A 44,875-nucleotide genomic window follows, 5' to 3' on the forward strand; every position below is an offset into this window, starting at 1 on the left:
CCCGGGGGTGTCCCCCCGGCATCGGGGGTGCCACCGCCTCCGGGATGCCCTCGCCTCTGGGGGTGCTCCGTCTCCGGGGGTGTGCCGGCTCGTGGGGGTGGTGGCTTGGGTGTTGTTGGTTGGTCGGGTGCCGTTGCTGTGACCGTCTTCGGTGCGGGCGGTGTTGCCGGCGGCGGCGGTGGTGGTGGTGTTCCTGCCGGCGGTGGTGAGGGTGCTGTTGCAGGTGGGTGTGGGGGGTTTGGGTCTGTGGCCGGGGGTGGTCAGCCGGTGGTGGGTTGGGGGGTGTCGTGGTGGTGTTGCTGGAGTTCGTTGAAGACTTTTTCGCCTCTGCCGTCGGCTAGGTCGACGGAGGCGAGGACGGAGGAGTGGACGACGGAGGGCAGCAGGTGGCGCAGGAGGTCGGAGACGCGGCGTTGGAGGTCTTGGTAGTCGCACAGGGCCTGGGACATGGCCTGGACGCCGGCGAAGGCGCCGACCATGACGTCGGCGGTGGTGTGGGGCTGGACGTGGGGGAGGAGTTCGCCTTGTTGCTGGGCGGCGGTGAGGGTGTCGTGGATGGACTGGCTCCAGCGGGCGAAGGGGCCGCTGCGGTCCAGTCCTTGGGCCTGCTGGTCCAGGGCGAGGCGGACTCCGGCGCGGACCATGGGGTCGGTCTGGAGGCGGTAGGCGTGGAGCATGCCCATGTCGACGAGTTCCTGGACTTTGCAGGCGCGGGGGATGGAGGTCTGGCCGTCCTGCTGGGACAGGACGCCCTGGGCGAGGTGTTCCTTGGAGGGGAAGTGGAAATACAGTGCGCCCTTGGTGACTTCGGCCGCGGTGAGGATCTCGCTGATGGTGGCGGCCTGGTAGCCGCGTTCCTCGAAGACGCCGGCAGCCGCCGAGAGGATCGACTGCCGGGTGCGGATCGCCCGGTCCTGCATGGCCATGTCGGCCTCCTTCCGTGCTGTTCCTGCTGGGCATATGCCCGGTCCGCCGACCCGGCAAAAGAAACCGTCCAGTTTGTATATTACAGGTTGTCGGGTGCGGGGCCTCCTGTCCTGGTCGATTGCGGGGCACGCCGGTCTGCCGGATGTCCGGGAGACCCGTCCTGGTCCGTGGTGAAACCGGGACGGGCCGGGGCGAAACCGGGGCGGGGCGGGGTGAGACCAGGCCGGTTCGGTGCGCTTTCGGGCCGCAACGGCGGTGGGCTGGGGCGGGGCGGTGTGCTCGGCGGCCGGGATGCCGCTCGCGCGGACGGTGCCCGGACCGCCCGCCCGGGGGTGGGCCGTCCGGTCCGGGTGAGGGCCGGTCCCCGGGGCCGTCCGGTGTGGGGGCGGGTGGTTCGGGGTGAGAAGCCGGGCGGCCGGTATGCCGGCCGCCCCGGATCGCGCCCGCTCACCTGCCAGCACCCGAGCGGCGCCGAACCCGAACCCGGGCCCGGGCCGGTTCGCAGCGGCGTCGGCCGCGTTGGGGTGAAGCCGAAGCCGAGCCCGGACCTGAGCTCGGGCCAGGGCGGTTGCGGGCCGGGTCGCGGTGAGGTTCGGGCCGGGGCGCGGTGGGGTGAGGCCGGCCCAGGCCCGGTCCGGGGTGGTTGCGGGCCGGGTCGCGGTGAGATTCGGGCCGGTTCGCAGCGGTGCGGCCGTGTGGGGTGAAGCCGAAGCCGAGCCCGGACCGAGTTCGGGCCGGGGTGGTTGCGGGCTGGTTCGTGGTGAGGTTCGCGGTGGTGCTGGCGTGTTGGGGTGAGGCCGGGCCCGAATTCGGGGTGGCTGTGGGCTGGTTCGTGATGGGGTTCGGGCCGGTTCGCAGCGGCGTCGGCCGCGTTGGGGTGAAGCCGGAGCCGGAGCCGGAGCTGGAGCCGGAGCCGGAGCCGGAGCTGAGCCGGAGCTGGAGCCGGAGCTGGAGCCGGAGCCGGACCTGAGCTCGGGCCGGGGTGGTTGTGGGCTGGTTCGTGGTTCGGGCGGGTTCTCGTGGTGGTGTCGGGGTGTGGCCGGGTTGGATCGAGGTGTGGTGGGGCCGGCCGGGGTGGGCCGGGGTGGGTGTGGTCGGGGTTGTCGGGCTGGGGTTGGGAGGGGTGGGGTTGTGATTTTGGTGACGGGGGCGACGGGGACGACGGGGCGGGCGGTGGTGGGCGGGTTGGGCCGGCTGCCGGGGGGTGTGGGGGTGCGGGTTCTGGTGCGTGATGCGGGGCGTGCGGTGGGGCTGCCTGCGGGTGTTGAGGTGGCGGTGGGGGATCTGGGGGACGAGGTGTCGCTGGGGCGTGCGTTGGCGGGGGTGCGGGCGGCGTTCTTGCTGACGTGCCGGGTGGGTGCGGGTGATGATGTGCGGTTCGTGCGGGCGGCGCGGGCGGCGGGGGTGCGGCGGGTGGTGAAGCTGTCGGCTGCGGCGGTGAGGGATCCGCAGGCGCGTGATGGGGTGACGTGCTGGCAGCGTGAGGCCGAGGAGGTGGTGTGCGGGTCGGGTCTGGAGTGGACGTTGCTGCGTCCGCGGGCGTTCATGTCGAACACGTTGGGGTGGGCGCCGTCGGTGAAGGGGGAGCGGGTGGTGCGGGCGTTGTGCGGGACGTCGCGTAATGCGTGTGTGGATCCGCGGGATGTGGCGGCGGTGGCGGTGTGTGCGCTGACCGGGCCGGGGCATGCGGGCCGTGCCTACACGCTGACGGGGCCGCAGGCGCTCACGGCGGGGGAGCAGGTACAAGAACTGGGGCGGCAGCTGGGGGTGGAGCTGGGTTTCGAGGAGCTGGGCCAGGAGGCGGCCCGGGCTGTGCTGGCCCGGCGGTATCCGCCGGTGGTGGTGGAGGCGTTGCTGGACAGTGCGTGCCGGCAGCGGGCGGGGGCCAAGCAGGTGGTGGAGCCCGCGGTGGCCGCGCTGCTGGGCCGGCCGGCCCGCTCCTACCGTGACTGGGTCGGCGACCACCTGGACGCGTTCCGGACGCCCGGGCCGGCGCGGAGTGCTGGGTGACGCCCAGCCGGGCGTGCGGGGGCCGGTGAACTGCGGACGGGCGGACGGGCGGACGGGCGGGGTGGTGGTGCAGGTGAGCGGGGCAGGCGTCTGCCGTTCGGCACGGGCACGGGAGGCGGCTTCAGGGCGCGAGGGGTGATGCCGTCCGGTTCCGGCGGCAGGGGAAGCCGCGCAGCGGGATGACCGGTGTGCTGCGCCCGCTGGGGGTGGGCGTGCACATACCGGCGAGCGAGGCCGGGCTGTACGCGGCGATCCGCCGTGGCTGTCGTGGCCGCCGCTTGTGAGGCGGCAGGGCGGACACGGGCTGCACGCGGGGGAACACCGGCAGCCGGTGATCTGCTTCACGGAGCTGGACCTCGGCCTTGCTGTCCCGGGGCGGGGACGCTGCGGGGCCGGAGGAACGCCGCCCCGAACGCCGCCCCGGCCGGAGTGAACGTCCGGCGCTCGAGCATCTTGATCCGGCCCGGCCCGCCCGGTGTTCCCCGGGCCGGGCCGGATCGGTGCCCCCGTGTCGGGGACCTGCCGCATCGGTCTGTGGCCCGAGGCCGGCGCCCGTACAGGCCGAGGTGCCTCGCCGGCCGGTCCGGACCGCCGGGGCCGGGCGGCCTGTGCGTGGTGGGCGGCCTGCCGCCGCAGGACACCTCGCGGGCCGGCGGGCGTTCGTACGTCATCGCGGCCGGGTTCTGGCCCGCAGGCACCACCCCCGCAAGGCGTCCGCGGCTTTCTCGCACACCTGCCCGATGCCCCCAACTTCCTTGCCGGGAGGCTGGGATGGGCTGCGGGATTGATGCCGGGGGTGCGGCTGCGACGCTCTATCGTGTACGACATGTCCGCCTCTGAGCTGATCCGTATCGTCTCCCGTGACTCGCCGATGGCCCTGGCCCAGGTGGAGCGCGTCCGCACCGAGCTCGGTGCGCTGCATCCCGGTATCGGGACCGTGGTGATCCCGGTCAGGACGACCGGCGACACATGGCTGGGAGATCTCTCCCAGGTCGAGGGCAAGGGGGCGTTCACCAAGGAGGTCGACGCCGCGCTCGTCGCCGGGGAGGCGGACCTTGCTGTGCACTGCGTCAAAGACGTGCCGGCGGACAGGCCGCTGCCGGCCGGCACGACCTTCGCGGCGTTCCTCAGGCGGGACGACATCCGGGACGCCCTCGTCCATCCCGGCGGCCTGCTCCTGGACGAGCTCCCCGCGGGAACCCGGATCGGGACCTCCTCGGTGCGCAGGGTCGCGCAACTCGCCGCCTCCCACCCGCAGCTGGAATGCGTGCCGTTCCGCGGCAACGTCAACCGCCGCCTGGACAAGCTCGCCGCGGGCGAGGTCGACGCACTGCTGCTGGCCGTCTCCGGCCTGGAGCGCATCGGCCGGCCCGACGTGATCACCGAGGTCCTGCCGGCCGAGGCGATGATCCCGCCGATCGGGGCCGGCATCCTTGCTCTGCAGTGCCGTGAAGCCGACACCCCCACGATCGACGTCATCAGCACTCTGAACGATTCCGGCACCTATCGGGAGGCCACCGCGGAACGGATGTTCCTGCACGTCCTCCAAGGCCACTGCAACAGCCCGATCGCCGGATACGCGAAGGCGTCCCGGGGTGATCTGTCGCTGCGCGCCTGCGTGTTCAGCCCGGACGGGAAGACCGTCCTGAACGCTCACGAATGGGCCGGGCGGCTCAGTCCCTCAGACCTCGGTGCTTCCGTCGCGCTGGCTCTGCTGCGCCAGGGCGCCCGCGAGCTGATCGACAGCATCGCCCACTGACAGCCCCCGTCACGCCCTTCTCCTTTGTGGCTCCGCAGCGGAGCCACGGCCCTTCGGGCCCGGTAGGGCTTCCCCCTCCTGTTGCCGATGATCCGGGGACGGTGTCACCGGATCCCAACGGCAAGGCATCGGCGGACCGCTGATGAGGGCCGCCTCGAGCACCGCCGTCCCCCGGCCCGAAGCTGCCGCGCCGGAAACCGTGACCCCGAGCCGTGGCCTCTCGGCTGCCGCGCCGGAAACCGTGGCCTCTCGGCTGTCGCGCCGGAAGCCGTGGCCCCGAAGCTGCCGCGCCGGAAGCCGTAGCCCCTCCGCTTGTCGCGCCGGAAGCCGTAGCCGCTCGGCTTGTCGCGCCGGTAGTTGTGGCCGCTCGGCTTGTCGCGCCGGTGGTTGCGGCTCTCGGCTGTCGCGCTGGTAGTTGTGGCCCTTCAGTTGCCGGGCCGCACCATTTCGTCGGCGTCGCCGTCTTGGGAACCGTGCCGGACGTTTTTCACGGTCCGCTCCGGTTCGGGGTGCAGGTGGCGTTCCCGCAGGTCCGCAGCCGCGAGCAGCAGTGCGGTCATGCTGAACCCGACGGCGGTGAGCAGTCCCAGCTGGATGGCGGTGACGGACTGTCCGTGGTTGGCCTGATGTGCGAAGTACACCGCGCCGACCACGGCGATCCCGGCTGCCGAGCCGATGCGCTGTCCTGTCTGCAGGACTCCGCCGGCCGCACCGGCACGGTGCACGGGGACGCGGGTGAGGGTGAGGGTCGTGTTGGGGGAGACCGTGAGGCCGGAGCCGATCCCGGCGACGACCATCGGCAGGGCCGTGGCCCATCCCACGCTCTGCAGGGGGACCAGCTGCACCGCCACGATCACTCCGAGCAGCCCCACCGCCACCGCGCCGAGGCCGATGACGACGAGCATGCGTCCGTGGCGCATCACCAGACGGCCCCCGATCGTGGCGCCGACCGCCGAGGCGGCCGCGAAGGGCAGTACCGACAGGCCGGCCGCCAGCGCGCTGTATCCGACGGTGTTCTGCAGGAACAGGGAGTAGACGAAGAAGACGGTGGTGAAGCCCGCGAAGTAGGTGAGGCTGATCAGGGAGCCGAACGTGAAGGACCGCAGGGAGAACAGGCTCAGATCGACCAGGGGAGCCTGCCCGCGCCGCCCCTGGCGCCGTTCCCACGTCCAGAACGCGGCCAGCAGCAGCGCCCCCACCGGCAGCAGCGCCCACTTCAGCCGTCCGGTCCACTGCTGTTCCTGTACCAGCGGCAGCATGAGCGCGAGCACCGCGGCGCCGAGGAGGAGCACGCCGAACAGGTCGAACTCCTCCTTCTTCTTGCCGGTTGAGGCCGGGAAGCGGGGCAGCAGTCGCAGTCCCGCGGCGAGGGCGGCCGCCCCGATGGGCAGGTTGACGAAGAACACCCAGCGCCAGCCGTTGTCGGTGCCGGCGGCGTTGATCAGCAGACCGCCCGCCAGCGGGCCCAGTGCCGTCGAGACCCCGATGACGCTGCCGAGCATGCCGAAGGCCTTGGCCCGCTCGGCGCCCTGGAACATCTGCTGGATCAGTCCCGAGGTCTGCGGGGCGACCATGCCCGCCGCCGCGCCCTGCAGGAGCCGGAACAGCACCAGCCAGGAGGCGCTGGGAGCCAGGCCGCAGGCCGCCGAGGCCAGTGTGAACGCGGCCAGGCCCAGCAGGAAGGCCTGCCGCCGCCCGTGCATGTCGCCCAGCCGGCCCGCCGGGACGAGCACCAGCCCGAAGGCCAGCGCGTATCCGGAGACCACCCAGGACTGGGCGGCCTCCGAGGCGGCCAGCCCGTGCTCCATCGAAGGCAGCGCCACGTTCACGATCGAGGTGTCGAGCAGTGAGATGAAGCCCGCCGTCAGACAGACCGCGAGCGCCTTCCACCGCCGGTCGTCAAAAGCGGGCCGGGCCTGGACTGTGGTCATGGGGTCACGCTAAGCAGCAACCGCACGCAACGCAGGGAAGGAGCCCTTTTGCGCGCGTCGTAGCCGTCAGCCCGCGTGCCCGTGTTCCGTCGTCGTCCGCGGCCACCTGGAAGCATGTCGGGCGCCCGGGCCCGGCGCGGGGGAGGTGGTGACACCCGGCAGGGGGGCAGGGCCGGTGAAGTGCCGGACAGGTGCGGGCGGAGGGGGGTCCTGGTGCCGCGGGTGGCGGATCGTCAGTCGTCCGGCTCCCCTGCCGGCTTGGCCGGCAGGGGAGGGAACGCTCGGGCTGAAGGCAGTGTTTGTCCGGAGCCGGATGTGAAAGTGACCGTCAGTCGGCAGTCCAGTGCCGAGGCGATGCGCTCCAGGAGGGTCAGTGTGGGCAGGTCCCGTCCTGATTCGATGCGGGAGATCGCGGCTTGCCCGGTTCCGGCGAGCTCGGCCAGGCGGGCCTGGGACATTCCGCGCTGCCGACGCCAGGACCGGACCAGGCCTGCTGTGTCGGTCACCGGCCGTCCTTGCTGTAACGGGGCAGACCGGCAGTGTCGATCTTCCAGTCGGTGATGGTGATGGTGTCCGAGAACGTGTAGTGCTGCCTGTTGTCGTAGGCGGGCACACCGCTTCTGCGGACCGGTGCCCAGTGATGGACTGCGCTCCCGTCACGGGGGTCGACGATGAGGTAGTGCGGCACTCCCATGGCCGGGTAGTCGCGCAACTTGCCCTCGTAGTCGTTGCTGGGATTGGACCGGGACACGATCTCGATCACCAGATGGCAGCGGCGGGGGTCGATCGCATCACTGTCGGCCACGGCTTCTTCCTCGTCGACCACGACGAGATCGGGTACACGCAGGATGCCGAGTCCGGCATCTTCCATGTCGGTTTCGAGCATGAGGAGCATGCCTGTGCCCAACTGGGGCTCCAGCTGGGTGCGCAGGCGGTGAGCCACCAGCTGATGCTGCTTCTTCGGGCTCGTCATCATCAGCAGCTGGCCATGGCTGATCTCCGGCCAGGCCAGCGGTTCAGGCCCGTCGAAAGTCTCACGGAACTCACGCAGATGCCGGTAGATGCTCTGTTCCGTCATACCTTCACCGTACATGACGAAATCGTCATGTACGGTGAGTCCCGCAGCCGCCGGGAGTCTTCGGGCTGCCTCCAGGGAGACGAGCGGACCTTGGTTCCGATCACGTCCTCCTCCGCGAGGACGGGCCCGTAGGGGCTCTGAACGATCGGGCGCCAGAGGATCTCTTTGAGGATGTCCACCTCGCAGTCCTGCCCGGTGGCCGGGTCGGACACGGTGAAGCGGGCGGACAGGGGCGCGGTCTCCAGCGACTTCACCTGCCAGCCCCGCGCCTCGAGGCCGGCACGCAGCGCAGCGGCGATGTCTGCCATCGGCGCCGGGCCTCTCGGTGGCGGCATCGAGGTCCTGGCTGGGCCGGCTGGCGAGGTGGTGTGCCCGTACCGCGTACCCGCCGGTCAGTACCAGTGGATACGGGGCACCGATGGCGATCACATCCGCCAGGAGCCGTGTGTGCAGCTCCGGCATGTCTCTCACGCGGCTGCCCGGGCTTTCTCGGCAAGTTGGGGGAAAGCGTCTTCCCGCACGGTGCGCACGGTACGGCCCACGAGGGTGCGCAGGACGGGCCACATCTGCAGGAGCAGACCCTGGTCAAGACAGGCGGTCAGCTCCTCGCGTCCGCCCTCGTGCGGCACGGTGCGGTGCAAACCCATTCGCTGGCGCGGCCTGTCCAGGTCGTAGGCGGTCATCCCGGACCAGGCCCCATGCAGCGGCAGCTCCACGATTCCCCGGGAAGGTCCGCGCAGCTCGCCCAGCGAGGCCGGCAGGCGTCGCCGGAACTTCTCCTGATACAGAGCGAGGTCATGGGCGTATGCATCGTGAAGGCCGGTGCTCCCTGGGGCAGGCGTATGCGGGCCGACTGTCATGACTCCCATGATGGCGTGCCCCAACACTGGAGTGCGGGAGTACCTGAAGTGCGGTCGGCAGGGGGCCGGCCACCACGCCGGTGCCCGGCCAGGAGGGCCGTTGGCCATGTGCACGGGCCTGGCTCTGTCCTGGCACGTTCCCGCGTGGGTGCGGGCGGGCGTGGTGGCCGGCCGGGCCGGCGGGTCAGGCGGGGCGGGGGCCGGTTCCGGTGGTGGCGGTGAAGACGGGGGTGTCGTTCTGGTGGGCGAGGATGCGGACGCGGCGCTGTCCGGCGTGGTCGGGCAGGGGGTGGGCCTCGATGGTGCAGGGGGTGTCGAGTTCCGCGTAGCGTTCGAAGGTGCTGGCGAGGTGGGCCACGAAGGTGCCCTGGCCCAGGGTGGCGACGGTGGCCTGGCGGGCGGCTTCGAGCAGGACCATGCCGGGGACGTGGTCGACCTGGTGGTCGAAGAGCACGGGGTGGCTGGTGTCGGTGCGCAGCAGCCAGCGCCCGCTGTGGCCGGCGGGGGACAGGACGACGTCGGCGGGCGAGGTGCGGCCCACGTGCTGCGGGGCCAGCGGGGCGGTCAGCGGTGCGGGCACCCCGGCCAGGGCGGCCTGCTTGCCGCGCAGCCGGGCGTAGACGGCGGGTGTGGTGCACGTGCAGGAACCGGAGGCGCTCGCCACCGTCTGTCCGCCGCGCCTGAACACGGCCTCGAAGCGGATGGCCGTGGCGGCGCCGCGCCGCCAGGTGACGTCGTGACAGGTCATCTCGATGCCGACGGAGGCCGGTGCGCTGCCGGTGGCCAGGTGCTCGGGGCGCACGTCCAGGGTGAGGCTGTGCATCAGGAAGGGGTGCTCGAGCGGCACACCGAACTCGGTGTGGGCGAGCAGGATGGCCGCCTGGCGGAAGGACTCGGCGGCGATGAGGGGGTCGTGGCGGCCCTGCACGGCGGTGAAGAAGCTGTGCCCGCGCGGCCACTGGGCGCTCACCTCGAAGCGGTCCGCCGCGGTGCGCGCCCAGTCGGTGAGCAGCACCTCGGCGACGCTGGCGCGGTGGACGAGTTCCTTGGGCACCGTGGTGGTCAGGGTGGCGAACCGCGGGGCCCGGCCGGCAGGCCCCGCGGCGCCGTCCGGCGGGGCGGGCACGGGTGCGGTGGCGATCGGGGCCGGCCCGGTGCGGAACGTGGTCATGGACATGTTTCCCCCTGAGCTGCGTTGGCCTGGCGTCGGACGTGCTCGCTGAGAATCAGGAAGATACAGACCACCCGGTTTACTTTCTAGAGTTCTCCGCGAGGTCCTGCCCGCGGGAAATGGAGCAGTTTGCTCCGAATCGGCGCCCGGCCGGCGCCCCGGACCGCCGGGCGCCGCCCGTGAGCTGGGGCGTCGGGTTCCGGCCGCCGCGCCCCGGTGGGGGACGAGCGGATCTCGAGCGGCACCACAGCGTCTCTCCAGCGCCCTGGCCGACGGTGACGTGACGGCCCGCCAGGCCCGCCGGGGCCCGCCGGGGGAGAGGGGTGATCGATGAGCAGCGGGGACACGGTGCTGCGTATCGAGCGCGGACAGGCCGACGAGGCGGAACTCGCCGCCCTGACCGCGGTGCTGCTCGCGGTCCTCGGCGCGCGCGGACGGGCCGCCGGACGGCAGGACGGACCGGACGGACCGGACGGACCGGACGGCGGACAGGAGGACGGGCGGGAGAGCGAAGGGCCGGCCGGGGGGTGGGCCGGGGCCGGTTCGCCCCTGTGGCCGGGGCCGGGAGGTTTCGTGCCGGCGGGCAGCTGGGCCGGCGGTGCCTCGAGCGGTTCTTGAGTAGAACAACTTTAAACCGCTTCAGCGGTTTGTTAATGTCCACGTACGGACCCGGGGCGGGACCTCCTCGGCCTTGTCCCAGGAGGGGACCTGACATGACGACGACGACTGCCCCCCAGCGGCCCGGGCCGCACGGCGCCGCCGCGCGCGGGCGCGTGGCGGAACTCCACGCGATCCGCGCGCAGGCACTGCAGGGCCCCGGCGAGAAGGCGACCGCGGCGCAGCACGCCAAGGGCAAACTGACCGCCCGCGAACGCATCCAACTCCTGCTGGACCCGGACTCGTTCCAGGAGGTCGGGCAACTGCGCCGGCACCGGGCGACCGGCTTCGGCCTGGAGGCCAACAAGCCCTACACCGACGGCGTCATCACCGGCTGGGGCCTGGTCGAGGGCCGCACGGTCTTCGTGTACGCGCACGACTTCCGCATCTTCGGCGGCGCGCTGGGCGAGGCCCACGCGCAGAAGATCCACAAGATCATGGACATGGCCGTCGCGGCCGGCGCGCCCCTGGTGTCGCTGAACGACGGCGCGGGCGCCCGGATCCAGGAGGGCGTCTCCGCGCTGGCCGGCTACGGCGGCATCTTCCAGCGCAACACCAGGGCCTCCGGCGTCATCCCGCAGATCTCGGTGATGCTCGGCCCGTGCGCGGGCGGCGCCGCCTACAGCCCGGCGCTGACCGACTTCGTCTTCATGGTCCGCGACACCTCGCAGATGTTCATCACCGGCCCGGACGTGGTCAAGGCGGTCACCGGCGAGGAGATCACCCACAACGCCCTGGGCGGCGCCGACGTCCACGCGCAGACCTCCGGGGTGTGCCACTTCGCCTACGACGACGAGCAGACCTGCCTGGAGGAGGTCCGCTACCTGCTCTCCATGCTCCCGCAGAACAACCGCCAGAGCCCGCCGCGCACCGCGTGCACCGACCCGGCCGACCGCCGCAGCGAGGTGCTGCTGGACCTGGTCCCGGCCGACGGCAGCCGCCCCTACGACATGACCGAGGTGATCGCCGAACTCGTCGACGACGGCGACTTCCTGGAGGTCCACGAGCACTGGGCCCGCAACATCATCTGCGCGCTGGCCCGCCTGGACGGCCAGGTCGTCGCCATCGTCGCCAACCAGCCCCGGCACCTGGCCGGGGTGCTGGACATCGCGGCCTCCGAGAAGGCCGCCCGGTTCGTCCAGACCTGCGACGCCTTCAACATCCCCCTGCTCACCCTCCTGGACGTGCCGGGCTTCCTCCCGGGCGTGGGCCAGGAACACGGCGGCATCATCCGCCACGGCGCGAAACTGCTCTACGCGTACTGCAACGCCACCGTGCCGCGGATCTCGCTCGTCCTGCGCAAGGCCTACGGAGGCGCCTACATCGTCATGGACTCCCAGTCCACCGGCGCCGACCTCACCTACGCCTGGCCCGCCAACGAGATCGCCGTGATGGGCGCCGAGGGCGCCGCGAACGTCATCTTCCGCCGCCGGATCGCCGGGGCCGCCGACCCCGAGGCCATGCGCGCCCGCATGGTCAAGGAGTACAAGGCCGAGCTGATGCACCCCTACTACGCCGCCGAACGCGGCCTGGTCGACGACGTCATCGACCCCGCCGAGACCCGCGAGGTGCTGATCGGATCGCTCGCGATGCTGCGCACCAAACACGCCGACCTGCCCTCCCGCAAGCACGGCAACCCGCCGCAGTAACGGAGCACCACGATGGCCAAACAGGAACGCGCGCTGCGCACGCGCGAGGCACTGATCAACTCCGCCGCCGCGGTCTTCGACCGCGAGGGCTACCGCACCGCCTCGCTCACCGCGATCAGCGGCCGGGCCGGCGTGAGCAACGGAGCGCTGCACTTCCACTTCGCCAGCAAGGCCGCCCTCGCCGAAGCCGTCGAGGAGGCCGCCGCACACCGGCTGGCCCGTATCACCGTGCACGGCGAACAGCGGCCCGGCCAGGCCCTGCAGTGCCTGGTCGACGCCACCCACCACCTGGCCGGCACCCTCCACGACGACGCCGTCCTGCGCGCCGGGTTCGCCCTGGGCTCCGAACACCTCTACACCGGCGAACGGGACCTGCGCCTGCAGTGGACGCAGTGGGTCGAGTCGACCCTCAAACGCGCCGACGGCGAGGGCGAACTCGCCGACACGGTGGTGCCGCGCGACGCGGTGGTCGCCGTCGTCGCGGCGACCGTGGGCTTCGAGGTACTGGGAGCACAGGACACCGAATGGCTCTCCTACCGCACCCTCACCCGGTTCTGGCGGCTGCTGCTGCCACGCCTGGCCGCACCGTCCTGCCTGCGACACCTGCAGGCGGCGGGCACCCCGGCCGGCCCCCCGCCCCCCGGCCCCCCACAGCCCCGCCCCGAACCCTGACCCCCAACCACCGCACCGCCCCAACCACCGCACCGCACGGCCCCAACCACCGCGCCGCCCCGACCACCCCCAACCACCGCGCCGCGCCGACCACCGCACCGCACGGCCCCAACCACCGCACCGCCCCAACCACCGCACCGCACGGCCCCAACCACCGCACCGCCCCAACCACCCCCAACCACCGCGCCGCCCCGACCACCCCCAACCACCGCGCCGCGCCGACCGCGCCGCGCCGCATGGGCGCGGCCCCGGACACCGCGTCTGGGACGGGGGTTGCTCTGGCCGCGGCATGCACCCGGACATGGTCGGCTTCCGCATGGACATCCACCCACCAGTCGATGCCGCTGAACGTGCTGCCACCCGCGCTGTTCTGCGGGCGCATGCCCTCCCGCAGCTCCATGAACGGATTCCGCGGGCGATCGCCGCCAACGAGACCTGGCAGCTGTTTGGCCTTCTTCGAGGTGAGGCATGCGGATCGGGGGAGCGGCCCGGCGAGCGGGTGTGACGGCCAAGGCGGTGCGCTATGACGAATCGCTGGGGCTGCTCGCGCCGGTGCGGTCGACCAACGGCTACCGGGACGGCGACGAGCACGACGTACGCTCGCGCAGGAGATCCGGGCGGCTGCGGCCTCGGCGTCCTTGTGTCGAGGCGGCACAACCGTTTGCGGAATGCCTGGTCTTGGGGCACCGGCACGCGGACGACTGCCCGGCCGCGCCGGCCGGGTACCGGGATGCCGTCGACGGGGCTCACGCAGCGGATCGAGGGACTCACCGCCCGCCGGGCGGTGCTGGTGGCGCACCTGCACGAGGCCGCTCACCGCAACAGCAGCCGCCTTCACCGGATGGCGAAGGAGAGGAACCGATGACCGACTACACGAGCCTGCCTGCCGAGTTGCCCGTTCCCGAGGACGACGGCGCTGCGGCACACCTGCGCGGTGCGAGAATGCCGCACCTGGAACTCCAGGCCACCGACGGCGCGACGGTCGGCCTTGACGCGCTGGGCGCAGGTCGCACCGTGCTCTACGTCTACCCGCTGACGGGCCGCCCCGGCACCGATCTGCCCGAGGGCTGGGACTCCATCCCCGGCGCTCGTGGCTGCACCTCCGAGACGTGCGGCTTCCGCGACCACCACCAGGACCTGCTCGCGGCCGGCGCGGCCCAGGTGTACGGCCTCTCCAGCCAGGACAGCGACTACCAGCGTGAGGTCACCGAGCGGCTCCGGCTGCCGTTCCAGATGCTGTCCGACCCCGCACGGAGCCTGGCCCGGGCACTGGACCTTCCCACCTTCACCACCGGCGGGCTGACGCTGTACAAGCGGCTCACGCTGGTCATCGAGGACACCATGATCGAGCACGTCTTCTACCCGGTCTTCCCGCCGGACAAGCACGCCGACCAGGTCCTGGCCTGGCTCAGCGGCAACGCCCACCGGCCCTGCTGAACCTGGACGGCGGCGTGCGCCCGGAGACGGCGGCGGCCGACAACCCTCGTACTCCGGCATGGCCTTCGGCCTGTACAAGATGCTCGGCTTGCTTCGCCCCACGCTTCCGCGACCTGGCCGACCTGGCCGACCAGCGGTTCTGGCGAGCCGGCCTGCCCGACGGCGACGGGCCGGCCGACGGCGAGGGGCCGGCCGACGGGTACGGGCCGCTGGAGGCGGCCGTGGCCTGCAGCAAGGTCAACCTGAAGGAGATCGCCACACACCGGCCGGACATGCTCCGACTGGCCGGGTCGCGCTCGTCACCGACCAGGTCCGGGCCTGCCTGCGCCCTGCTGCGGATGTTCGGCCCGCGAAGGGCACCCGACCCCGCCGGGGACCGTGTTCGCCGAGTACGGGCGCCCGAACAAGACCATGCACCTGCTCGCCCTGACATCAAAGCCGGCGGTCCCGCCGGGGCCCTGTGCCCCTTCCGGGGCCCGGACGCCTCCGGGGACGACGAGGACGGACGGCCGGCAGCACCGACCCGCTCCAGCCCCTCGTTGCGCCCCGCGGGGGGCCTGGCACCCGCCTTGTTGTGACGCCTTCGCGGCAGGGGTCACAGCACGGCGGGTGCGCTCTCCTGGGCGGGGTCCTTGGATGCCGGGTGGTGATCCGGACCGTCGGCCGGGGCGGCGGCACGCAGCGCCGCTTCGACCCGGCGGTTGCTGGTCATGGATGCCGTGACGGCCGTCATCGCCAGGAGGAGGCCGGCGGCGGCGTAGAGCGGGGTGCGGATGTCGTAGGCGGTGGCCAGCCAGCCGCCGAGGAAGGCCCCGACGGGGGCGGCGCACATGGCCAGCATGCGGGAGGTGGAGGCGACCCGGCCCATCAGGCGGGCGGGGACGATCGCCTGTCGGAGGGAGGGCGCGAGCACCATCGTGGCGCCCATGCCGGCCCCGCAGACGGCGAGCGCCAGCCCGGCGACGTAGGGGTTCGGGGCGGCGGCCAGGCCCAGGACGGCAAGCCCTTCGACGGCGGCCGTGCAGGTCAGTGCGGTGCCGGTGCCGAGTCGCCGGCCGAGGTAGGAGGCGATGCCTGCACCGAGCAGGCCGCCGGTGGCCTCCGCTGTGAGGAGCAGGCCGAAACCGTAGGTGCCGATGCCCAGGCGGTCGTGCGCGAAGAGGGCGAGGACGGTCTCCACAGCGAGGAAGGCGACGTTCCCGACCGCCGGGCGCAGCGCCAGCCCGAGCAGCACCCGGTCCCGGAAGACGTACGAGGCCCCGGCCCGCGCCTGCCCAAGCAGCGACTCGCGGACCTCCGGCACGGGCCGGGGCGTGGCGGGCAGCGTACGGACGAGCAGCGCGGAGAGCAGGAACGACACCGCGTCGGCGAGCAGCGGAACCGCCCGCCCGAGCGCGAGCAGCGCACTGCCCGCGGGCGGCCCCGCGAAACCGGACATGGCGGTCTGGGCGCCGCGCAGGCGGGAGTTGGCGCGCTCCAGGAGCGCGGGGTCGCGGCGGAGCAGATCCGGCAGGTAGGCCGTGGCGGCCGTGTCGAAGAACAGCCCGCCGAGGCCGAGCAGGAAGGCGGTGGCCGCGAGCAGCGGAATGCTCAGCACGTCGAGCGCGGCCGCTGCTGCCGGTATCGCGAGGAGCACCGCACGCGCCGCGTCCGCGACCCACATCGTGCGCCGGCGGTCCCAGCGGTCCACCAGCGCACCGCCGAGCACCCCGAAGAGCAGCCACGGCAGCGTCCCGGCGGCCGTGACGACGGCGAGCGCCATCGGATCCCGCGTCAACATCAGCGCGAGCAGCGGCAGCGCGGCATGCGACACCCCGTCACCGAGCGAGGACACCGTCTGCGCAGTCCACAGCCGTCCGAACCCGGCCGGCAACTTCCGGACACCTGAGGTCACTTGGCACCTCCCTCGGCCTGCTCGCGCCGTGCCGGGTGGAACAGTGCGAAGACGAGTGACGCGTCCGGCAGCGACGGATCGGACAGCTCCCGGTACTCGTCCGCCAGTGCCTGCAGCCGCGCCCCCAGCTGCGCGAACTGCTCCTCGGTGAGCCGCAGATGCGCCATCCGCACGTGCCGCTCGCCGTCCGCCGGCGACGCCTCCAGGTCCGCCACCGCATGGCGCATCAGCACATCCGGCCCTCCTTCGCCCGGATCCGGCAGCGCGATCGCCCGCGCGGCCATCGCGTAGTACCGCTCGGTGACCCCCCGCACCTTCCGTGTCCGTACCACCTTCACCAGGCCGGCCCGCTCCAGCAGCCGCACGTGATAGCTGGAACTCCCCTTCGCAAGGCCCACCCGCTCGGCGATCTGCGTGATCGTCGCCGGCTCGAAGCGGAGCACGGCCATGATCCGGTGGCGCGTGAGACTGGAGACGGCGCGCAGCTGCTCGTCGGTGGTGACGTGAAACGTCTCGGGAAGATCGTCGGTAGGCATGCGAGCAATGGTCAACGATTCTTGACCATTGCGCAAGGGGACGTTCGCGGACTTCCGGAATCTGCCGTCCGGCACGCGGCCTTCCGTCAAAGCCCGGCTCCACCGCTGACCTCCTCCGGCGGCTCGGTCAAGGCGGCAATCGAGCGGGGCAGCATGAACACCGCGACCGGCCACGCCTGTCGGTGGCTGTTCCCGGGCCGCCGAGCCGGGTAACCGGTCCATCCCGACGTCCCGGGCGGCCGGTACCCGCGCCCCGTTCCCGGTGCGGGCGGGGCAGGTGAAGGCGAACGTCCGGCGGCACATTGAACAGACCGTCCGGTCTGATTCGAGAGGGTTCCGGCTCCTCCCGCGACCGCCCTCCCCGCCCGCTCCAGCGCGGCACGACCGCCGGCGCAGCCCGCGGATCCCCGGGGGCGCAACCCGCGGGACCGGGGCGCCGGCCGGGCGGCACCCCCGCGTCCCGCACGGGAAGCGAAGATTGCACACGGGAATAACATCTGAGGCGGCGCGTGTCCCCCTGCCCGGCGCGGCGACCCGTGGACGCGGCCGGTCCGGCCGCCGGCACCCCGCCCCGCACCCCCTCGTGATCGCACGCCGGCGCCCCCGGAACCCTCGACCACCCGCCCGTATCATCCTGCTGTGCTGGCAAGTTGAGTGTCCGGTCGGCCTGTGCTTCGGGCCGGCGGCGGGCGGGCCGGGGCCGGGGTGCGGGTGTCGCCGGGGGCGGGCGGCCTGCCCGTGCCGCTCCGGCCGGCGCGCGGCGCCGGAGCGTTGCGAAGTCTGTCGCGAACGCAATCGGTTGCGGGTGGCGGCCGGGTGCGGGGGAGGGGTGCGGGGGAGGGGTGCGGGCGGGGGTGCGGCGGGTGCATCCGGCGTGCGGGCGGGGGGTCTTGGGGAAAAGATGACTGCCCGCCCGGATTGACAAACCGTCTATGCTGTTTTTTTATCGGTGTGGGACAGATGCCGCAGCACGCCCGCTCCGGTGCCGGCGCGCTGACCCCGTTGCACGCGCCGACCTGCCTGCATCCAACAGGGGAGAAACGATGGACATCGAAGTACTGGGCCCGCTGTCGGTGCGGGAGCACGGCATCCCCATCGCGCCGACCGCGCCCAAGCCCCGGCAGGTGCTGGCTCTGCTCGCGCTCAACGCGGACCACGTCGTCCCGGTGTCCACACTGATAGAGGAGCTGTGGGACGAGAACCCGCCCCGCAGCGCCCGCACCACACTGCAGACCTACATCCTGCAGCTGCGCGAACTCATCGGCGCGGCACTGCTGCGCGGCGGCGACGAAGGGACCCGGGCCAAGGACATCCTGGCCACCCTGCCGGGCGGCTACCGGCTGGAGACCCGCGGCGGCACCCTGGACTTCCAGGAGCTGGAACGGCGCGCGGGGGCCGGCTACCGGGCCATGGACGCGGAGGACTACGCCGGTGCCGCCAAACGGCTGCGCGAGGCACTGTCGCTGTGGACCGGCACCGCGCTCGCCGACGTCCAGGCCGGCAGCCAGATCACCCTGGAGGTGAGCCGGCTGGAGGAGACCCGGCTGTGCGCCCTGGACCAGCGCATCGAGGCCGACCTGCGGCTCGGCAACCACCGCGGACTGCTGTCCGAACTGACCGTGCTGGTCAGCCGGTACCCGATGCACGAGAGCCTGCACGGCCAGTTCATGCTCGCCCTGTACCGCTCGGGCCGCCGCGGTGAGGCCCTCAACGCCTACCAGCGCCTGCGCACCACGCTGGTGCGGGAACTGGGCCTGGAGCCGTCCACGGCGCTCGGCAGGCTCCAGCGGTCCATCCTCATGGCCCACCCCGAGCCCACCCTCACGGCCGGACCGGAGAACCCGGCCGCACGCCTCGTCGGCCGGATGGCCTGACCGCCCCGGCATCTCCGCCCGCACCCGCCGCGCCGCCTTGAATGCCTCCCCGCCTTCGCGGCCGGACCCGGTCCCGCACCCGCGGCGGCTGCCACCTCCGAGCGACCCCTCCCTCCCGATGACCCCCGTCCGGGAGGGAGGGGTTCACCCATGCCGCGATCGACCCGCCTCTGTCAGGCCCACTCGGTGTCCGGGGCGTCGGGGGTGCCCGGGCGGTGTGGCCAGTGGTCGCGGCAGGGTCCCGCTCCTTGATGCTGAAAAGCCTCGCTGTCCGGTCGCGCCCGGTCCATCACGTGCGGCAGTCCGCCCGCATCCGCGTCCGCTCCCGGCAGGCCCTGCGGGCGCAGCCCGTAGCGGTGGCGGCGCTGCTCGACGCGAAGGGCCCGGGATCGTGCCGGTGGCGCACGGCTACGGCATCTTCCCCTCCCCGGCCGCCAGTGAATCGCTGCGGAACTCGCCGTTGCCGGAGCACCGCTTGGGGCCGCGGCCCCAGCCGATGAGGCGCTTGCTGCCAGCGCACCCGGTCGAGGGCCGCTGCGGCCTGCGCGGTCTCCTCGGTCACTCCGGTGATATTCCTCCGACGATATCGTCTACGAATGGACTATCGCCGGATGCGGGACTACGCGGACCAGTTGCTCGCCGCGTCTGGCAGTGAGCCCTGGAAGCTGGAAATCACCAGCGACCAGATCGTCATGATGAGGAGTCCCGTCGGCCGGCATCTGGGCCTCGTACGGTCCTTGCGGACCCAGCTCGATGCTCAGCTTCCCGACACGAATCCGGGCTACCTCGCCGACGGTGACGCCGACCTGGAGGACGCATCCCTCGGTGTCAGGCGCGTCCCGGACCTGATGGTCTTTCACGAAGACCTCCTCGAGCGGGATGATCCGGCACGGCCGAGCGACGTTCTCATGGTCTGCGAGGTCGTGTCGCGGGCAAATCCGGAGAACGACTACGAGGGAAAGCTCCGCGACTACCCGGCCATGGGCATCCCGCACTATCTGATCGTCGATCCCCGGAACGGGACAGTCCACGCCCACTCCGAGCCCTACGCCGCTCCCGAAAGCCCCAGCTATGCCGCGCATCGGCAGTACCCGTTCGGCAAGACCGTCGAGATCGGCCCGTGGCGGATCGACACCAGCGGGTTCACCCGCTACGGCGACAGCGGGACCGGCAATGACCCTCGCTGAGCTGCGTCGAGCCCAAGGCCTGACACAAGTCCAGGTGGCGGCCGTCATGGGGATCCAGTAATCGAACGTCTCCCGGATCGAACGGACGCCGTTTCAGCAGCTGGAGCTGCCTACCATCCAGCGCTACCTCGCAGCTGTGGACGGCAGGTTGCGCCTGATGGCCGACATCGGTGGCCACACCGTCGAGCTCAGCAACGTGCCGGTCGCCGCGTCCCGATAGCGCTGTCTGCGCAGGCGCCCTGATGGCCGCTGGCCGCGGCTGATGCTCCCGCGTCATTCCCCGGGATCGTCCAGGTACATCCGGCCCGGGTCGGGCGTCGTTCGCATCTCGGTCATCAGCTGACGGCCGGCCTCGCGGAACGCCTCGTCGCCGAAGAGGGCCACGGCCAGAGCCACGCCGTCGGGGGCGTACAGGGGCCGGCCGGCGACATCGGCGGGCCGCACCCGTTCCCGCGTCGGCTCCAGACGCTCGTGCCGCTCGCATGCCTGCCGGATCACCGTCTCGCCCTTGCCGGTGACGGCCGGAAGGACGGCGGTGGGTGCGAACCCGGAAACCCTTTCGCCGTTGAACTCCCTCAGCTCCGCGTCGAAGTCCTCGCACACCTTGCGCATGACCTCTTCGCAGCGCGTCAGCATCTCGTCGTTCATGACTCCACGCCGATACTTGGTGACGAACACCAAGTGTGTATGCAGGTTGAAGACGACTGTTCGACCCCTGCGGATATCGGGGTTTGGTTTTCATCGTGGTGACATACGCCAGCGGTATGGTGATCGTCGTGCAGCTTCGGTACAGCTTCCGCCTGTACCCGACGGCTGGTCAGCGTGCTGCGTTGGCGCAGGCGTTCGGGTGTGCGCGGGTCGTCTTCAACGACGCGTTGCGCGTCCGCGAGGACGCCCGCAGGGCGGGGCTGGCGTTCGTCACCTCGGCGGAGCTGTCCAAGCGATCGCCGTGGAAGACCTGGCGGTGAAGGGACTCGTGCGTACGCGCCTGGCCAAGTCCGTCCACGACGCCGGATGGTCGGCGTTCGTGAGCATGCTGGAGTACAAGGCCGCCCGGTACGGGCGCACCTTCTTGAAGATCGGCCGGTTCGAGCCGACCTCCCAGGTGTGCTCACACTGCGGCGTCAAGGACGGCCCCAAGCCCCTCAACGTCCGCATGTGGACATGTGGGGCATGCGGGGCGGTCCTCGACCGGGACATCAACGCGGCGGTCAACGTCGCCAAGGCCGCCGGACTGGCGGTGTCAGCCTGGGGAGCGCAGGTAAGACGGGTATCCGTGCCCGCACAGCGCAGCGAAACAGGAACCCACCAAGAGCTACCCACCGCGTCGCCGCGGTGGGAGCAGATTGGAATCCCGGACCTTTCGGCCCGGGAGGATGTCAATCCGTGGGATCCTGCTCGATGCGCCGTGCCGCACGCTTGACCGCCTGCTCGACGTCGTACCGGCTCGCCCCGCTCTCGGCCGCGTGCGCGGTGATCGCGGCCTGCACCGCGGCAGACGCCTCGCGACACGTCTTCCACTGCGCGTCGTACTCCTCGCCGGCGAGTCCCGCCACGCGGGCGCGCTCCTGCTCGGCGATCCGCTCGAGGTTGATCAGTTCATCCGGGATGTCCACGGCCGGAGTGTAGGCCGGGCACGGGGCAGCACCCGGCCGGGCGCGCGGGCCGAGGACCGGGGGCTGGAGTGATGGTGGGGTGTCACGTACGCCCCGCTGCCCGCACATCTGCCTGCACCGGCCCCCTGCCCGGAGCCACCGAGTCCGACATGCAGGATCTCCCGCGTGGTCTCGGCCTGAAAGACACGAACGCGTGGCCCGCGTCGGATGACGGCCGCCAGCACCGTTCTGCAGCCGCGCGGTGTCGCCCGCGGCCGCACCCGCGGGGCCCGGCCGGGCTGCCGGCTACTGGCCCGCCGCCCGCTGGGCGACCAGCTGGTCGAAGCGGCGCATCAGGGCGTGCTGTTCCGCGGAGAGCGATTCGATGCGGTGCTGCAGCCGGGCCAGTTCCCCGCTCAGGCTCAGGACCGTCGCGTCGGGTCCGGCGGTCCCGGCCGGCAGCGGGGGCAGGGCCGGCAGCGGCATCGGGTGCACCGACGCCAGGGGCCCGTGTCCGGCCGGCGGCCGGGGCGGTGCCAGGTCAGGGTCGTGCCGCAGGATCGCGTCCAGCCGCCCGCGCAGGGCGGCCCCCGGCTCCACACCCAGCTCACGCACCAGGCGCCGGCGCGCCCTGTCGTACACACCCAGCGCCTCCGCCTGGCGTCCGCACCGGTACAGGGCCACCATCAGCAGGTCGTGGAACCGCTCCCGCATCGGGTGATCGGCCGTCAGTTCCTCCAGCTCGCCGATGATCTCGTCGTGCCGGGCCGCCCGCAGACACGCGTCGTAGAGCGTCTCCAGAACGGTGAGCCGCTGTTCCTCCAGCCGCGCCGCCTCGGCCGCGCAGATCCCGCCCCGGGCGCTGCCCTCCAGCGCGGGACCCCGCCACAACGCCAGCGCGGCGCGCAGCAGTTCGGCCGCATGCCGCGGATCGGTGGCGGCGGCCGCCCGGCCCCGGGCGGCCAGCTCCCTGAACCGCTGCGCGTCGCTCGCACCCGGGCCCGGGCGCAGGAGGTAGCCGGGCGGGCGCGTCACGAGCCACTCCCGGTGCCGCCCCACCGCCCCCGCCCCCGGCCCTGGACCGGGTCCGGGCCAGGGTCCGGGTTCCGGCCAGGGTCCGGGTCCGGGTTCGGGTACGAGCCGGCGCAGCCGGGCCACATGGGCCTGCAGCGCGTTCGCCGCGTTGGCGGGCGGACGGTGCCCCCACAGTTCGTCGATCAGCTGGCGGACGGGCACGACGTGCCCGGATCTGGCGACGAGCGCGCCCAGCAGGGCGCGTTGCTTGGTGCCCGCCGGAAGGATCCTCAGACCGGTTCGCTCGTCCTGGATCTCCACGGGACCGAGAATGCGGAACTGCATCTCTTCCTCGTATCTTCCTCGCGGCTGCCCGGACCGGCCCGGTGACGGCACGCCGCGCACGGTGCCCACTCCTCAGCCGGTACGGGCCGGCCGCCACTCGACCGGACAGGCCTTCGCCGGCCGGACGCGGCCGGGCACATCCCCGGCCCGCGCCTTTCGGCCTCTCACGCCGCGGCCGCCGACGCCACCGCCGGACCGCCACCGGCAGTACCGGCAGCAGCAGCGCCGGCGGTGCCGGCCGAGGCGGGGGCGGGGGCGGGGGAGTGGGTGAAGGCGGGGGCGACCTCGGCGGCGAACAGCTCCATCGCGCGCACCGCGCGCCCGTAGGGCAGATGCCCCGGGTTGAACTGCAGGCTCAGACAGCTGCCGGAGCCGTACCAGGCGCGGATCGTCTCGATCTGCGCGCGCACGTCGTCGGGCGTGCCGGCCAGGACCTGGTGGCCGGCCAGCGCCCGGTCGAAGTCGTAACCACCGCCGTAGCCGTAGCCGTCGTGATCGTGTGCCGTGGCGCCGGAGGCTGCGGGCAGCGGGCGCCGCACGTCCGCCCGGAAGGCCCCCGTGCCCGCGCCCGTGCCGGCGCCGGCGGTCAGCCGTGCGCAGTGGTCCTCGCCGGCACGGGCGGCCGCCAGGGCCACCTCCCGGTCCGCACCGAGATAACAGGTGTAGGCGATCTGGACGCGGCCCTCGCCCCGGTGGCCCGCGGTCCGCCACGCCGCGCGGTAGGCCCCCGTCATCCTCTGCGCCTGCCGGCCGCCGCCCGGGACGGGGGAGAGCTGCAGATGACGGCCCCGGGCGCCCGCCCGGGCACACGACCCGGCGTCTGCCGCTCCTTCGACGAACACCGGCGGATGCGGGCGCTGGCAGGGCAGCGGGAAGCCGGTCACCGGGCCGAAGCGGTACACGTCGCCCTCGAAGCGGACCTCCTCGCCGCTCCACAGCGCGATGCACGCCTCGACGGTCTCCTCCACGGGGGCGGCACTGTCCGGCGCCGGCACGCCGAACAGCCCGGACCGCGGATTGCCGTGAACGAAACCGGCGTCGAGACGGCCGTGCGAGAGGTTGTCGAGCAGGGCCAGACGCGCGGCGATCTGCACGGGGTGCGCGAACGGGGAGACGGCCACGCCGGCCACCAGCCGGATGCGGCGGGTCTGCGCGGCCGCCGCCGTCAGGAACACCACCGGGTCGGGGCTGTAGCCGCCGCACGCGGAGCCGTAGTGCTCGCCGGTCCGGACGTGGGCGAAACCCAGTTCCTCGGCGAGCTCGACCAGCTGAAGACTCTCGTCGTAATAGGTGCTCGCGCTCTTCCGCGCCGGGTCGACGGCCGGGAAAAAGTTCACACCGAATTCCATCAGGGGCTCCGTCCCGTGATCCGTTTCCGGCCTGCCGGAAAAACCTGAAAAGACTCCTCGGGCACCGGACCATAGACGCAGCGGGGCGGCCGCGGGAAAAACACGGGACAAACACGAGCGTCTCTCGAGGAACCGTGTGCGCGGCCTCGAGGAAACCCTCCCGGGCGACCATGCGCACAGCCCCGGAGAAATCTCTCCCGAAGGGCCGTGCGGTCAGCCGCCGGCGGCGGACGGCCGGGAGAGGGCCGTCAGCTGGCCGTCAGCCGGCCCTCAGTTCGGGAAATCCCACCTCGGTCCCGCGCCGGTGCCACGCGGCGAGCAGCCGCAGCGCACCGGCCGCGTCCGGCCCGTGGCCGGCCGCCTCCCCCTCGCCCGGGGACCCGGACGGCTCCGTCCCTGTGGCGCGGGCGGCCAGCTGCCGCAGCAGCTGCCGGGTCAGGGGGTCCGCGCCCGTCGGCACACCACGCTGCGCACGGCTATCCATGGAAGGGAAGCTAATGGCGCCCAGAATTTTCCGGAAGACCCTGCCGGACACCGTGTCGAAAGGTCAGTGCGATGTCAGCGCCTTGTCAGGAACGGATGTGTGGAGAACTGCTCGAAGGCGTCTGGAGGATGACGCCGCGAAAGACTGAGAGAGGCTACGGTTCGTCTCGTCCCCGGCTGGTGAGGAAAAGACAGGAATTATCTGAGCGGCGCAAAATCGACGCCCAATTGGATACCGGTACGGAGGAGACCATGAAGATTCAGGTTCTGGGTCCGTTGAGTGCCGCCGTCAACGGGATGTCGATCGTTCCGACGGCGGGCAAGCCCCGGCAGATCCTCGCACTGCTCGCGCTCTACCCGGGACGGGTCGTGCCCGTACCCACGCTCATGGAGGAGATCTGGGGAACCGAACTGCCGCAGAGCGCGCTCACCACCCTGCAGACCTACATCCTCCAGCTGCGCCGCAGGCTGGGCACCGCCATGGGACCCGGCGCCCCCGGCGCCGCCAAGGACGTGCTGGCCACCCGGCACGGCGGCTACCTGCTGCAGATACCCTCCGAAGCCGTCGACGTACGCGAGTACGAGCGGCTGGTGACCCAGGGACAGCAGGCCCGCGACGAGGACGAACAGGCGGCCGGCGCCTACCGGGCGGCTCTGGACCTGTGGCAGGGCCCCGCACTGGTCGACGTACGCGTCGGCCCCATCCTGTCCATCGAGGTCATGCGGCTGGAGGAGAGCCGCCTGGTCACCCGTGAACGCCGCATCGACGCCGACCTGCGCCTGGGCCGGCACGTCGAGGTCATCGCCGAACTCACCGACCTGATCGCCCGCCACCCGCAGCACGAGGGACTGCACTCCCAGGCCATGGTCGCGCTCTACCGCTCCGGCCGGCAGGCCGCCGCACTCGGCGTCTACCACCGGCTGCGCAGCCGGCTCATCGAGGAACTCGGCGTCGAACCCGCACCGCAGCTGCAGCGCCTGCACCACGCGATGCTCGCCGTCGACCCCAAGCTCGACATCCTGCGCGGGCCGCGCCGCTCCTCCACGTTCGACCTGTACGCCGCCTGACCCGACGTCCGGTTCAAGCCGTTCTCCAGAGGGGTCGGCGAGGCTCGGCCCATGGACGTAAGGCTGTACTGCTTCGCGCACGCCGGCGCCGGGGTGTCGAGCTTCGGCCGCTGGCAGCAACTCTGCGGCCCCGGCATCGACGTCGTCCCGCTGCTGATGCCGGGGCGCGGCAGACGGCGCCGCGAACCCCGGGCGACCGACCGCGACGGGCTGCTGGAAGACCTGCTCGGCCCGCTCGCCGACGCCGCCGACCAGGGCCCGTACGCGCTCTACGGGCACAGCCTCGGCGGCATGGTCGCCTACACCCTCACCCGTGCCCTGCTCGACGCCGGCCTGCCCGCACCCGCCCTGCTGGCCGTCGGGGCCTGCCCCGCCCCGCACCTCGCCGCCGCCCGCACCGCCACGCCCGGCCAGACCACCGACGGGGACCTGCTGAGTCTGCTCGGCGCGCTGGACGGCGCCCCGGACACACCGCTCACCGGGCCGGGCAGCGTCTGGCACCGCACTGTCCTGCCCGTGCTGCGCGACGACCTCGAACTGGCCCGCGCGCTGCGCACCGCCGCCGTCGACGACGACGGGGCAGGCCCCCTGCCGGTGCCCGTGCTCGCCGTCGGCGGGCGCGCGGACCCCGTGGCCGGCCCCGCCGCCCTGGACGGCTGGCAGCGGTGGACCAGCGGCCGCCTCGTGCGCCGCACACTGCCGGGCGGCCACTTCTTCGTACGCGGCCCCGAACTGCCCCGCCTCATCGGGCGCGCCTGCCGCGTGGCACACCGCCTCACACCCGCACCCGCACCCGCACCGACACCCGCACCCGCACCCGCACCGACACCCGCACCCGCACCCGCACCGACACTCGCACCGACATCTGCGCCCGCACCGACATCCGCGCCCGCACTCTCACCGGGACTCCGGCCGGCCGTAGAACCCCTGCCGGCCGCGGGGCACCGGTGAGGGGGCGGGCGCCACGGCCCGCCCCCGCCCCGGCCGCCCGGCCGTCCCGGGCCGCCCAACTGCCCCCCGTCCACCGCCCGCTGACCCGCCCGCACAACCGAACGGAGAGATCATGAACCGCCTTGAGCTCAGCGACCTGAAGACCCTGCTGCGCGAGTGCGCCGGCGAGGAGGAGGGCGTCGACCTGGACGGCGACGTCATCGACGTCCCGTTCATGGAACTCGGCTACGACTCGCTGGCCATCCTGCAGACCGCCGGTTACATCGAGCGGGACCACGGCATCACCCTGGACGAGGACGCACTCGAGGAGGCCGACACACCACGCGCCTTCCTCGCCCTCGTCAACGGCGCACTGTCCGCCGCTCGGGCTGTCGCCTGAACCACGACCGGACCGACCGGGCCGACTGGACCGGCCGGGCGGGCCGGACCGACCGACCGGGCAGGCCGGGCGGGCCGGGTGCGGATGACCGGGCCGGGCCGGGTGACCTGCCCGGGCCGGGCAGGCTACGCCCGGCCACACGTCCGGCCACAACGCCCGGGTACAACGCCCGGCCACAACGCCCCCGTTCGGGCCCGCGTCCATGCCGCGCCCATGCCCGCGCCCATGCCCGCGCCCATGCCCGCGGCCGGGCCCGCGGCCGGGCCCGCGCTCCCGCGGCCCGCGCCCGGGCAGCGCCTGAGCAATGGCTGAGCCCGTGTCCGTCCGCGGCGCCGGACCGGGACCGGCCGTCTCTGTGCGGCCTCCAGGCGCCCGCCGCTGTCGCTGCCCTCAGCCCTCGGCGCGGGAACGCCAGTGGATGTCCAGTTCCCGGACCAGGGCCAGTTCCAGTGACGTCAGCGGCACATCCGGGCGCAGCCGCTCGGGGTGGCCCTGGGGCGGCCGCGCCAGCGGCACCTTCGGGGTGCGGGCCCGGTGCATCTCACCCAGCACGTGGTGCAGTCCCGCTGCGGCAAGGGCGGGCCAGACCCGCCGCAGCAGACGGGACGGCCATCGGCGGCGCTCGCTCATCCTGGCTCCCCTTTTCTTCCCGGTGGACCGGTCGTGGCCGCAACGCTCTTAGGAAACGGTCGACAACCGGTCGAGAGCCGCTCGCGCGGCGGGTTCGGCCGCTGTCCACCGCGCCGCGAGGCGGACTTGGCAGGCTCGCCGGACCGAGAACTGCGTGAGGAGACCGGCGTGCGCCCCAGCCCCCCAGTCCGCACCCCGGTGACCGTGCCCGCTCCGGCCGGCCGCGTCACCGAGATCGCGATAGGCGTGCACGCCTATCTCCAGCCACCCGGCGGCTGGTGCCTGAACAACGCGGGCATCCTCGTCTCCGGCGGCCAGAGCGCCCTCGTCGACACCGCCGCGACCGAGACCAGGGCCCGCAGCCTGCGGGCCGCCGCACTGGAACTGAACCCGGCGCCGCCGCGCACCGTGGTCACCACGCACTTCCACGGCGACCACGCCTTCGGCAACTTCGTCTTCCCCGAGGCCCTGGTGATCGGCCACGAGCGCACCCGCACGGAGATGACGGCGGCCGGACTGCACCTCAAGAGCCTGTGGCCGCAGGTGCGGTGGGGCGACATCGAACTCGCGCCGCCCACCGTGACCTACCGCGACCGCCTCACCCTCCACGTCGGTGAGATCCGCGCCGAACTGGAGCACGTCGGGCCCGCCCACACCTCCAACGACACGGTGGTCTGGCTGCCCGCGCACAAGGTCCTGTTCACCGGCGACCTCGCCATGAACGGAGTGACCCCCTTCTTCCTGATGGGCTCCCTCGCCGGATCCCTGGCCGCCATCGAGCGGCTGCGCGCGTACGGCGCCACCACCGTCGTACCCGGTCACGGAGCGGTGTGCGGACCCGAGGTGTTCGACGCCGTCGAGGGCTACCTGCTCCTGGTGCGCCGGCTCGCGCAGGAGGGCGTACGGGCCGGCCGGACCCCGCTTCAGACGGCACGCGGCGCACACCTGGGACGCTACGCGCGCCTCCTGGACCCGGAGCGGCTGTCCGCCAACCTCAGCCGCGCCTACGCCGAACTCCAGGGCCTGCCCGCCGACGCCCCGCTGCCCCTGCCCCAGAAGCACGCCGCACTCGATGAGATGACCGAGTTCAACGGCGGACCGCTCTGCTGCCTGGCCTGACCAGACCCACCCCGGCCCGGCCCCCGGCCCGCCCCGAGCTGCTCTGAGGGCCGGATCGAGCGACCCTGCGCAGACACGGCACACCAACACGTCTGTGCCGCACACGTCTGCACACCACACGTCTGCACACCACACGTCTGTGCCGCACATGTCCGTGCCCGCACACGTCCGGCCGCACGGGCCGGTACGACGAAGCCGGCGTCCCCGTGAAGTCGGCGTCCCCCGTGAAGCCGACGTCCGTCCTCCGTGAGGCGGCGTCCCGGCGCAGGCGTTCGACGCCTGCCCGCCCATCACCACGCCCGGTGTGGCCCGGCGCGGTGATGGGGCCCCATCCGGTGCGCGGGCGCTGCCGCACCCGGGTGCGTGTGCCGCCGTATCCGCGCGGACCGGGGCGGCGAACTCGGAGGCGTACGGGGCCAGTTCACCGCGCGTGCACGGGCTCAGTCCAGGCACCGCGCCCGGGTCGCGCACCGCACCGTGCCGCACCGCACCGTGCCATGCCGCACCGCACCGCACCGCACCGTGCCGGGGGCGGCCCGTTGGCTGTGCCGGTTCTCCTGGGGTTCTGCGGCCGCGGTCGAGCGGGTTTCGAACATCTCTCGAGTCCGGGACCTGAGCGTGGGGCGTACCACCACGTCAAGCCGGCCCGTCGACGCGCCGGAGCCGACCCGTCGCAGAGGGGGCCGCCCACCGTGCCGCACTTCACGTGCCCGCAACTGTCATGGGACGGACTCCTGCGCCGCGCCGCCGCGCGCGCCCCGCACGCGCCCGCCCTCACGACCGGGCGGGGGACGGTCACCTTCGGGCAGCTCGACGCCCACGCCGACCGGATCGCCCGGTTCCTCGCCGCCCGTACGGCGGGCCGCGGCCCGGTCGTGGTCGGTGTGGCCGCCTGCCTCGACGCGCTCTTCCCCGCCGCCGTCTACGGCACCAGCCGCAGCGGCAACACCGTCGCTCTGATCAATCCGCTGGCCGACGAGAGCACCCTGCACCACCTGTGCACCGCCGCCGGCATCGAGATCGCCCTGGTCCCGGCCGCCGTCGCCGAGCCGCTGGCGAGGATCCGAGGCCGGCTGCCCCTGCTGCACACCGTCCTGGTCACCGACGCCGACGCCGGCGGGGCCGTCCCCGAGGGCGCCCTCGCGCTGCACACCGTCCTGGACACCGTGTCCGGCGAACCGTACGCGAGCGCCGCACCGGACCTGTCCGCGGTGGTCTGCCTGCAGTTCACCACCGGGACCACCAGACGTCCCAGGGGAGTGCGGCTCACCCACCGCAACCTTGTCGCCAACGCCGCCCAGACCGCCCTGGCCCAGGGCCTGGGGCCCGGCTCGGTCACCCTCAACCACCTGCCGCTGTTCCATCTCATGCATCTCAACTCCGCGGTGTACGCGGGGGCTTCGCAGGTTCTGTGCCACGACCCGGACCCGGTGGCCTCGCTCGCGCTGGCCGCCCGGGCGGGTGCCACCCACTACTACGGGCTGCCCGCCCGGCTGCACCGGCTCGCCGCCGACACGCGGCTGGACACGGCCCGGGAGGGAATCCCGGCCGGCCCGCGGCTGACCGCGCTCATGTCCGGCGGCACCGCGCTGGCCCCCGGGGCCGCCCGCCGCCTGAGCCGGGCGCTCGGCGTCCCCGTGATCCAGGGCTACGGCCTGGCCGAACTCTCCCCGCTGTCCCATATGCAGCGCCCCCACGACCCCGTGCTGCCCGGCGCGGTCGGCCCGCCCCTGCCCGGCACCCGATGCCGTGTCGTGGACCTCCGCTCCCGTACCGCGGTCCCGGCCGGAACCGCGGGAGAGGTGCAGGTGCGCGGACCCCAGGTGATGGCCGGCTACCTGGACGACGGCGAACCGTCCCCCATCGACGCGCAGGGCTGGCTGTCCACCGGTGACGTCGGCCTGCTCGACGACGACGGCCGCCTCTTCCTGGTGGACCGGATCGACGACGTCTTCACCTGCGACGGCCAACTCGTCTCACCCACCCGCGTCGAACGCGTCATCGCCGAGGACCCCAGGGTCGCCGACTGCGCCGTCGTGGCCTGGCCGGACGCGGAACACGGCGCCGTCGTATGGGCGGGCATCGTCCTGTGCGGGCCGCCCGGAGCCGCCCGGCACACCGCGCGCACGCTGGAGGCGGTCGTCCGCGACGCCAACGGGCGGCTGACCCCCGGCGAGCGGATCCACCGGGCCCAGGCCCTGGACGCCGTGCCCCGCACCCGTACCGGAAAACCCGAACGGCAGGCGCTGCGGGAGTCCGTGCGCGCCCGCGCCGCCGCCGAAGCCGGCGCCTGAACCCCGGCCCGGCATCCCGCCCGGCATCCCGCCCGGCGCCCGGGCCGCCCGTCCGACAGGAGACCCATGGTGACCTCTGTGCACAAGCCGACCCCCGGTTTCGACGTGCTGGTCGTCGGGGCCGGGCCGGTCGGTCTGACCGCCGCCCATGAACTGGCCCGCAGGGGCCTGCGGGTGCGGGTCGTCGACGCCGCGCCCGGACCCGCCCGCACCAGCCGCGCCGTCGCCGTCCACCCGCGCACCCTGGAGACCTTCGACCAGATGGGAACGGCCGAGGACATGCTCCGCCACGGCCGCCGCAACCGGGCCTTCACCATGTACGCCACCGGCCGGCGCCTGGTCCGTCTCGAGGCCGACTACGCCTCGATGCCCACCCGCTACCCGTACACCCTCATCATCGAGCAGACCCGCACCGAGGGCGTGCTGCGCGAAGCCGTCGCCCGGCTCGGCGTGCGGGTCGAATGGGGCGTGCGTCTGGCGGGGTTCGAGCAGGACGCGACGGGCGTACGGGCACGGCTGGTCCACACCGACAGCCCCCGCCCCCGTACCCGCAGCCGCGACAGCGACAGCGACAGCGACGGCGACGGCGACGGCGACGGCGCCGAGAGGCGCGAGGGGCGGGCAGAGCGGGAAGAGCCCCAGGAACGCGAGGGGCCCCAGGCGCGCGAGGTGCGCGCGGGGCGGGGGGAGTGGGAGGAGGTCTGCGCGGTGCCCTGGCTGGTGGGCTGCGACGGTGGCCACAGCACCGTCCGCAAGACCCTCGGCCTGCCGCTGGTCGGCGAGAGCCGCGACACCTGGATGCTCGCCGACGCCCCCGTCCGCATGGACCTGGCGCCCGACACCATCTACTGGGTCCACACCGGCGGCCAGGCCCTGATGATGGTCCCCTACGCCCGCGAGGGCCACTGGCGCCTGCTCGACACGGCCCCCCCAAGCCATGACGGGAGGGGGAGCGCCGAACGGTTCAGCGCCAGGCTCTCCCGCGGCCTGGGCACCGGTGTCCAGGTCGGCGAGTCGGAGTGGACGTCCGTGTTCACCTTCCAGCAGCGGATGGTCCCGCGGATGCACGAGGGCCGTGTGTTCGTCGCGGGCGACGCCGCCCATGTGCACAGCCCGGCGTCCGGGCAGGGCATGAACACCGGCATCCAGGAGGCGTACAACCTCGCCTGGAAACTCGCCGCCGTCCACCACGGGCACGCGCGGCGCCCGCTGCTCGAGTCCTACGGCCAGGAACGGGTCCCGGTCGGGCGGGCGCTGCTGGACTCGACGCGCACCGCCACCTGGCTGGTCCAGTTCAAGAACGCCCTGGCCGCGGTCGGGCTGCCGCTGGTCTTCGCGGTCGTGCGCAACGCGCCGTGGCTGCGCCGCGCCATCCAGCGCAAGGTGCTGGGCGGCATGTCGGGGCTGCGCCTGCACTACGCCGGATCGCCCCTGACCACGCCCGCCGCCACCTCCCGTACCCGCCCGCGCCGCCGGCCGGTGCCCGCGCCGGGCGAACGCGCCTCCGGCGCGGCCACCGCCGGCGACGCATTGGTCCGCGAACTGCGCGACGTGCGCTGGTCCCTGCTCCTGGCCCACGCCCACGACAGCGGGAGTGACAGCGGCAACGACCACGGCAACGACCGCGACCACGGCAGTGACCGCGGTGGCAGTGGCACCGACCGCGGCAGTGGGAGTGGGAGTGGGAGCGGGAGTGCTGCGCTGCGCACGGCCCGTGAGGCGGAGCGCCGCTACGGGGCCTGGCTGTCCGTGCGCCGCGTCGGCGGCCGTACGGGACCGACAAAGCTGCCCGACGCGGACGGCGCCCTGCCTGACGCGGACGGCGCGCTGCGTGCCGCCCTGGGGCTGGTGGCCGAAGGGTCCTGGGTGCTGGTGCGGCCCGACGGCTACCTCGCCGCACGCGGCGAGGCGCTGACCCTCGCGGCGCTGGAGCGGGCGCTCGCCCCGGTCCACCCCGTCGCCGCCCGGGATGCAGCGCCTCTCGAGCGGTCCTCCGGCAGCCGTCGAGCCGTTCAGGACACGGTCGAGACGAACAGCCCAGCAGGCGCCACGGAAATGGAGAGAACACGATGACGTCATCCCCGCCCGCCCCCTCGCCCGCCCAGCCGGCCGCCCTGGTCACCGGCGCGACGAGCGGCATCGGGCTGGCCGTCGCCCGCGACCTGGGCCGCCGCGGCCACCGTGTCTTCATCTGCGCGCGCAACCCCGAGCAGGTCAAACAGGTCGTCGAGGACCTGCGCGAGGAAGGCCTGGACGTCGACGGCACCGCCGCCGACGTCCGCTCCGCCCCGTCCGTCGCCGCGCTCGTACGGGCCGCGGTCGAGGCCTTCGGCCCGATCGGCGTCCTGGTCAACAACGCCGGGCGCAGCGGCGGCGGACCGACCGCCGACCTCTCCGACGAACTCTGGTACGACGTCATCGACACCAACCTCAACAGCGTCTTCCTGCTCACCCGCGAGGTCCTCAAGAACGGCGGCCTGGCCGGCACCCGAGGCGGCCGCATCATCAACATCGCCTCCACCGCCGGCAAGCAGGGTGTCGTGCTCGGCGCCCCCTACTCCGCCTCCAAGCACGGCGTCGTCGGCTTCACCAAGGCGCTCGGCAAGGAACTCGCCCCCACCGGCGTGACCGTCAACGCGGTCTGCCCCGGCTACGTCGAGACACCCATGGCCCAGCGGGTCCGCCAGGGCTACGCCGGCGCCTGGAACACCACCGAGGAACAGGTCCTGGAGCAGTTCGAGGCGAAGATCCCGCTCGGCCGCTACTCCACCCCCGAGGAGGTCGCCGGCCTCGTCGGCTACCTGACCACCGAGCACGCCGCGTCCATCACCGCCCAGGCCCTCAACGTCTGCGGCGGCCTGGGCAACTTCTGAGACCCGCCCGCCCCGAACCGAACCGTCCGTGAACCCGTCCGTGTGATCCCCAGAGCGAGGAGTGGGACATGTCCGCCGAGCGAGTGCACCGCACCACGCACCAGGTGATCGTCGCCGCGCCGGCGGGCGTGGCGTACGGGCTGATCTCCGACGCCCCCCGGTGGCCGCTGTTCCTGCCGCCCACCGTGCACGTGGAGCAGCTCGACTTCGACGGCGACCACGAGCGGCTGCGCATGTGGGCCACCGCCAACGGCCACGTCACGTCATGGACCTCACGCCGCACCCTGGACCCGCAGCGGCGGCGGATCACGTTCCGCCAGGAACTGCCCGCCGCCCCCCTGCGCTCCATGACCGGCACCTGGACGGTCGAGGCACTCGGCGCCGACCGCTCCCGGCTGACCCTGCAGCACGACTTCACGGTCACCGGCGGCCACCGTGAGGACGTGGCCTGGGTGCGGCGGGCCACCGACACCAACACCCGTACACAGCTGGAGAGCCTGCGCGCGCTCGCCGAGCGCTGGGGCCGCCTGGACGACCTGGTCCTGTCCTTCGAGGACACGGTCCGCGTGCCCGGACCGGCCGAACTGGTCTACGACTTCCTCTACCGGATCGGCGACTGGCCCGAGATGCTCCCGCACGTCACCCGCCTGGACTTCACCGAGGACGAACCCGGCATCCAGTCCCTGTCCATGGACACCCGCACACCGGACGGCCGCACCCACACCACCCGGTCCGTGCGGGTCTGCTTCCCGCACGCCGGACGCATCGTCTACAAGCAGACCGCCACCGCACCGCTGATCGCCGCGCACACCGGCGAATGGTCCGTCGTCCCCGACGAGAAGGGCGTCACGCTCATCGCGCAGCACCATGTCGTGCTGCGCGAGGAGGACATCACCACGGTGCTGGGCGAGCACGCGGACGTGGCCGGGGCCCGCCGCCATCTGCGCCAGGCCCTGGGCCGCACCAGCACAGCGGTCCTCGACCTGGCCGGCCGGCACGCCCGGAACGCGGTCACCCTCCTTTGAATCCTCCCCAGCTGAAGCAGGGGGATTCCTGGCTCACGCTGCCTGCGGGTCAGCGACCCGACAGGTCTTCCGCGATCAACACCAGCCGGGTTGAAACCAGCCCGGTTTGATACTGAAGCTCGGAGGCGCATGTGCTGTCCTGGCTCTCGATCAGCACGGTGTGCGCGCTTGGTTCTCGCACCGCACGGCGTGCAGCCTACCCACTCAGGCGAACGGTGTTCCGTCCTTGGGGCGACATCCCGTTCCCTGCCCTGCTTCCGATTCTCCCCCGCAAGCGGGAGGTACCCCCACCCCGGCCTGAAGGCCGAGGCATCCTCGGAGGAACCCGGTGAGGGCCGCCCCCGGCCCCCCGGCCACCCTCGGCCCCCCGGCCACACCCGGCGTCGGCGGCGGCGACGGTGGTGCGGGGTCCGACGGTGCCGAGCGGGCCGCGTGGATCGAGGAACTCCTCGGTGACCCGGCCGACCCGCGCAACCCGCACGGCCACCGCGCGCTCCTCGACGCCGACGAACAGCGCCGCACCCCGCAGGCCACCGAGGCACTGCTCACCGACGCCGGCCTCGCCGCCGAGTTCGTCCCCCGCCGCCTCGGCGGCCGCCTCGCCCGCCCCGACACCCTGGCCCGCGTGCTGCGCCCGCTCTTTCGCCGCGACGTCGCCCTCGGCTTCGGCTACGGCATCACCGCCCTGTTCGGCGCGTCCGCCGTCTGGGCCGCGGGCAGCCGGCAACAGCGCGAGCGCACCGCCCGCCACCTGCTCCACGGCGACCACGACGGCGGCGGCGGCCGGGTCACGATCCTGCACCACGAACTGACCCACGCCAACGCCATCCTGCGCGACGAGTTCACCGCACGCCCCGCACCCGGCGGCGGCTTCGTCCTGGACGGCCGCAAGGACGTCATCATCAACGCCGACCGGGCCCGCGCCTTCGTCATGTACGCGCGCACGGCCACCGAGCCCGGCCCGCACAGCCACTCCGTGCTGCTCCTCGATCCCGACCAGCTCCCGCCCGCCCGGCTGCGCCGCCTGCCGCGCGTGGCCACCCCCGGCATGCGCGGCAACCGCTTCGCGGGACTGGAGTTCACCCACTGCCCCGTCCCCGCCACCGCCCTCGTCGCCGGCACCGGCGACGGACTCCCGCTCGCCCTGCGCACCTTCATGGTCAACCGCTGCCTGATCCCCGCCGCCCTCGTCGCCGGCGTCGACAGCGCCCTGCGGCTCGCGGTGAGGGCCGCGACCACCGGCCGCACCACCGGGCAGCCGGCACGCCGTCACCAACCGGTCCTCGCCGGCGTCTTCGCCGACCTGCTGGCCTGCGACGCCATGGCCGTCACCGCCCTGCGCACCCTGAGCCTGCTGCCCGACAGCGCCCACCTGGCGGCCGCCGCCGTCAAACTGGCCACCCAGGACGTGCTGCGCGAGAACCTGGACGAACTGGCCACCGTCCTGGGCGCCCACGGCTACGACCGCGGACCCCTGTACGGCGGCTTCCAAAAACTCGGACGCGACCTGCCCGTCGCCGGACTCGGCCACGCCGGCAGCGCCGCCTGCCAGGCCGTCCTGGTGCCACGGCTGCGCGCCCTCGCCCGCACCTCGTGGTTCCGTACGCCCGAACCCGCCCCCGCCCTGTACCTGCCCACCGCCGCCGTCCCCGACCTGGACTACCGCAGGCTGTCCCTGACGGGCGGCGACGACGTCCTGACCGCCACCCTCATCGGCGCCGCCCGCCGGCTCGGCCCGCAGCGCACCGCCGGCCCGCAGCGGGCGGCACTCGCCGACCTCGCGGACACCTTCGTCCAGGAGATGCGCACCCTGCGCGAGCAGTGCGGCCACCTCCCCGAAGCCGTCCACGACACCCTCGCCGACCCGCGGGCCTGCACCCTCCTGGACCGCTACGTCCTGGTGCTCGCCGCCGCCGCCTGCCTGGGCGTGTGGGAGGGCCACCACCACACCGGCACCTTCCTCGCCCAGCCGGCCTGGGCGGTGCTGGCCCTGTCCCGGATCGGACGCCGGCTCGGCCTCCCCGTCCCCGAACCGCCCCACGGCGTCGTGCAGTCGGTCCTGGAGGAAGCACTCCTGCGGTTCGCCCGAAACCGCAGCTTCGACGTGTACGACACACCCCTCGCAGGCTAGGAGACAGCCGCCATGCACCGGACGGCGACCGGCGAGCCCCTCCCCGCCGACACCACCGGCGAACCCCGCCCCGCCGACACGGACCGGCCCGCGAGGGGCGAGCCCCTCCACCCGGCCACGGACCGGCCCCGGCCCGCAACGAGCGAGCCGATCCACGTCCTGCCCGCCGGACCCTGGCGGCCCGTCCGCGACCACCTGCGCGCCCACGGCCACGCCGTCGTCCACACCACCTGGGGCGAATGGCTGCCCGCCGCGCTCACCCGGCCCCACCTGCGCCGGCTGCTCGGACGGCGGGACTGGGCCCGCTGCCGGCGCATCACCGACCCGGCGGTCCGCTACCGGTTCGTCGCCTCACGCCTGCTGATGAAATACACGGCGGCGGCCGCACTGGCCACCGCACCCGAGGGCCTGGACGTCTCCTACCGGCTCGGCGGACGCCCCTACCTGCGCGGCTTCGACCAGCTCGACCTCAGCCTGACCCACACCGGCGAACTGATGGCCCTCGGACTCAGCAGAGACGGCCGGATCGGCGTCGACGCCGAGCCCGCCGACCGCACCATGCGCCCCGACCTGCTGCAGACCCAGATATGCACCCCCACCGAGGCAGCCGAACTGGCCCGGCTCCCCGAGGACGAACAGAGCGAACAGACCCTGCGCCTGTGGACCCTCAAGGAGGCCTACACCAAGGCACTCGGCCAGGGCATGCGGCTGCGCTTCACCGAGTTCGGCTTCGGCCTGCACACCGGCCGCCTGCTCGCCCCGGACGGCACACCCGCCGCCCGCACCGAATGGACCTTCTCCACCCACCGCATCCTGGACCGCTACCTGCTCAGCACCGCCCGCCACGACGCCGGCCTGGACACCGCCCCCGACACCTCGGCACACACCATGCTCGACCCGGGCTTCGCGGCGGTCATGACGCACTTCGTCCCGCCGCCGCACGACCACCCCGCCCCCCGCCGGCCCGGGTGATCGAACGCCGGTCCTTGAGACCCGCTCGCACCCCGCCTGACCCCCGCTCGGCGCGTCAGCCGCACGTCAGCGCCATGGCAGCGGTGTGCCCGACACTCGGGAGCGGACGGTGCGGACCACCGAGCCGGGGCATGCCCGCAAACCCCATGCCCCGGATGGCGATTCAGGAGACACCCGATGACCAAGTTCCAGCCCCCAGGCGCGCCGCCCGCCGCGACCGCCGGACCCGGGGCGGACGAGGCGGGCACCGTACCCCTGACCGAACAGCAACTGGCCCTGCTGCGCCGGCACCGGGCCCACCCCCACGACGCCTCCTCGAACCAGGTGTTCGCCATCGACCTGCGCGGCCCCCTCGACGACCGGGAACTGCGCGGCGCCCTGGCCCGCCTCATCGCCCGCCACCCGCTGCTCTCCGCACGCCTGGCAGCCGGCCCGGACGGCCCGCCCCGCCTCCACCTCGACCCGGCCCGCACCCCCCGCCTGGAACGCCGCACCGCCACCGGCCCCCCGCCCACCGAGGACGAGGCCGGCCAGGAACTCGACCTGGAACACACCGGCGTCCTGCGCACCGTGCTGATCGCCCACGGGCCCGCGCACCACACCCTGCTGCTCGTCATGCACCGCCTCGTCGCCGACGGCGAGTGCGCCGGCCTGCTCCTGGCCGACCTCCTCGACGCCTACGAACACGGCGAGAACCCCGCCGCCGCCCCCCGCGCGTTCATCGCCCACACCACCACCCCCCGGGCGGCCCCGGACCACCCCGGCGCGGCGAACAGCCCCCGGCACCCCCACGAAACCAGCCGCCCCGCCGCCCCGCAGACCCTGCCGGTCGCACCCCGCCAGCACGCCCTGCTGCTGGACGCCCTGGCCCACCACGGCACCGGCCGCTACGTGGAACAGCTGTTCTGGCACTGGCACGGCCCGCTCGACACCGACCGGTTCACCGCCGCCTGGCAGTCCGTCTTCGACCGCGAGACCGTCCTGCGCGCCGCGTTCGACTGGGACCGCCACCCACGCATCGTGCTCCACGACCAGGTCACCGCCGACGTGGTCCACCACCGCGCCGGCACCCTCGACTGGGACGACCTGCTGCACCAGGACCGGCTGCGCGGCTTCGACCTGCGCGCACCGGGCCTGCTGCGCGCCACCCTCCTCGACGACACCCCCACCGGCGGCCCCCACCCCACCGGCGACACCGAACGCGCCACGTCGACCCGCGTCCTGATCACCTTCCACCACGCGCTCCTCGACCACTGGAGCGTGTCCGTCCTGCTCCAGGAGTTCTACCGCGCCTACCTCGCCGACGGCCTCCTGCCGGGCAGCGAACGACGCCCCGACATCCGCGACTACGCACACTGGCTCGCCCGGCAGGACACCGCCCCGGCCCGCGCGTTCTGGTCGGCCGCCACCGGAGCGGCCACCCCCGCGACCCGCCCCGCCCTGCCCGGCCCCGCGACCGGCCAGACCGGCTGGGGCCGCGCGCAGACCCGCCTCAGCCGCACCGAAGCGGGCCGCCTGCGCCGCTGGGCCGCCACCCGCGCCGCCACCGAATCCAGCATGCTCCAGGCCGTGTGGGCCCTGCTCCTCTACCGGACGGGCGGCGCCCACGGACCCGCCCCGGTCGGCTTCGGCGTCAGCGTGTCCGGCCGCGGCATCGCCCTGGACGCCGTGGAACGCCTGCCCGGCCTCCTGGCGAACGCACTGCCCGTCATCGTCCGCATCGACCCGGACCACTCCATGCCCCGCCTGCTGGCCCAACTGCGCGACCAGGCAATCGACATGGCCGCCTACGAATGGGTGTCGACCGCACAGATCCACGAATGGAGCGGACGCGGGGCCGACGAGAAACTCCTCGAGAGCCTGATCGTCTTCGAGAACCGCCCGCGCACCTCACCGGCCCTGGACGCAGCCCTGGCCGCACACGACATCCGCGTCGGCCCCCCACAGACCCTCGGACTGCACAGCGCCTTCCCCATCACCCTGCTCGCTTCCCCCGACACCGACGGCGGCCTGCTCCTGACCGCCGTGCACGACCGCACCCGGATCTCCGACACCGACGCCGGCCGGCTGATCGGCCTGTGCGCCCGGCTCCTGCGCGAACTGCCCTGCACCCACGACGAGTCGACGACCATCGCCGACATCGTCGCCGCACTGCCGGACACGGACCTGCCCCGCATGACGGACGACACCGCCCCCGTGCCGCACACACCGCCGGCCTGACCTGGCGCCGGCCGGAGCTCTGTCCGGCGGGCCGACCACGGCCCGTACAGCGGAAGTCCAACCATGCGCCGGAAGCTGAGCCCTGCGTCGCCGCACAGGCGAGCCGCCCGCCCGGGTGGTCGTCCGGGGGGCGGCTCGGCCGGGGCAGGACCCGGTGAGCGGCATGCTCGGGGGAGCGCCGCCTCAGCCCACCGCCTTCTTGACGAGCGCGCTGATGCGCTTCTCCTCGGCGGCGGACAGCTTCGTCACCGCGTACGCGGTCGGCCAGAGGGCGCCGTCGTCGAGAGCGGCCTGGTCACTGAAGCCGAGCGTGGCGTACTTCGACTTGAACTTCTGCGCGCTCTGGAAGTGGCACACCACCTTGCCGTTCCTGGCGTACGCGGGCATCCCGTACCAGAGCTTGGGCGTGAGGTCCGGAGCGGCGGCCCTGATGACGGCGTGGATCCGCTCGGCGAGGACCCGGTCCGCCTCCGGCATCTCGGCGATCTTCGCGAGGACTTCGCTCTCCGTGTCCGCCTTGGCGCCGCCCGAGCCACGGCGCGCGCTCTTCAGCTCCTTGGCGCGTTCCTTCATCGCGTCGCGTTCCTCGGCCGTGAACCCGTCGTGCTTCCCGGCGGCGGCGGTGGAACTCCTGGCGGACTTCTTCGTGCTCGTCATGGGGTTTCCTCTCCTGCACGGTGGCGCGACGATCCCTGCCCCGGACCCCCGGACGGGGGTCGCCGGGTCAGGACGAGGACGTGGAGCTCAGTGAGGCGGCCTCCCAGGCGAATCCGTCCGGGTCGGTGAAGGACCCGGCGGAGCTGCCCAGGACGATCCGGTGCGAGCCGGTGCCGTCGTCGGCGACACCGAGGTCCTTGGCCAGACCGCGGCGCTTGTACAGCGCCAGCTTGACCGGGCTCGACTCGTCCGCGGTGAACTCGGCGTACTTGCCGCCGAAGCTCTTGCCGACGGTCAGGCCCTGCTCGACGTAGAACCGCTTGCTCGCCTTGACGTCCTCGACGCCGAGCAGGAGCACGATCTCGTCGATCTTCTTGCCGGCCGGGCCGGTGTCCTTCTTCGCGGAGGTCGCGACCTTCCAGATCGTCCCGTCCGGGGCCTGCACGACGCCGCCGTAGCCCCACAGCGACTTCGCGACGGGCTTCAGCTCCGTGGCGCCGGCCGCGATGGCGGCATCGATGAGGCTGCTGACGTCGGCCGGCTGGGACACCGTGAGCGCCAGCGTGAACCCGCGGAAGCCGGTCGTGGGCGTCTCGCCGGCCCGCAGGCGCACCTGGGAGCCGAGTCCGAAGGCGGTGGTGTAGAAGTGCTGGGCGGCGGCGGGGTCGGCCACCTCGAGGGTGATGGATGCGATGGAAGTCATGCCGATCACGCTAGTTGCGGTGCGGGTGCGATGGCTTCTCCATTCCTGCTCGATCCGTCCGCCGGGTAACTCACGTACCACGCGATGCCGCCCGTCCCGTCCGCCGCGCGGCGGGCGTAGAGGCGGGGTTCGATGCCGGCCAGCTCGGTGAAGCGGGCGGCGAAGACGGCCGGGGACGGGCAGCCGACCGCGCGCCAGACCTCGGTGACGTCGAGGTCTCCGCGGCGCAGCAGTGCCATCGCCTGCTCGATGCGCCGCGTCGTCAGATAGGCGTACGGCGACTGGCCGTAGGCGAGGCGGAACTGCCGGCTGAGGTGCCCGGCCGTCATGTCCGCGGCGCGGGCGAGCGCCTCGAGGTCCAGCGGCTGCGCGTACTGCCGGTCGATCCGGTCGCGGACGCGGCGCAGGTGCGCGAGATCGCGCAGGTGCTGCGCGGCGATCCGCGCGCGCCGCCAGGCGGGATGGCACATGGGAACTCCTCGTCTTCCCGTGTCCGGGAGAACCTCGGGTGGATGCCGGGAGCGGGGCGGGGCGGGGTGGGGCGGAGCGGGGTGGGGTAGGGCGGGGGAGGCCCGGCCCGGCCGGAGGGTTCAGCGGGTCTCCTGGATGCGGACCAGGTTGCCCGCCGGGTCGCGGAAGGCGCAGTCGCGGACGCCGGTGGGCTGCAGGAGCGGTTCCTGGACGACCTCGGCGTCGCTCGCCTGCACCTTCGCGAAGACGGCGTCGAGGTCCTCGGTGGCCAGCAGGATCCAGCCGTAGGTGCCCTTGGCCATCATCTCGGCGATGGTGCGGCGTTCGGCCTCGGTGATCCCGTGACCGGACCCGGCCGGGGCGAGCAGCAGGGACGTGCCGGGCCGGCCGGCGGGGCCGACCGTGATCCGGCGCGTCCGGCCCTGTCCGACGTCGCTGCGGACCTCGAAGCCGAGGACGCCGCCGTAGAAGGCCAGCGCGGCGTCCGGGTCGTCATGCGCGATGACGCTCGTATGAATGGTGAGATCCATGGCCGTCACGCTAGCGGCGCCCCGGTCAGCGGGGCTTCTCGATTCCTGACCCGTCCGCCCGCCTGCCCATCCTGTTGTTGTTCCTGCTCCCGCCGAGCGGTTGCCGTTCGCGGCTGTGGTGGATCCCGAGTGTTTCTCGAGCCGGTCGCGACGCCGACGCGTCACGCTGCTGGGTGGATCAAGAGGGAGTGAGGTGCGGGATGGACCACGCCGTGGAAAGGGCAGTCGCCTACATGCGGGAGCGTTGCGGCGAGCCGCTGACTCTCGCCGAGATCGCCGAAAGCGCTCTGCTCAGCCGTTTCTATTTCACGCGGGTATTCAAAGCGGAGACCGGGCTCACTCCGGGGAGATTTCTGGCCGCGGTCCGTATGCACGAGGCCAAACGGCTGATCGAGAGCACCTCGATGAGCATCACCGAGATATCCCTGGCGATCGGTTACAACAGCCTGGGTTCGTTCACGAAGTCCTTCACGGCCAGTGTCGGGGTCTCTCCGGGCCGGTTCCGCCGGCTGGCGCGGGACGGGCAGCAGGGCCTGCCGGACCCGGGCCCGGCCGGGTGGCCCGGGTCCGGCACGGTCGCCGGCACGGTCGCCGGGACGGTCAGCCTGCCGGAGGGCCACGGCAACGCCCGCGTGTTCCTGGGCGCGTTCCGCACGGCCGTCGTCCAGCACGCGCCGCTCGCCTGGGCCGTCGTCGACGTGCCCAGCGGCCGCCCGTCCTGCTACTCCCTGAAGAACGTTCCCGGCGGGAGCTGGCACCTGCTCGCGGTGGCGCAGGCCGCCGGTGCCGGGCCCGATCCGCGGGCCGGGCGGACCGTGCTCGTCGGGGGGCACGGCCGGCCGGCCGTGACGGTCGCCGCCGACGCTGTCACCAGCGCGGCGGTGCGGCTGCGCCCGGTGAGGCCGACCGATCCGCCGGTCCTGCTCGCGCTGCCCGCGCTGGACCCCCCGGCCACCGTGACGGCCCGCCCCGGGTGCGCCTCGATCGCTCCGGCGCCCGGCGCGGGCGCGCGGCGCCGGGCCGCGGGCCACCTGCGGCTGGCGTCCGCGGCGCCGGCCCGGTCAGGGCCGTGAGCGCGGGGGAGTGCGGCACAGTTCCTGGCGGGTCTTGAGCCGTTCGGCGAGCTGGCCCCACTCCCTGCCGATGTGCTCGGCGATCGGGGCGATGACGCCGAGCCAGTGCGGCGGGACCGCGTCGACGAGCGTGCGCCAGTCCTCGCCGGGCTCGGTGGCGTGCAGCTGCATCCAGCGCAGGAACTCCCGGCCGCCGGCGGTGTAGCGGATGGCGGGGTCGGCGGCCATCTTGGCCGCCACCGCCGCCCAGGTGGGCGGGGGGTCGGTGTGGTTGCGGCGGTGCCCCGGCGCGGCGTCGGCGTTCGGCGCCACCCGCAGCGGCACCCGCCCGGCGCCGTCGAAGAGTGCCTCCGCCTGCGCCGTCCGCTCGCCCTGCCCCGCCGGCGGCACGGACTGCACCGACTGCATGGACTGCATGGACTGCATGGACTGCATGGACGGGAGGGACTGCATCGGCTGTACGAACGGCACGGGCCGCATGTGCTGCGGGCGGGCGGCGTTCTGGCGGCCGTCGCGTTCGGGGCCCTCGCCGCGCCGCAGCCGCGCGCTCACGTCGTGGACCGTGCCGAGGGACACATCGGTCTCCCGGGCGACCTGGCGCAGCGGGGCGTCGGGGTGGGCGGCGATGTACTGGGCGGCGCGCCGGCGGCCCTCGCCGGCGTCCACCGGGCGCCGGCGTCCGTCCTGGCCGATGCGCTTGCCGTCGAGCGGTGTGTGGCCGGCCGTCCGCTCGCGCAGCGAGGCGATCGTCTTCGCGCTCAGGCCGGTGATCTGGGCGATGGCGCGGTCGGACCAGTCGGGGTGGGAGGTCAGCACCCGCTGGGCTCCGCTGACACGGTCGGCCTTGGACAGCGGCAGTCCGTGCGCGCCGTTGGCCTTCATGGCGATGACGAGGGCCTCGGAGTTGGAGCAGTCCACGAAGCGCGCCCGGATGGTGTCGTCGCCGCGGAGCCGGGCGGCCTCCAGCCGGTGCAGTCCGTCGATGACGCGACAGCCGTCCACCTGGACGAGGATGGGCGGCAGTTCGGCCGAGCCCGCCGCGTCGACGAGGAGCTGGATGTGCGCGGCGTCGGTTCCGCTCTGGCGCAGGGACACCCCGGGCGACAGCGCGGTGACGGGGACATCGCGTGCCGGCAGTTTCTCGAAATTCTTCAGATCGAATTCGCCGCGGGTCGAAGAATCGATGCCCTCCATCCGGACGGGGCTGAATGCACTCGTTATCAAGACGGCTTGCGCGTTGCTCTGAGCCATTCCTGTTACTCCCTCTCTGCTGCCGCTGCCGACGAGCGTCGCAGGAGGGTCTTTAGCTGCAGTCGAGAGCAGGTCGACGTTCTCTGGAAACACGACCTGT

39 protein-coding genes and 4 pseudogenes are annotated in these 44,875 nt (G+C 73.2%); 23 read left to right on the plus strand and 20 right to left on the minus strand.

Annotated elements, in window-relative coordinates:
• Positions 1-260: 260 nt before the first annotated feature.
• The gene (locus ACFWBT_RS14130) at positions 261-926 is read right to left on the minus strand and encodes a ScbR family autoregulator-binding transcription factor (RefSeq protein ID WP_385699489.1); all 666 of its coding nucleotides are present in this window, start codon (positions 924-926) and stop codon (positions 261-263) included.
• A 1,132-nt stretch (positions 927-2,058) separates the two neighbouring features.
• On the opposite strand from ACFWBT_RS14130, the gene ACFWBT_RS14135 reads away from it, so the two are divergent.
• A complete protein-coding gene (locus ACFWBT_RS14135) occupies positions 2,059-2,937 on the plus strand; it encodes an NAD(P)H-binding protein (protein WP_385699492.1) in 879 nt (292 codons plus the stop codon).
• 826 nt (positions 2,938-3,763) lie between these two features.
• Positions 3,764-4,696 (plus strand): hydroxymethylbilane synthase, encoded by a 933-nt coding sequence (gene hemC, locus ACFWBT_RS14140; protein ID WP_385699495.1) that lies wholly within the window; start codon positions 3,764-3,766, stop codon positions 4,694-4,696.
• 425 nt (positions 4,697-5,121) lie between these two features.
• On the opposite strand, the gene ACFWBT_RS14145 is transcribed toward hemC, so the two are convergent.
• The 6 genes and pseudogenes from ACFWBT_RS14145 to ACFWBT_RS14170 form a co-directional block, all read right to left on the minus strand.
• The gene (locus ACFWBT_RS14145; RefSeq protein WP_385699499.1) at positions 5,122-6,627 is read right to left on the minus strand and encodes an MFS transporter; all 1,506 of its coding nucleotides are present in this window, start codon (positions 6,625-6,627) and stop codon (positions 5,122-5,124) included.
• Positions 6,628-6,860: 233 nt separating this feature from the next.
• The gene (locus ACFWBT_RS14150; RefSeq protein WP_385699502.1) at positions 6,861-7,133 is read right to left on the minus strand and encodes a helix-turn-helix transcriptional regulator; all 273 of its coding nucleotides are present in this window, start codon (positions 7,131-7,133) and stop codon (positions 6,861-6,863) included.
• Positions 7,130-7,705 carry a Uma2 family endonuclease gene (locus ACFWBT_RS14155; RefSeq protein ID WP_385699505.1) on the minus strand — a complete coding sequence of 192 codons (576 nt, stop codon included), beginning with the start codon at positions 7,703-7,705 and terminating at the stop codon, positions 7,130-7,132. The genes ACFWBT_RS14150 and ACFWBT_RS14155 overlap by 4 nt, the downstream gene beginning before the upstream one ends.
• Positions 7,706-7,785: 80 nt before the next feature.
• A pseudogene (locus ACFWBT_RS14160) lies at positions 7,786-8,167 on the minus strand (nucleotidyl transferase AbiEii/AbiGii toxin family protein); the annotation flags it as partial.
• Positions 8,168-8,172: 5 nt separating this feature from the next.
• Positions 8,173-8,565 carry a hypothetical protein gene (locus ACFWBT_RS14165; protein WP_385699508.1) on the minus strand — a complete coding sequence of 131 codons (393 nt, stop codon included), beginning with the start codon at positions 8,563-8,565 and terminating at the stop codon, positions 8,173-8,175.
• A gap of 184 nt (positions 8,566-8,749) precedes the next feature.
• Positions 8,750-9,736: a ScbA/BarX family gamma-butyrolactone biosynthesis protein gene (locus ACFWBT_RS14170; protein WP_385699512.1), complete on the minus strand. Its 987-nt coding sequence runs from the start codon at positions 9,734-9,736 to the stop codon at positions 8,750-8,752.
• Between the two features lie 330 nt (positions 9,737-10,066).
• Between ACFWBT_RS14170 and ACFWBT_RS14175 the strand changes: the two genes are divergently transcribed.
• From ACFWBT_RS14175 to ACFWBT_RS14195, 5 genes and pseudogenes are all read left to right on the plus strand, one after another.
• Positions 10,067-10,354: an acyl-CoA carboxylase epsilon subunit gene (locus ACFWBT_RS14175; protein ID WP_385699515.1), complete on the plus strand. Its 288-nt coding sequence runs from the start codon at positions 10,067-10,069 to the stop codon at positions 10,352-10,354.
• A gap of 95 nt (positions 10,355-10,449) precedes the next feature.
• A complete protein-coding gene (locus tag ACFWBT_RS14180) occupies positions 10,450-12,042 on the plus strand; it encodes an acyl-CoA carboxylase subunit beta (RefSeq protein WP_385699516.1) in 1,593 nt (530 codons plus the stop codon).
• Between the two features lie 12 nt (positions 12,043-12,054).
• Positions 12,055-12,714: a ScbR family autoregulator-binding transcription factor gene (locus tag ACFWBT_RS14185; RefSeq protein WP_385699518.1), complete on the plus strand. Its 660-nt coding sequence runs from the start codon at positions 12,055-12,057 to the stop codon at positions 12,712-12,714.
• A 280-nt stretch (positions 12,715-12,994) separates the two neighbouring features.
• A pseudogene (locus ACFWBT_RS14190) lies at positions 12,995-13,219 on the plus strand (hypothetical protein); the annotation flags it as partial.
• 356 nt (positions 13,220-13,575) lie between these two features.
• Entirely contained in the window at positions 13,576-14,151 is a 576-nt protein-coding gene (locus ACFWBT_RS14195; protein ID WP_385699583.1) for a peroxiredoxin, read from the plus strand.
• A 595-nt stretch (positions 14,152-14,746) separates the two neighbouring features.
• On the opposite strand, the gene ACFWBT_RS14200 is transcribed toward ACFWBT_RS14195, so the two are convergent.
• Both ACFWBT_RS14200 and ACFWBT_RS14205 read right to left on the minus strand, forming a co-directional pair.
• On the minus strand, positions 14,747-16,045 hold the full coding sequence (locus tag ACFWBT_RS14200) for an MFS transporter (protein ID WP_385699521.1): 1,299 nt from the start codon (positions 16,043-16,045) through the stop codon (positions 14,747-14,749).
• Entirely contained in the window at positions 16,042-16,581 is a 540-nt protein-coding gene (locus tag ACFWBT_RS14205) for an ArsR/SmtB family transcription factor (RefSeq protein WP_385699524.1), read from the minus strand. Before ACFWBT_RS14205 ends, ACFWBT_RS14200 begins: the two co-directional genes overlap by 4 nt.
• Positions 16,582-17,624: 1,043 nt before the next feature.
• On the opposite strand from ACFWBT_RS14205, the gene ACFWBT_RS14210 reads away from it, so the two are divergent.
• Positions 17,625-18,455: a BTAD domain-containing putative transcriptional regulator gene (locus ACFWBT_RS14210; RefSeq protein WP_385699526.1), complete on the plus strand. Its 831-nt coding sequence runs from the start codon at positions 17,625-17,627 to the stop codon at positions 18,453-18,455.
• A 596-nt stretch (positions 18,456-19,051) separates the two neighbouring features.
• Positions 19,052-19,642, plus strand: coding sequence for a Uma2 family endonuclease (locus ACFWBT_RS14215; protein WP_385699529.1), 591 nt, complete (start codon positions 19,052-19,054; stop codon positions 19,640-19,642).
• 558 nt (positions 19,643-20,200) lie between these two features.
• Here ACFWBT_RS14215 and ACFWBT_RS14220 read toward each other — a convergent pair.
• Positions 20,201-20,365 (minus strand): annotated as a pseudogene (locus tag ACFWBT_RS14220) (transposase); the annotation flags it as partial.
• A 41-nt stretch (positions 20,366-20,406) separates the two neighbouring features.
• On the opposite strand from ACFWBT_RS14220, the gene ACFWBT_RS14225 reads away from it, so the two are divergent.
• Together ACFWBT_RS14225 and ACFWBT_RS14230 are read left to right on the plus strand one after the other, a co-directional pair.
• Complete coding sequence (locus tag ACFWBT_RS14225; RefSeq protein ID WP_385699585.1) at positions 20,407-20,610, plus strand: helix-turn-helix domain-containing protein; 204 nt, start codon at positions 20,407-20,409, stop codon at positions 20,608-20,610.
• A pseudogene (locus ACFWBT_RS14230) lies at positions 20,580-21,065 on the plus strand (RNA-guided endonuclease TnpB family protein); the annotation flags it as partial. The gene ACFWBT_RS14225 and the pseudogene ACFWBT_RS14230, both read left to right, overlap by 31 nt.
• Here ACFWBT_RS14230 and ACFWBT_RS14235 read toward each other — a convergent pair.
• The 4 genes from ACFWBT_RS14235 to ACFWBT_RS14250 form a co-directional block, all read right to left on the minus strand.
• Positions 21,022-21,258, minus strand: a complete 237-nt coding sequence (locus tag ACFWBT_RS14235; RefSeq protein ID WP_385699532.1) for a hypothetical protein — start codon at positions 21,256-21,258, stop codon at positions 21,022-21,024. The pseudogene ACFWBT_RS14230 and the gene ACFWBT_RS14235 sit on opposite strands and share 44 nt — an antisense overlap.
• Positions 21,259-21,543: 285 nt before the next feature.
• On the minus strand, positions 21,544-22,596 hold the full coding sequence (locus tag ACFWBT_RS14240; RefSeq protein WP_385699535.1) for a BTAD domain-containing putative transcriptional regulator: 1,053 nt from the start codon (positions 22,594-22,596) through the stop codon (positions 21,544-21,546).
• Between the two features lie 164 nt (positions 22,597-22,760).
• Positions 22,761-23,933: an LLM class flavin-dependent oxidoreductase gene (locus ACFWBT_RS14245; protein WP_385699538.1), complete on the minus strand. Its 1,173-nt coding sequence runs from the start codon at positions 23,931-23,933 to the stop codon at positions 22,761-22,763.
• A 271-nt stretch (positions 23,934-24,204) separates the two neighbouring features.
• Positions 24,205-24,429 (minus strand): hypothetical protein, encoded by a 225-nt coding sequence (locus ACFWBT_RS14250; RefSeq protein WP_385699540.1) that lies wholly within the window; start codon positions 24,427-24,429, stop codon positions 24,205-24,207.
• A gap of 251 nt (positions 24,430-24,680) precedes the next feature.
• Here ACFWBT_RS14250 and ACFWBT_RS14255 point away from each other — a divergent pair, with 251 nt between their 5' ends.
• The 3 genes from ACFWBT_RS14255 (at position 24,681) to ACFWBT_RS14265 (ending at position 26,826) form a co-directional block, all read left to right on the plus strand.
• Positions 24,681-25,496, plus strand: a complete 816-nt coding sequence (locus ACFWBT_RS14255; protein WP_385699542.1) for a BTAD domain-containing putative transcriptional regulator — start codon at positions 24,681-24,683, stop codon at positions 25,494-25,496.
• Between the two features lie 51 nt (positions 25,497-25,547).
• Entirely contained in the window at positions 25,548-26,447 is a 900-nt protein-coding gene (locus tag ACFWBT_RS14260; RefSeq protein ID WP_385699544.1) for a thioesterase II family protein, read from the plus strand.
• Positions 26,448-26,559: 112 nt separating this feature from the next.
• Positions 26,560-26,826 carry an acyl carrier protein gene (locus ACFWBT_RS14265; RefSeq protein ID WP_266766287.1) on the plus strand — a complete coding sequence of 89 codons (267 nt, stop codon included), beginning with the start codon at positions 26,560-26,562 and terminating at the stop codon, positions 26,824-26,826.
• A 390-nt stretch (positions 26,827-27,216) separates the two neighbouring features.
• On the opposite strand, the gene ACFWBT_RS14270 is transcribed toward ACFWBT_RS14265, so the two are convergent.
• Positions 27,217-27,456, minus strand: coding sequence for a DUF6059 family protein (locus ACFWBT_RS14270; RefSeq protein ID WP_385699546.1), 240 nt, complete (start codon positions 27,454-27,456; stop codon positions 27,217-27,219).
• A 168-nt stretch (positions 27,457-27,624) separates the two neighbouring features.
• Between ACFWBT_RS14270 and ACFWBT_RS14275 the strand changes: the two genes are divergently transcribed.
• The 8 genes from ACFWBT_RS14275 (at position 27,625) to ACFWBT_RS14310 (ending at position 40,090) form a co-directional block, all read left to right on the plus strand.
• Positions 27,625-28,575, plus strand: a complete 951-nt coding sequence (locus ACFWBT_RS14275; RefSeq protein ID WP_385699549.1) for an MBL fold metallo-hydrolase — start codon at positions 27,625-27,627, stop codon at positions 28,573-28,575.
• 692 nt (positions 28,576-29,267) lie between these two features.
• A complete protein-coding gene (locus tag ACFWBT_RS14280) occupies positions 29,268-30,869 on the plus strand; it encodes a class I adenylate-forming enzyme family protein (RefSeq protein ID WP_385699551.1) in 1,602 nt (533 codons plus the stop codon).
• Positions 30,870-30,935: 66 nt separating this feature from the next.
• Positions 30,936-32,942: an FAD-dependent oxidoreductase gene (locus ACFWBT_RS14285; protein ID WP_385699552.1), complete on the plus strand. Its 2,007-nt coding sequence runs from the start codon at positions 30,936-30,938 to the stop codon at positions 32,940-32,942.
• The gene (gene fabG, locus ACFWBT_RS14290; RefSeq protein WP_385699554.1) at positions 32,939-33,742 is read left to right on the plus strand and encodes a 3-oxoacyl-ACP reductase FabG; all 804 of its coding nucleotides are present in this window, start codon (positions 32,939-32,941) and stop codon (positions 33,740-33,742) included. The genes ACFWBT_RS14285 and fabG overlap by 4 nt, the downstream gene beginning before the upstream one ends.
• A gap of 68 nt (positions 33,743-33,810) precedes the next feature.
• The gene (locus ACFWBT_RS14295; protein WP_385699557.1) at positions 33,811-34,767 is read left to right on the plus strand and encodes an aromatase/cyclase; all 957 of its coding nucleotides are present in this window, start codon (positions 33,811-33,813) and stop codon (positions 34,765-34,767) included.
• 328 nt (positions 34,768-35,095) lie between these two features.
• Positions 35,096-36,898, plus strand: a complete 1,803-nt coding sequence (locus tag ACFWBT_RS14300) for an acyl-CoA dehydrogenase (RefSeq protein WP_385699559.1) — start codon at positions 35,096-35,098, stop codon at positions 36,896-36,898.
• Between the two features lie 12 nt (positions 36,899-36,910).
• Positions 36,911-37,870: a 4'-phosphopantetheinyl transferase family protein gene (locus tag ACFWBT_RS14305; RefSeq protein WP_385699562.1), complete on the plus strand. Its 960-nt coding sequence runs from the start codon at positions 36,911-36,913 to the stop codon at positions 37,868-37,870.
• Positions 37,871-38,047: 177 nt separating this feature from the next.
• A complete protein-coding gene (locus tag ACFWBT_RS14310) occupies positions 38,048-40,090 on the plus strand; it encodes a condensation domain-containing protein (RefSeq protein WP_385699564.1) in 2,043 nt (680 codons plus the stop codon).
• 183 nt (positions 40,091-40,273) lie between these two features.
• Here the strand turns inward: ACFWBT_RS14310 and ACFWBT_RS14315 are convergent, their stop codons facing one another.
• From ACFWBT_RS14315 to ACFWBT_RS14330, 4 genes are all read right to left on the minus strand, one after another.
• Complete coding sequence (locus tag ACFWBT_RS14315) at positions 40,274-40,747, minus strand: iron chaperone (protein WP_385699566.1); 474 nt, start codon at positions 40,745-40,747, stop codon at positions 40,274-40,276.
• Between the two features lie 67 nt (positions 40,748-40,814).
• Complete coding sequence (locus tag ACFWBT_RS14320) at positions 40,815-41,450, minus strand: glyoxalase (RefSeq protein ID WP_385699569.1); 636 nt, start codon at positions 41,448-41,450, stop codon at positions 40,815-40,817.
• Between the two features lie 5 nt (positions 41,451-41,455).
• Entirely contained in the window at positions 41,456-41,920 is a 465-nt protein-coding gene (locus ACFWBT_RS14325) for a helix-turn-helix transcriptional regulator (RefSeq protein ID WP_385699571.1), read from the minus strand.
• Between the two features lie 120 nt (positions 41,921-42,040).
• Positions 42,041-42,451: a VOC family protein gene (locus tag ACFWBT_RS14330; RefSeq protein WP_266766274.1), complete on the minus strand. Its 411-nt coding sequence runs from the start codon at positions 42,449-42,451 to the stop codon at positions 42,041-42,043.
• Positions 42,452-42,663: 212 nt separating this feature from the next.
• Here ACFWBT_RS14330 and ACFWBT_RS14335 point away from each other — a divergent pair, with 212 nt between their 5' ends.
• The gene (locus ACFWBT_RS14335) at positions 42,664-43,524 is read left to right on the plus strand and encodes a helix-turn-helix transcriptional regulator (RefSeq protein WP_385699574.1); all 861 of its coding nucleotides are present in this window, start codon (positions 42,664-42,666) and stop codon (positions 43,522-43,524) included.
• Here ACFWBT_RS14335 and ACFWBT_RS14340 read toward each other — a convergent pair.
• On the minus strand, positions 43,513-44,718 hold the full coding sequence (locus ACFWBT_RS14340) for a nuclease (RefSeq protein WP_385699577.1): 1,206 nt from the start codon (positions 44,716-44,718) through the stop codon (positions 43,513-43,515). The two genes, ACFWBT_RS14335 and ACFWBT_RS14340, sit on opposite strands and share 12 nt — an antisense overlap.
• Between the last annotated feature and the right edge of the window lie 157 nt (positions 44,719-44,875).

Source organism: Streptomyces sp. NPDC060027 (genome assembly GCF_042737005.1).
GTDB lineage: Bacteria > Actinomycetota > Actinomycetes > Streptomycetales > Streptomycetaceae > Streptomyces.

Bases quoted from the DNA above. Each gene is read 5' to 3' on its own strand.
- fabG (WP_385699554.1), top strand. From the start codon at position 32,939: ATGACGTCATCCCCGCCCGCCCCCTCGCCCGCCCAGCCGGCCGCCCTG.
- ACFWBT_RS14270 (WP_385699546.1), bottom strand. From the start codon at position 27,456: ATGAGCGAGCGCCGCCGATGGCCGTCCCGTCTGCTGCGGCGGGTCTGG.
- ACFWBT_RS14325 (WP_385699571.1), bottom strand. From the start codon at position 41,920: ATGTGCCATCCCGCCTGGCGGCGCGCGCGGATCGCCGCGCAGCACCTG.
- ACFWBT_RS14320 (WP_385699569.1), bottom strand. From the start codon at position 41,450: ATGACTTCCATCGCATCCATCACCCTCGAGGTGGCCGACCCCGCCGCC.
- ACFWBT_RS14255 (WP_385699542.1), top strand. From the start codon at position 24,681: ATGAAGATTCAGGTTCTGGGTCCGTTGAGTGCCGCCGTCAACGGGATG.
- ACFWBT_RS14130 (WP_385699489.1), bottom strand. From the start codon at position 926: ATGGCCATGCAGGACCGGGCGATCCGCACCCGGCAGTCGATCCTCTCG.
- ACFWBT_RS14305 (WP_385699562.1), top strand. From the start codon at position 36,911: ATGCACCGGACGGCGACCGGCGAGCCCCTCCCCGCCGACACCACCGGC.
- ACFWBT_RS14285 (WP_385699552.1), top strand. From the start codon at position 30,936: ATGGTGACCTCTGTGCACAAGCCGACCCCCGGTTTCGACGTGCTGGTC.
- ACFWBT_RS14180 (WP_385699516.1), top strand. From the start codon at position 10,450: ATGACGACGACGACTGCCCCCCAGCGGCCCGGGCCGCACGGCGCCGCC.
- ACFWBT_RS14185 (WP_385699518.1), top strand. From the start codon at position 12,055: ATGGCCAAACAGGAACGCGCGCTGCGCACGCGCGAGGCACTGATCAAC.
- ACFWBT_RS14330 (WP_266766274.1), bottom strand. From the start codon at position 42,451: ATGGATCTCACCATTCATACGAGCGTCATCGCGCATGACGACCCGGAC.
- ACFWBT_RS14260 (WP_385699544.1), top strand. From the start codon at position 25,548: ATGGACGTAAGGCTGTACTGCTTCGCGCACGCCGGCGCCGGGGTGTCG.
- ACFWBT_RS14195 (WP_385699583.1), top strand. From the start codon at position 13,576: ATGACCGACTACACGAGCCTGCCTGCCGAGTTGCCCGTTCCCGAGGAC.
- ACFWBT_RS14315 (WP_385699566.1), bottom strand. From the start codon at position 40,747: ATGACGAGCACGAAGAAGTCCGCCAGGAGTTCCACCGCCGCCGCCGGG.
- ACFWBT_RS14225 (WP_385699585.1), top strand. From the start codon at position 20,407: ATGGTGATCGTCGTGCAGCTTCGGTACAGCTTCCGCCTGTACCCGACG.
- ACFWBT_RS14205 (WP_385699524.1), bottom strand. From the start codon at position 16,581: ATGCCTACCGACGATCTTCCCGAGACGTTTCACGTCACCACCGACGAG.
- ACFWBT_RS14170 (WP_385699512.1), bottom strand. From the start codon at position 9,736: ATGACCACGTTCCGCACCGGGCCGGCCCCGATCGCCACCGCACCCGTG.
- ACFWBT_RS14240 (WP_385699535.1), bottom strand. From the start codon at position 22,596: ATGCAGTTCCGCATTCTCGGTCCCGTGGAGATCCAGGACGAGCGAACC.
- ACFWBT_RS14310 (WP_385699564.1), top strand. From the start codon at position 38,048: ATGACCAAGTTCCAGCCCCCAGGCGCGCCGCCCGCCGCGACCGCCGGA.
- ACFWBT_RS14250 (WP_385699540.1), bottom strand. From the start codon at position 24,429: ATGGATAGCCGTGCGCAGCGTGGTGTGCCGACGGGCGCGGACCCCCTG.
- ACFWBT_RS14295 (WP_385699557.1), top strand. From the start codon at position 33,811: ATGTCCGCCGAGCGAGTGCACCGCACCACGCACCAGGTGATCGTCGCC.
- hemC (WP_385699495.1), top strand. From the start codon at position 3,764: ATGTCCGCCTCTGAGCTGATCCGTATCGTCTCCCGTGACTCGCCGATG.
- ACFWBT_RS14265 (WP_266766287.1), top strand. From the start codon at position 26,560: ATGAACCGCCTTGAGCTCAGCGACCTGAAGACCCTGCTGCGCGAGTGC.
- ACFWBT_RS14215 (WP_385699529.1), top strand. From the start codon at position 19,052: ATGGACTATCGCCGGATGCGGGACTACGCGGACCAGTTGCTCGCCGCG.
- ACFWBT_RS14145 (WP_385699499.1), bottom strand. From the start codon at position 6,627: ATGACCACAGTCCAGGCCCGGCCCGCTTTTGACGACCGGCGGTGGAAG.
- ACFWBT_RS14210 (WP_385699526.1), top strand. From the start codon at position 17,625: ATGGACATCGAAGTACTGGGCCCGCTGTCGGTGCGGGAGCACGGCATC.
- ACFWBT_RS14155 (WP_385699505.1), bottom strand. From the start codon at position 7,705: ATGACGGAACAGAGCATCTACCGGCATCTGCGTGAGTTCCGTGAGACT.
- ACFWBT_RS14165 (WP_385699508.1), bottom strand. From the start codon at position 8,565: ATGACAGTCGGCCCGCATACGCCTGCCCCAGGGAGCACCGGCCTTCAC.
- ACFWBT_RS14340 (WP_385699577.1), bottom strand. From the start codon at position 44,718: ATGGAGGGCATCGATTCTTCGACCCGCGGCGAATTCGATCTGAAGAAT.
- ACFWBT_RS14175 (WP_385699515.1), top strand. From the start codon at position 10,067: ATGAGCAGCGGGGACACGGTGCTGCGTATCGAGCGCGGACAGGCCGAC.